Source organism: Gemmatimonadales bacterium (genome assembly GCA_036265815.1).
Classification (GTDB): domain Bacteria; phylum Gemmatimonadota; class Gemmatimonadetes; order Gemmatimonadales; family GWC2-71-9; genus CAVVWJ01.
Genome location: DATAOI010000052.1, coordinates 168,558 through 225,085 on the forward strand (window position 1 = coordinate 168,558; position 56,528 = coordinate 225,085).

The 56,528-nt window shown below is 68.4% G+C and carries 56 protein-coding genes (2 of these 56 cut by a window edge); 36 read left to right on the forward strand and 20 right to left on the reverse strand.

Annotated features, from left to right (window positions below; translation table 11 throughout):
* The 6 genes from VHR41_11805 to VHR41_11830 all read left to right on the forward strand — a co-directional run.
* On the forward strand, positions 1-485 hold the 3' portion of the coding sequence (locus VHR41_11805; GenBank protein HEX3234875.1) for a YceI family protein. Its footprint begins 142 nt before the window's first position; the window shows 485 of its 627 coding nt (coding positions 143-627); its start codon lies beyond the left edge, outside the window; it ends in the stop codon at positions 483-485.
* 63 nt (positions 486-548) lie between these two features.
* Positions 549-1,124 (forward strand): hypothetical protein, encoded by a 576-nt coding sequence (locus VHR41_11810; GenBank protein ID HEX3234876.1) that lies wholly within the window; start codon positions 549-551, stop codon positions 1,122-1,124.
* 128 nt (positions 1,125-1,252) lie between these two features.
* Positions 1,253-1,951 carry a DUF899 family protein gene (locus VHR41_11815; GenBank protein ID HEX3234877.1) on the forward strand — a complete coding sequence of 233 codons (699 nt, stop codon included), beginning with the start codon at positions 1,253-1,255 and terminating at the stop codon, positions 1,949-1,951.
* An 86-nt stretch (positions 1,952-2,037) separates the two neighbouring features.
* A complete protein-coding gene (locus VHR41_11820; protein HEX3234878.1) occupies positions 2,038-2,250 on the forward strand; it encodes a hypothetical protein in 213 nt (70 codons plus the stop codon).
* 145 nt (positions 2,251-2,395) lie between these two features.
* A complete protein-coding gene (locus VHR41_11825; GenBank protein HEX3234879.1) occupies positions 2,396-2,878 on the forward strand; it encodes a hypothetical protein in 483 nt (160 codons plus the stop codon).
* Between the two features lie 99 nt (positions 2,879-2,977).
* A complete protein-coding gene (locus VHR41_11830; protein HEX3234880.1) occupies positions 2,978-6,070 on the forward strand; it encodes a protein kinase in 3,093 nt (1,030 codons plus the stop codon).
* Between the two features lie 52 nt (positions 6,071-6,122).
* Here VHR41_11830 and VHR41_11835 read toward each other — a convergent pair whose 3' ends face one another.
* Positions 6,123-7,820, reverse strand: coding sequence for a hypothetical protein (locus VHR41_11835; GenBank protein ID HEX3234881.1), 1,698 nt, complete (start codon positions 7,818-7,820; stop codon positions 6,123-6,125).
* A 99-nt stretch (positions 7,821-7,919) separates the two neighbouring features.
* On the opposite strand from VHR41_11835, the gene VHR41_11840 reads away from it, so the two are divergent.
* Both VHR41_11840 and VHR41_11845 read left to right on the forward strand, forming a co-directional pair.
* Positions 7,920-8,762, forward strand: a complete 843-nt coding sequence (locus VHR41_11840) for a class I SAM-dependent methyltransferase (protein HEX3234882.1) — start codon at positions 7,920-7,922, stop codon at positions 8,760-8,762.
* Between the two features lie 29 nt (positions 8,763-8,791).
* Complete coding sequence (locus tag VHR41_11845; GenBank protein ID HEX3234883.1) at positions 8,792-9,880, forward strand: hypothetical protein; 1,089 nt, start codon at positions 8,792-8,794, stop codon at positions 9,878-9,880.
* A 14-nt stretch (positions 9,881-9,894) separates the two neighbouring features.
* Here VHR41_11845 and VHR41_11850 read toward each other — a convergent pair whose 3' ends face one another.
* Positions 9,895-10,191: a MoaD/ThiS family protein gene (locus VHR41_11850; GenBank protein HEX3234884.1), complete on the reverse strand. Its 297-nt coding sequence runs from the start codon at positions 10,189-10,191 to the stop codon at positions 9,895-9,897.
* On the reverse strand, positions 10,188-11,303 hold the full coding sequence (locus VHR41_11855; protein HEX3234885.1) for an exo-alpha-sialidase: 1,116 nt from the start codon (positions 11,301-11,303) through the stop codon (positions 10,188-10,190). The genes VHR41_11850 and VHR41_11855 overlap by 4 nt, the downstream gene beginning before the upstream one ends.
* Positions 11,304-11,478: 175 nt before the next feature.
* On the opposite strand from VHR41_11855, the gene VHR41_11860 reads away from it, so the two are divergent.
* Positions 11,479-12,207: a class I SAM-dependent methyltransferase gene (locus VHR41_11860; protein ID HEX3234886.1), complete on the forward strand. Its 729-nt coding sequence runs from the start codon at positions 11,479-11,481 to the stop codon at positions 12,205-12,207.
* A gap of 58 nt (positions 12,208-12,265) precedes the next feature.
* On the opposite strand, the gene VHR41_11865 is transcribed toward VHR41_11860, so the two are convergent.
* From VHR41_11865 to VHR41_11880, 4 genes are all read right to left on the reverse strand, one after another.
* Positions 12,266-14,524, reverse strand: coding sequence for a DUF5916 domain-containing protein (locus VHR41_11865; GenBank protein HEX3234887.1), 2,259 nt, complete (start codon positions 14,522-14,524; stop codon positions 12,266-12,268).
* A gap of 111 nt (positions 14,525-14,635) precedes the next feature.
* Entirely contained in the window at positions 14,636-15,205 is a 570-nt protein-coding gene (locus tag VHR41_11870; protein ID HEX3234888.1) for a hypothetical protein, read from the reverse strand.
* Positions 15,206-15,213: 8 nt separating this feature from the next.
* The gene (locus tag VHR41_11875; GenBank protein ID HEX3234889.1) at positions 15,214-16,194 is read right to left on the reverse strand and encodes a hypothetical protein; all 981 of its coding nucleotides are present in this window, start codon (positions 16,192-16,194) and stop codon (positions 15,214-15,216) included.
* Positions 16,195-17,424 carry a hypothetical protein gene (locus tag VHR41_11880; GenBank protein HEX3234890.1) on the reverse strand — a complete coding sequence of 410 codons (1,230 nt, stop codon included), beginning with the start codon at positions 17,422-17,424 and terminating at the stop codon, positions 16,195-16,197.
* Positions 17,425-17,610: 186 nt separating this feature from the next.
* Here VHR41_11880 and VHR41_11885 point away from each other — a divergent pair, with 186 nt between their 5' ends.
* From VHR41_11885 to VHR41_11905, 5 genes are all read left to right on the forward strand, one after another.
* Positions 17,611-19,116, forward strand: coding sequence for an AlkA N-terminal domain-containing protein (locus VHR41_11885; GenBank protein ID HEX3234891.1), 1,506 nt, complete (start codon positions 17,611-17,613; stop codon positions 19,114-19,116).
* Positions 19,117-19,200: 84 nt separating this feature from the next.
* A complete protein-coding gene (locus VHR41_11890) occupies positions 19,201-20,688 on the forward strand; it encodes a sulfatase (protein HEX3234892.1) in 1,488 nt (495 codons plus the stop codon).
* Between the two features lie 35 nt (positions 20,689-20,723).
* Positions 20,724-21,341: an NAD(P)-binding oxidoreductase gene (locus VHR41_11895; GenBank protein HEX3234893.1), complete on the forward strand. Its 618-nt coding sequence runs from the start codon at positions 20,724-20,726 to the stop codon at positions 21,339-21,341.
* Positions 21,338-22,930, forward strand: a complete 1,593-nt coding sequence (locus VHR41_11900; protein ID HEX3234894.1) for an alpha/beta fold hydrolase — start codon at positions 21,338-21,340, stop codon at positions 22,928-22,930. Before VHR41_11895 ends, VHR41_11900 begins: the two co-directional genes overlap by 4 nt.
* A gap of 45 nt (positions 22,931-22,975) precedes the next feature.
* Complete coding sequence (locus tag VHR41_11905; protein HEX3234895.1) at positions 22,976-24,559, forward strand: serine/threonine-protein kinase; 1,584 nt, start codon at positions 22,976-22,978, stop codon at positions 24,557-24,559.
* Positions 24,560-24,564: 5 nt separating this feature from the next.
* Here the strand turns inward: VHR41_11905 and VHR41_11910 are convergent, their stop codons facing one another.
* The 3 genes from VHR41_11910 to VHR41_11920 all read right to left on the reverse strand — a co-directional run bounded on the left by VHR41_11910 (position 24,565) and on the right by VHR41_11920 (position 26,368).
* Positions 24,565-25,074, reverse strand: coding sequence for a hypothetical protein (locus VHR41_11910; protein HEX3234896.1), 510 nt, complete (start codon positions 25,072-25,074; stop codon positions 24,565-24,567).
* Positions 25,071-25,784 carry a 2OG-Fe(II) oxygenase gene (locus VHR41_11915; GenBank protein ID HEX3234897.1) on the reverse strand — a complete coding sequence of 238 codons (714 nt, stop codon included), beginning with the start codon at positions 25,782-25,784 and terminating at the stop codon, positions 25,071-25,073. The genes VHR41_11910 and VHR41_11915 overlap by 4 nt, the downstream gene beginning before the upstream one ends.
* 68 nt (positions 25,785-25,852) lie before the next feature.
* Positions 25,853-26,368, reverse strand: a complete 516-nt coding sequence (locus tag VHR41_11920; GenBank protein ID HEX3234898.1) for a methylated-DNA--[protein]-cysteine S-methyltransferase — start codon at positions 26,366-26,368, stop codon at positions 25,853-25,855.
* A gap of 116 nt (positions 26,369-26,484) precedes the next feature.
* Here VHR41_11920 and VHR41_11925 point away from each other — a divergent pair, with 116 nt between their 5' ends.
* From VHR41_11925 to VHR41_11955, 7 genes are all read left to right on the forward strand, one after another.
* Complete coding sequence (locus VHR41_11925) at positions 26,485-27,243, forward strand: SDR family NAD(P)-dependent oxidoreductase (GenBank protein ID HEX3234899.1); 759 nt, start codon at positions 26,485-26,487, stop codon at positions 27,241-27,243.
* Between the two features lie 10 nt (positions 27,244-27,253).
* The gene (locus VHR41_11930) at positions 27,254-27,961 is read left to right on the forward strand and encodes an HAD family acid phosphatase (GenBank protein HEX3234900.1); all 708 of its coding nucleotides are present in this window, start codon (positions 27,254-27,256) and stop codon (positions 27,959-27,961) included.
* 78 nt (positions 27,962-28,039) lie between these two features.
* Positions 28,040-28,588: a putative glycolipid-binding domain-containing protein gene (locus VHR41_11935; protein HEX3234901.1), complete on the forward strand. Its 549-nt coding sequence runs from the start codon at positions 28,040-28,042 to the stop codon at positions 28,586-28,588.
* Between the two features lie 27 nt (positions 28,589-28,615).
* On the forward strand, positions 28,616-29,197 hold the full coding sequence (locus VHR41_11940) for an HD domain-containing protein (GenBank protein ID HEX3234902.1): 582 nt from the start codon (positions 28,616-28,618) through the stop codon (positions 29,195-29,197).
* Positions 29,194-30,021 (forward strand): endonuclease/exonuclease/phosphatase family protein, encoded by an 828-nt coding sequence (locus tag VHR41_11945; GenBank protein HEX3234903.1) that lies wholly within the window; start codon positions 29,194-29,196, stop codon positions 30,019-30,021. The genes VHR41_11940 and VHR41_11945 overlap by 4 nt, the downstream gene beginning before the upstream one ends.
* 37 nt (positions 30,022-30,058) lie before the next feature.
* Positions 30,059-30,955 (forward strand): PhzF family phenazine biosynthesis protein, encoded by an 897-nt coding sequence (locus tag VHR41_11950; GenBank protein ID HEX3234904.1) that lies wholly within the window; start codon positions 30,059-30,061, stop codon positions 30,953-30,955.
* Positions 30,956-31,083: 128 nt separating this feature from the next.
* Positions 31,084-31,443 (forward strand): hypothetical protein, encoded by a 360-nt coding sequence (locus VHR41_11955; protein HEX3234905.1) that lies wholly within the window; start codon positions 31,084-31,086, stop codon positions 31,441-31,443.
* Between the two features lie 165 nt (positions 31,444-31,608).
* Here VHR41_11955 and VHR41_11960 read toward each other — a convergent pair whose 3' ends face one another.
* Positions 31,609-31,845 (reverse strand): hypothetical protein, encoded by a 237-nt coding sequence (locus tag VHR41_11960; GenBank protein ID HEX3234906.1) that lies wholly within the window; start codon positions 31,843-31,845, stop codon positions 31,609-31,611.
* Between the two features lie 149 nt (positions 31,846-31,994).
* Here VHR41_11960 and VHR41_11965 point away from each other — a divergent pair, with 149 nt between their 5' ends.
* The 3 genes from VHR41_11965 to VHR41_11975 all read left to right on the forward strand — a co-directional run bounded on the left by VHR41_11965 (position 31,995) and on the right by VHR41_11975 (position 36,745).
* On the forward strand, positions 31,995-33,968 hold the full coding sequence (locus VHR41_11965; protein HEX3234907.1) for a CocE/NonD family hydrolase: 1,974 nt from the start codon (positions 31,995-31,997) through the stop codon (positions 33,966-33,968).
* A gap of 92 nt (positions 33,969-34,060) precedes the next feature.
* Positions 34,061-34,858 carry a hypothetical protein gene (locus tag VHR41_11970; protein ID HEX3234908.1) on the forward strand — a complete coding sequence of 266 codons (798 nt, stop codon included), beginning with the start codon at positions 34,061-34,063 and terminating at the stop codon, positions 34,856-34,858.
* Positions 34,859-34,873: 15 nt separating this feature from the next.
* Positions 34,874-36,745 (forward strand): CocE/NonD family hydrolase, encoded by a 1,872-nt coding sequence (locus tag VHR41_11975; GenBank protein ID HEX3234909.1) that lies wholly within the window; start codon positions 34,874-34,876, stop codon positions 36,743-36,745.
* Positions 36,746-36,807: 62 nt separating this feature from the next.
* On the opposite strand, the gene VHR41_11980 is transcribed toward VHR41_11975, so the two are convergent.
* On the reverse strand, positions 36,808-37,551 hold the full coding sequence (locus VHR41_11980; protein HEX3234910.1) for a hypothetical protein: 744 nt from the start codon (positions 37,549-37,551) through the stop codon (positions 36,808-36,810).
* A 303-nt stretch (positions 37,552-37,854) separates the two neighbouring features.
* On the opposite strand from VHR41_11980, the gene VHR41_11985 reads away from it, so the two are divergent.
* Genes VHR41_11985 through VHR41_12005 form a run of 5 tightly spaced genes read left to right on the forward strand, consistent with a single transcriptional unit; the run spans position 37,855 to position 42,530 of the window.
* Positions 37,855-38,031: a hypothetical protein gene (locus VHR41_11985; GenBank protein ID HEX3234911.1), complete on the forward strand. Its 177-nt coding sequence runs from the start codon at positions 37,855-37,857 to the stop codon at positions 38,029-38,031.
* Between the two features lie 35 nt (positions 38,032-38,066).
* Positions 38,067-38,312: a hypothetical protein gene (locus VHR41_11990; protein HEX3234912.1), complete on the forward strand. Its 246-nt coding sequence runs from the start codon at positions 38,067-38,069 to the stop codon at positions 38,310-38,312.
* Between the two features lie 31 nt (positions 38,313-38,343).
* Positions 38,344-40,155, forward strand: coding sequence for an amidase (locus VHR41_11995; GenBank protein HEX3234913.1), 1,812 nt, complete (start codon positions 38,344-38,346; stop codon positions 40,153-40,155).
* Between the two features lie 4 nt (positions 40,156-40,159).
* The gene (locus VHR41_12000) at positions 40,160-42,079 is read left to right on the forward strand and encodes a propionyl-CoA synthetase (protein ID HEX3234914.1); all 1,920 of its coding nucleotides are present in this window, start codon (positions 40,160-40,162) and stop codon (positions 42,077-42,079) included.
* A 10-nt stretch (positions 42,080-42,089) separates the two neighbouring features.
* Complete coding sequence (locus VHR41_12005; protein HEX3234915.1) at positions 42,090-42,530, forward strand: PaaI family thioesterase; 441 nt, start codon at positions 42,090-42,092, stop codon at positions 42,528-42,530.
* On the opposite strand, the gene VHR41_12010 is transcribed toward VHR41_12005, so the two are convergent.
* Together VHR41_12010 and VHR41_12015 are read right to left on the reverse strand one after the other, a co-directional pair.
* Positions 42,527-42,751 (reverse strand): hypothetical protein, encoded by a 225-nt coding sequence (locus tag VHR41_12010; protein HEX3234916.1) that lies wholly within the window; start codon positions 42,749-42,751, stop codon positions 42,527-42,529. The two genes, VHR41_12005 and VHR41_12010, sit on opposite strands and share 4 nt — an antisense overlap.
* 81 nt (positions 42,752-42,832) lie before the next feature.
* A complete protein-coding gene (locus VHR41_12015; GenBank protein HEX3234917.1) occupies positions 42,833-44,353 on the reverse strand; it encodes a GMC family oxidoreductase in 1,521 nt (506 codons plus the stop codon).
* Between the two features lie 336 nt (positions 44,354-44,689).
* Here VHR41_12015 and VHR41_12020 point away from each other — a divergent pair, with 336 nt between their 5' ends.
* Entirely contained in the window at positions 44,690-47,335 is a 2,646-nt protein-coding gene (locus tag VHR41_12020) for a BTAD domain-containing putative transcriptional regulator (GenBank protein ID HEX3234918.1), read from the forward strand.
* Between the two features lie 21 nt (positions 47,336-47,356).
* Here the strand turns inward: VHR41_12020 and VHR41_12025 are convergent, their stop codons facing one another.
* Positions 47,357-48,286 carry a DUF4382 domain-containing protein gene (locus VHR41_12025; GenBank protein HEX3234919.1) on the reverse strand — a complete coding sequence of 310 codons (930 nt, stop codon included), beginning with the start codon at positions 48,284-48,286 and terminating at the stop codon, positions 47,357-47,359.
* Between the two features lie 139 nt (positions 48,287-48,425).
* Here VHR41_12025 and VHR41_12030 point away from each other — a divergent pair, with 139 nt between their 5' ends.
* The 6 genes from VHR41_12030 (at position 48,426) to VHR41_12055 (ending at position 52,367) form a co-directional block, all read left to right on the forward strand.
* Positions 48,426-48,965 carry an RNA polymerase sigma factor gene (locus VHR41_12030; GenBank protein ID HEX3234920.1) on the forward strand — a complete coding sequence of 180 codons (540 nt, stop codon included), beginning with the start codon at positions 48,426-48,428 and terminating at the stop codon, positions 48,963-48,965.
* Positions 48,955-49,464, forward strand: a complete 510-nt coding sequence (locus VHR41_12035; protein HEX3234921.1) for an isoamylase early set domain-containing protein — start codon at positions 48,955-48,957, stop codon at positions 49,462-49,464. The genes VHR41_12030 and VHR41_12035 overlap by 11 nt, the downstream gene beginning before the upstream one ends.
* Positions 49,465-49,468: 4 nt before the next feature.
* A complete protein-coding gene (locus VHR41_12040; GenBank protein ID HEX3234922.1) occupies positions 49,469-50,077 on the forward strand; it encodes a hypothetical protein in 609 nt (202 codons plus the stop codon).
* A complete protein-coding gene (locus VHR41_12045; protein ID HEX3234923.1) occupies positions 50,074-51,252 on the forward strand; it encodes a glycogen-binding domain-containing protein in 1,179 nt (392 codons plus the stop codon). Before VHR41_12040 ends, VHR41_12045 begins: the two co-directional genes overlap by 4 nt.
* A gap of 188 nt (positions 51,253-51,440) precedes the next feature.
* On the forward strand, positions 51,441-51,674 hold the full coding sequence (locus tag VHR41_12050; GenBank protein HEX3234924.1) for an amidohydrolase family protein: 234 nt from the start codon (positions 51,441-51,443) through the stop codon (positions 51,672-51,674).
* Positions 51,675-51,833: 159 nt separating this feature from the next.
* Entirely contained in the window at positions 51,834-52,367 is a 534-nt protein-coding gene (locus VHR41_12055) for a hypothetical protein (GenBank protein HEX3234925.1), read from the forward strand.
* Here the strand turns inward: VHR41_12055 and VHR41_12060 are convergent.
* The 5 genes from VHR41_12060 to hydA form a co-directional block, all read right to left on the reverse strand.
* A complete protein-coding gene (locus tag VHR41_12060; protein HEX3234926.1) occupies positions 52,346-52,921 on the reverse strand; it encodes a DUF6265 family protein in 576 nt (191 codons plus the stop codon). The genes VHR41_12055 and VHR41_12060 overlap by 22 nt on opposite strands.
* 47 nt (positions 52,922-52,968) lie before the next feature.
* Complete coding sequence (locus VHR41_12065; protein HEX3234927.1) at positions 52,969-53,754, reverse strand: helix-turn-helix domain-containing protein; 786 nt, start codon at positions 53,752-53,754, stop codon at positions 52,969-52,971.
* Positions 53,755-53,805: 51 nt separating this feature from the next.
* Positions 53,806-54,675, reverse strand: a complete 870-nt coding sequence (locus tag VHR41_12070) for a nitrilase-related carbon-nitrogen hydrolase (GenBank protein ID HEX3234928.1) — start codon at positions 54,673-54,675, stop codon at positions 53,806-53,808.
* Positions 54,676-54,774: 99 nt separating this feature from the next.
* Positions 54,775-56,256 (reverse strand): NCS1 family nucleobase:cation symporter-1, encoded by a 1,482-nt coding sequence (locus VHR41_12075; GenBank protein HEX3234929.1) that lies wholly within the window; start codon positions 56,254-56,256, stop codon positions 54,775-54,777.
* A protein-coding gene (hydA, locus tag VHR41_12080; GenBank protein HEX3234930.1) for a dihydropyrimidinase crosses the window boundary here: on the reverse strand, positions 56,253-56,528 show its final stretch. 1,110 nt of this gene lie beyond the right edge of the window; the window shows 276 of its 1,386 coding nt (coding positions 1,111-1,386); the start codon falls outside the window, past its right edge — the gene reads right to left on this strand; it ends in the stop codon at positions 56,253-56,255. Before hydA ends, VHR41_12075 begins: the two co-directional genes overlap by 4 nt.

Here is a 56,528-nt window from a genome sequence, read left to right on the forward strand (position 1 = left end):
CCTTCACCGGCAGGACCACCACGATCACCGGCGAGCTGACCGGCGGCGCGGACCTGTCGGCGGTGAAAGGCTGGGTCGAGGCGCCGGTCACTACCCTGGTCACCGGCAATGGAAAGCGGGACAAGGACCTTAACAAGTCGATGGAATCGGAGAAGTACCCGACCATCCGGTATGACCTCGACGCGGTGGTTCCGGGGGAGGTGCGGGGCGATATCGCAGCGGTCACCCTCGACGGGTACTTCCAGATCCACGGCGTGCGGCAGCACGTGGCCATCCCGGCGACGGTGACCTTCCTGCCCGACGGCGTCCGGGTGCAGGGCAAGATCCCCATCAGTCTCAAGAGCTACAAGATCGGCGGCCTGACCAAGATGATGGGCATGCTCAAGATGTACGACGAGATCCTGACGCATGTGGATCTCACCTTCGGCTCCGGCAACCTGCCCAGCGCGCACGCTGAAGCGGGGACAGCCAGGAGCTCGGACTGAGCGGGAAGGATCACCGATTTCTCTCGAGGAAGCGCGAACAACCTACGCCACAAGGAGACCACCATGATGAGCCGCAGACTGTACTTTTCGCTTCCACTTCTTGCCCTGAGCCTGGTGCTCGCCTGCGGTGAGGGGAGCGCGCCCACCCAGTCGCTCGAGCCCACCTTTTCGGCCGGCGGGACCAGGCAAGGGTTCGGCTTCAACGGTACCGCCAGTGGATTCCCGGCCGGGGTCGTCTTCCTGACGGGCGGCGGGTCGTTCGACCCGAGCACGGCCTCGAACACCATTCCAGCGGTGACGTCCGTGGCCTCGGGCGGCGGGTTCCGGTGCATCGATGCGGTGGCCCAAGGGCTGCTGCTCGGATGCGGGAAGGGCGAAGGCGTCCGCTGGGATACCGCCCAACTCCTCAGCTCCACCGGGTTCAAGTGCAGCCTGAACGATGTGGGGAGGACCGCCACAACCGGTGCCGGGACCGTCGTGCTGCTCGCCGATTTCTACCGGGCGGGTGACGGGGACGACGAATCGTTCACCGCGCCGATGATCGTGTCGGAGAGCGACCTCGCGCCGGACCTCCCCGGTCTCCAGCACCTGTGGATTCAGGGCGTGGGCTGTGGGTCGGCGGTAGTGCACTTCAACTAGGTGGAGAGAGGGGAATGGGGAGCGGCGAGTCATGCCTGGCGTGAGTGGTCGGCTCGCCGCGGGCGGGGATCAGGTGATACCTTCCCGTGGTACGGTGGTGCGCCGGGCCGCTGACCCCTGGAGGCGATATGCCGAAGACGATGGAGAAGCCGTTGCACTCGGTGCGGTTCCCGGGTGAGACCCCGGAGTATCGATCGGCCCGGGACCGGCTGCTGAAGGCGGAGCTGGACCTCAGAAAGCAGGTGGAAGAGGTCATCGCGCTGCGGCGCCGCCTGCCGTTGGGTGGACCACTCAAGCAGGATTATGTCTTCGACGAGGACGATGGCAAGCCGGTGCCTTTCTCCGAGTTGTTCCGCCCCGGCAAGGACAGCCTCCTGATCTACAACTTCATGTTCGGACCGGAGATGAAGCACGCGTGTCCGTCGTGCACGTCGATTCTGGACGGGCTCGACGGCAGTGCCCTTCACGTGCTGGACCGGATCAACTTCGCCGTGGTGGCCAAGTCACCGATCGAGGGGATCCGGTCGTTCGCTCGGGAGCGGGGATGGCGCAATCTCCGGCTGCTCTCCTCCGCCCACAACAGCTACAACCTGGACTACCACGGCGAGACGGCGGAGGGCGACCAGCTTCCCGCGCTCAACGTTTTCGTGCGCCGCGACGGTCGGATCCATCACTTCTACAGCACCGAGCTGCTCTACATCCCATGGCCGCGTGGCGAAGAACCCCGGCACGTGGACTCGATCTGGCCGGTCTGGAGCCTGCTCGATGTGACGCCGGAAGGGCGGGGAACCGACTGGAACCCCCGGTTGAGCTACGCTGCCGGCTGACGCGGGAGATGCGGCGGCAATGGCGCACGGCTGAGCCAGCGCCGCCCAAGCCCGGCAGGGCGCGTCAGGTCGCCACGGAGACCCACTTGTACGTGGTCCGGAATCGGGGGGACGTCGAGGTGTTCGGCAAAACCCAGCGGCGGGCCTGGGTGGGCGAGGATCGCAACGCGGACGGATCCATCCTGTTGGGGCGCATGTGGATCATTGACCAGCTGCCCCGGCTGGTGCGGTGGACGATTACCCGGCCTGACGGCAGCGGGGTTCAGATCGACCAGGAGCTCGTCGCGCCGAAGAGCTGAGATCCTTCCCTGATCCCGGGCGCCGCGCCGGCCGAGGCCGGCACCCGGGATGCAGCCCCCATTTGCCCCCCCATCATCCATCGCGTAAGTTGGTTCACCAACCTGCCATCCAGCGCTTCACGGTCACTTGTCAAAAGGAGGTGCGATGCGCCTCGTCCTTGCGTGCTGCGGCGCGGCCGTCCTCATCGGTTGCACCAAGTCCGACAAGCAACCCGCCGCGGATACGACGGCGGCGGCCGCACCCGCGGCAGAAGCCACCCCGGCGCCGCCGCGCGCGCTCTCGCTCTCCGATCTCGCCGGCAAGTGGACCGTGCGCACGATGGCGGAAACCGGCGACAGCACGCTGCTGACCTACGAGCTGCTCGCCACCGCGGACAGCTCGGGTTGGAAGCTGACGTTCCCCAAGCGGAAGCCCATTCCGGTGCGGGTTGTCGCGGTGGAAGGCGACAGTCTGGTGACCGAGGCCGGCCCGTTCGAGAGCGCGCTGCGGAAGGGTGTCCAGGTCAGGACCCGCATGGTCAGTCGGCTCGAGGACGGCAAGCTGGTGAGCAAGACCGTGGCGCGATATGCAACGAGCGGCCCCGACTCGGTGCGCAACCTGCGGTCCGAGGGCACCCGCGCGCCGTGATCGACGTGATGGCCATATTAGGGGGTCGCCATCTAACCGGGATCCTTTCTGCCCAGCCCTGAACAGCGGCTGACTACCGCGCTGGCCGACCGCTACGCCATCGACCGCCAGATCGGGATGGGCGGAATGGCCACGGTGTACCTCGCAGAGGACGTGAAGCACCGTCGAAAGGTCGCGGTAAAGGTGCTCCGGCCCGAGCTGGCCGCGACCTTAGGCAACGATCGGTTCTTCCGCGAGATCGAGATCGCCGCGCAACTGCAGCATCCCCACATCCTGCCCCTGCTCGACTCCGGCGAGGCCGGCGGGTTCCTCTATTACGTCATGCCGTTCGTGGATGGCGAGTCGCTGCGCGAGCGGCTGGCCCACCACGGCGAGCTGCCGATCCCCGAGGCCATCAGGATCCTGGTGGAGGTCGCGGACGCCCTGGCGCATGCTCACCGGCGCGGGGTGGTGCACCGGGACATGAAGCCCGACAACGTCATGCTGGCCGAACGCCACGCCTTGATCACCGACTTCGGAGTGGCCAAGGCCGTGAGCGAGGCCACCGGCCGGCAGCAGATGACCACCGCTGGCGTCGCGCTGGGCACGCCGGCCTACATGGCACCGGAGCAGGCGGCGGCGGATCCCAACGTCGATCATCGGGCCGACATCTACGCCGTCGGGGCGATGGCCTACGAGATGCTGACCGGCCGACCGCCGTTCACCGGCATGAGCAGCCAGGAGATCCTGGCCGCCCACGTGACCCAGGCTCCGCAGCCGCTGACTTCCCTCCGCCCGGCCTGCCCGCCGGCGCTCTCCGCCGTGATCATGAAGTGCCTCGAGAAGCGCCCAGCCGACCGGTGGCAGACCGCCGAGGCGCTGCTGGCGCAACTGGAGCCGCTGGCGATGTCGAGCGGCGGGATCACCCCAACCCAGACGCAGCCGACCACAGCGGTTCGTCCCGACCACCGATACGGTCATCCGCTCCGGGTCGGAGGCCTGTTCCTGCTGGTGTCGGCCGCGGTGCTGGGCCTCGTGTACTTCCTGACCATTCAGCTCGGCCTACCCAATTGGGTGCTGGGAGGAGCCGGGCTGCTGTTGCTGCTCGGTCTCCCCATTATGATCGGCACGGGCATTGTCGAGCGCCGCCGGGCGGTGGGTCGGACTAGGGGGATGCTCACGGCCACCGGTGAGCAGGGTCTCGAGCGCCACGTCACCTGGCGGAGAGCCGCGCTGGGTGGTGCCGCCGCTTTCGGGGTGCTGACGACCGGCACAGTGATCTACACCGCCATGCGGCTCCTCGGTATCGGCCCCGTGGGGACCCTGGTGGCGTCCGGCAAGCTGGCGCCCAGGGACAAGCTCATCGTGGCCGATTTCGCCAGCCATGCCGCAGACTCGACGCTGAGCCAATCGGTGACCGAGGCGTTCCGGATCGATATCGCCCAGTCGCCGGTAGTCAGCGTGCTGGGGAGCTCGACAGTCGGCGATGCGCTGGCCCGGATGAACCGGGACTCCCGGCAGCCGCTCGACGCGGCCGCCGCGCGCGAAGTGGCGTTGCGGGAGGGCGCCAAGGCCGTCGTGGTGGGAGAGATCAGTCCCATCGGCAAGGGCCTGGTACTCTCGGCCAAACTGGTGGCGGCCGTGGATGGAGCCGAGCTGGCGGCGGTGCGGGAGACGGCCAACGACGAAGGGCAAATCCTCCCGGCGATCGATCGGCTGAGCAAGCGGGTCCGGGAGCGGATCGGCGAGTCGCTCAAGAGTATTCGCGCCAACGAGCCGCTGGAGCAGGTGACGACCAGGTCGCTGGAGGCGTTGCGGCTCTATTCCGAGGGCGCCCGGGCCAGCGACAACGGCGAGTCGGACCGGGCCATCACCCTGCTGCAGCAGGCAATCGCGCTGGATACAAGCTTTGCCATGGCCTGGCGGAAGCTGGCGGTGGCGCTGGGTAATGCAGGCGGCAGTAAGGCCCAGCGGGTGGCCGCGACGACGAGGGCGTACGAGCACCGCGATCGACTGACCGAGATCGAGCGCTACCAGACCACCGCGTACTACTTCGACGAGGTGAATTTCGACCCGGACAAGGTGATCAGTGCGTATCGGGCCATTCTCGAGCTCAAGCCGGACGATCCGATCGCCCCCAACAACCTGTCTTACGTGCTCAGCAGGCGCCGGCGCTGGGCCGAGGCCGAGCCGATCGCCAGGCGGTACATCGAGGAGCAGGGGGGCACGGGCAACATCTACGGCCAGTTGATTCAAGCCCAACTAGGCCAGGGCAAGTTCAAGGAGGCGCGAGCCTCGCTGGCGGAGTTTGCCCGCCATGATTCGGCCAGCATTTTCCTGCACCGAGTGGGCGTCGGCGTCTTCGCGTCACTCGGCCAATACGACAGCGCGCGCGCCGAGCTGCGGCGGTTTGCGGCCCTGTCTCATGATCCGTCGGACCAGTCCGCCGTGGCCCTGGCCGGAAGCGCCATCGCGCTGACCCAGGGGCGGCTGGCCGAGTCCGAACAGGCGATGCGGGATTTCATGGCGGCGGGAGAGCGACGGGGACTGCCGAACGACTATCTCAAGGGCGCAGCCGACTTGGCCAGGGCCCGGGCGGTTTACCGGGGTGATCAGGCCGGCGCCGTCCACCTGCTCGATCAGGCACTGGCCCATTACCCACTGGCGAGCATGCCCGCCCTTGATCGGCCTTATCCAGAGGTCGCGATAGCCTATGCCGTGGCCGGCCAAGCAACCAAGGCTCGGGCACTGCTCAAGGAGTACGATGCGCTGGTGCCGGTCGGGCAGCGCCGGGGGGAACCGTTCGGAGGTACTGCCACCGGCTATGTCGCGCTGGCCGAAGGACGGCCACAGGATGCGGTGGCAGCATTCCGGCTGGCCTGGGATAACTCCGGCTGCACCAACTGCACCCTGGCGGACCAGGGCCGGGCCTACGATCTGGCCCGCCAGCCCGACTCGGCGCTGGCGGTCTATCAGCGTGCGGCCGACAACCCGAGGGGTTTGCAGTCAATTACAGGAGACCAGTGGGACCTGGCCCACTCCTACCAGCGGCTGGGCGAGCTGTACGAAGGCAAAGGGCAGAAGCACAAGGCGCTGGAGTACTACGGCCGTTTCATCCGGCTCTGGCAGGACGCCGATGCCGAACTGCAGCCCCAGGTGAAAGAGGTGAAGCAGCGGATGGCCGCCTTGGCGGGTGAAACCGGAGCCCGCTGACGGCGTCTGGCCGACCCGCGGCGTGTTAGGCTGCCCCTGCCAGGAGGTACCGTCAGCGTCGCATCCGGCGCATGTCCTCCAGCAGCGCCGCCGGCGTGACCGGGCCGCCGAGAAACGCCTCGATCACCTCGCGACAGGGGCGCTCCAGGCCGAAGCGGTAGAGTCGCGGGGCTAGCCATCCGTACCAGGTCGAATCGCCGGTGACGAAGGGCCCGTGCAGCTCTCGAGTGCGGGCGCGGATGGCCGCGATCAGTATGGCCCCCGCCGCGTAGTTCATCATGTACCCTGGCGCGTCCACCAGTTGCCCCCGCATGGCCCACCAGGACAGCTCGGAATGCGGCCTGATCCGCAGATAGTCGCGGGTGAGGTGAGTCCACACCTCGTTCGGGTCCGCGCCGGGCTCGCGCAGCATCCGCCGCTCGAACAGCGCCCAGGCTACGTCCAACACGATGCCGCCATACCGCCCGCGGATCGCATCGGCCAGGGGCACCGAATCGCCCAGCCAGCGCTGTTGCCAGGCAGGCTCGTACACGTCCAGTGCGATGAAGTCGCCCAGGGCCTCGGAGAACGGATCGCTGTCGGGCCAGTCCAGGAACGCCGGGCGGGTGCGGATCGCCGCGAGATGGACGGCGTGACCGGTCTCGTGCAGCAGCTCGTTGAGGTTGTCGAGGCCGCCGGCGCGGTAGGTGGCGAACACCCATGGTTGGATGCTGGGATATCGTCCGCCGAAGGTGGTGAACGCGACCGGCGTCTTTCCCTCGCGCGACTCGAGATCGTACCGGACGCGAAGCGCCTGGAGATCGGCCCCCAGCGCGCGGTACACCGCCGCGTTGAGCGGAGCCAGCCGCTGGCGCGGAATCCGAGGGCTGAGCGCCCGGCTGGTGCGGCCGGTCTCGTAGTACCAATCCCACGGCTCGACCAAGGAATCGGCGGTTGCGTCACGCCAGGTCTGGAGAATCGCCAGCAGCCAGCGCTCCAGCGAGTCGGGCGGCACGCCGGCCCCGCGCGCCTGCTCAGCCTCCGGAGACTCGCCGCCCTGCCGTGCCTTGGCCTCCAGCGCGATGAGCCGGCGGTAGGGGCTCGCCGGGGCGCCGGCGGCGTTGATGCTGCGCCACACGGGCTGCAGGGAAAGGAAAAGCTCCCGCCGGCGCGCCGGGTCATCGGTCCGGGCGAGCATTCCTAGTATCGAGAGTCGGTCGAGCGTGTCGGCACCCAGCACCACATGGGACTGGGCCCACCCGTAGCAGGCGTAGAGACGCAAGCGGAGCCAATCGAGGCCGTTGGGAAGTGCGGCGATGGCGCCGGCATCGTAGGCGCAGTCGGGGCGCCGCGGGGCGGAGTCAGCGTCGGGCAAACCGGTTGCCGACAGAGGCCCGAGATCGTTCGCCAGCGCCCGGCGCATGACGCCGAGCGCGCGGGCGTCTTCGCCGGTGAGCGCCGTCGAGTCGAGCGCGGCCAGACGGCCGGCGACCCGCTCCCGGAGGGAGTCGTGCCGCAACATGAGCGCGGCGAGCGACGCCCCAGCGGCGGCTCTACCGCCCGCCGACTGCGTGACGTCGATGTGGTCGCGCAGATCTCGCAAGGCGGCGTAGGCCGACTCGGCCGCGGCGAGGGTTGCGCGGGCGGGCAAGGGCGGGGCGGGGGGCGCGGAGCAGGCGCCAAGCGATGTCGCGAGCAGGATACCGCGCGATCGTTTGGTCCAGCGCCGCACACGATCTCTCACGTTCTCGTCCCGTCGCGATTGCATCATGGCTCCTTCGGGGACTGGCCGACCTCCCGTCTCCATCATAAGATGGAGCCGTCCCACTCCTAGCGATGGTCCGCGCGGTGCATCAGGATCTGGATGGCCATGGCAGCTGATCTCGCGTCCGCTGGAGATACCGTGCCCCACGGCTCGATCAATCTGTACGACAACGTGTATGCTGATTTCGCCAGCAGCGCCGAGGCGGCGGTCCGCCAGGAAACCTATGGAGAGGACCTCGGCCAGAGCAGCTGGTTGACCGCCCGGGAGTGGCTCGGATTCGCGGACCAGCTCGGGATTGGGGCCGGGTCGGAGGTCCTGGAGGTTGGCAGCGGATCGGGGGGTCCAGCGGTCTACCTGGCCCTTGCGCGCGGCTGCCACATCACAGGAGTCGATATCAACGAGCACGGGGTTCGGAACGCCATCGGGCTCGCCGATTCTCGCGGCATCGCGGCACGGGCCCACTTCCAATCGGTGGATGCCAGCCGCCCGTTGCCCTTTCCCGAGGACCGGTTCGACGCGATCGTCTCCAACGACGCGATGTGCCACATCGGTGGACGCCTCGCCACGCTTCGCGACTGGTACCGGGTGTTGCGCCCCGGTGGGCGCGCTCTCTTTACCGACGCGATGGTGCTCACCGGAATCGTATCCCATGAGGAGCTGGCCACCCGGAGCTCGATCGGCTTCTACCTCCTCGTTCCTCCGGGGGAGAACGTAAAGCTGCTGCGCCAGGCCGGCTTCGTCATCCGGAACACGGAGGACGTGACCGCCAATGCCGCCGAGGTGGCCGAGCGCTGGCACGATGCGCGAGACCGACACCAGGAGGCGCTGGTGGCCAGAGAAGGACAAGCCACCTTCGCTGGTCTGCAGCGGTTTCTGCGGTGCGTGCACACCCTGTCCGTCGAACACCGCCTCTCGCGGTTCGCCTACCTGGCCGAGAAGCCCACCTAGAACTGGTTCATCCCCACGAGGTGAGGGCCATGTCGAGAGCGAAGCAGGAAAAGCCCGCGCGACCGGCTGCAGATGGCACGCCCAGCTCGACCGGCAGACCCGGAACCGTGCTTAAATGGGTGGGTGGCGCCACCGCGGTCCTCTCGCTCGTGTTCGGCCTCCGCCAGCTCAGCGTCCTCATCTCCGAGAGCCGTGACCGCCAGCGCCAGGTCACGGAGCTGATCGCGACGGCGAAGCTGCAGCGGGAAGCGAAAGACTATCGGTCGGGGTGGCTCAGCCTGGAGAAGGCAGCCGAACTGCGCGCGAGCGAATCCAAGGTTCGGACAGCCCAGGAGGACCTCGCCATGGCGTGGCTCGACGACATCCACGGCACCAAGGAGGCTACGCCGTTCACCGCGATCGTGGACCTGCTGGTCCCGGTACTGAGCCGCGGCGCCGTCACTTCAGCAGGCACCAGGAAGGCCGATCTTCTGGCGCACCTTGGCTGGGCCGATTTTCTCCGCTGGCGTGACGGCCAGAATGGCCTCGACCCCGCCGCGCGCTACACCCAGGCCCTGGCCGCGGACTCTCAGAACGTGTACGCGCACGCGATGCTGGCGCATTGGATGATGTGGAACCACGGAGAGCTGGAGGACGCGAACCGGCACTTCGCGGCTGCCCTCAAGACCGCAAGGGAGCGCGCGTATGTCCGGGGGCTGCAGCTCGCCGCGCTCCAGGAGATGCCGGAGGGGACGGGAGATCCCGAGATGATCCGGGTAGCCAACGAAATGAGGAAGGCCAACGAGCCGATCGATCCCAGCGACCTGGGCCAGATCTGGTACGCTTACTACTGGCGCTTCGTCTCCTCGCCCAATGAGTCGGTCGGCCCGCTGTTCGCGGCCGTCCCGCCGCCCGAGCAGGTGGCGACGTACCGCTGGGCCTTCCAGAACACCGACTATCCGGGATCGAAGGGTTTCCTCTACGAGTACCACCTGGCCCGGCTGGAGGATGCTGCCGGCCAGCAGGTGGAGGCGCTCGAGACGTACCGATCGGTGCGATCGAAGATGACCCCCGATACCATCGCCCGGCTTCGACGCCGGGTCGACTCGGCCATCGTGCGGCTCGGCGGGAAACACTGACGATTCGGGAGCGGCTAGCCGCCGGCCACCGCTCCCACGACCATCAACGGCTCCGCCCCCGAGGCGACCGCATCGGGCAGCGACGCGTCCGGCGGCTCCAGGGAGAGATCCTGCTCGCAAGCGAAGAAGCGCAGAAAAGGCCTCCTCCGGTGGGTGCCATGATCGCGAATCGTGCCGCGCAGCATGGGATAGCTCGCCTCGAGCGCGTCGAGCACGGCGCCAAGCGTGACCGCACCCGGAACCTCCAATCGTACTTCGTCACCGACCTGCGCCAGGGTCCGCAGATGGTAGGGAAGCGTCACCCGGATCATGCCAGTGTCTGGACCTCGACCGACAGCACGGCCGGAAGATCCCGTACGATGGGTGCCCAGCTATCGCCCGCGTTGGCCGAGGCGTAGACCTGCCCGCCGGTGGTGCCGAAATAGACGCCGCAGGGATCGAGCGAATCGACCGCCATCGCGTCGCGCAGCACGTTGACGTAACAGTCCTTCTGTGGGAGACCCTGGGTGAGCGCCTCCCATTCGTTCCCGCCGGTACGACTCCGGTAGACCCGCAGCTTGGCCTCCGGCGGATAGTGCTCGGAGTCGCTCTTGATGGGGACGACGTAGATAGTCTCGGGCTCGTGGGCGTGCACGTCGATGGGGAACCCGAAGTCGGTGGGCAGGTTGCCGCTCACCTCCTGCCACGACTCGCCGGCGTCGTCGCTCCGCATCACGTCCCAGTGCTTCTGCATGAACAGCACGCCTGGTCGTGACGGATGCATGGCGATCCGGTGGACACAATGGCCGACATCGGCGTTCGGATCGGGAATGTACTGCGACCGCAAGCCCTGATTGACCGGCCGCCAGGTGGCGCCGGCGTCATCGCTGCGGAACACCCCGGCCGCCGAGATGGCAATGAATATCCGGCCAGGATGGGTTGGATCCAGCAAGATGGTGTGCAGCCCCATGCCACCCGCGCCGGGCATCCAGCGAGGTCCCGAGGGATGGCCCCGGAGCCCGGCCAGCTCCTGCCAACTCCGCCCGCCGTCGACCGTGCGGAACAACGCGGCGTCTTCCACGCCGGCATAGACCGTGTCCGGATCGCTCAACGACGGCTCGAGATGCCAGACTCGCTTGAACTCCCAGGGATGCTGGGTGCCATCGTACCATTGGTGGGTGCCGGGAACGCCGTCGTAGGCAAACTCGTTGCCCACCGGCTCCCAGGTCGTCCCGCCGTCGTCCGAGCGCTGGAGCAGCTGCCCGAACCAGCCACTGGTCTGAGAGGCGTACAGCCGATTCGGATCGGCGGGCGACCCCTTGACGTGGTAGATCTCGAATCCGGCGAAATAGGGTCCGCTCACGTCCCACCGATCACGGGTTCCGTCCGAGGTCAAGACAAATGCGCCCTTCCGTGTACCGACCAATACCCGTACGCCGCTCATCGATTGCTCCTTGCTGAGCCTCTGAAGAGTGTCCGTGAGCACCGGCAGTCCTAATGTCTCGTCGAACGGGCAGGTGTCAAATCGACATTGCGATCAGGAACCGACGCAGGGGGGCCGGGGGCACCGGTCGGCCCCACGCTGACGGGGCCGGGGCAACGAGCATAAGTTGCGAGCCATGATACCCGAGCTGCCCCGCCTGTACGACGATCTCGCCGGCTGGTGGCCACTGCTCTCGCCGCCCAGCGACTACGAGGCGGAAGCGGCCGACCTGCTCCTCCGCCTGGACACAGCCCCGGACGCACGGCCGGCCACCTTGCTCGAGCTCGGCGCAGGCGGGGGAAGCCTGGCCTATCACCTCAAGCGCCACTTCCGGCTGACCCTGACCGACCGGGCACCGGCCATGCTGGCGGTGAGCCGGGCGCTCAATCCCGAATGCGAGCATCTGCTGAGCGACATGCGATCGCTCCGGCTTGCCCGGGAGTTCGACGTGGTGCTCATCCACGATGCGATCATGTACGCCACCGAGCCCGCGGACGTTCAGGCAACGCTGGACACCGCGGCGCGACATTGCCGCCCCGGAGGCACGGTGGCCGTCATCCCCGACCATGTGCGGGAAACCTTCGCTCCGGGATCGGACCACGGGGGCCACGACGCCGTGGACGGGCGAGGGCTCCGTTATCTGGAGTGGTCGTGGGACCCCGATCCGGCGGACGACACCTATCTCGTCGACTACGCCTTCCTGCTCCGGGCCGCCGATGGGACGGTCACCGCGGCGTACGACCGGCACGTGGAGGGCCTCTTCGCGCACGCCCAATGGCTTCAGTGGCTGGCCGACGCCGGGCTGGCCGCGCGCAGCTCGGTCGACCTGTTCGGACGGGAGATCTTCCTCGGCACCCGGCGGTAACGAGACCTTCCGCGGCTCAGCGACCGATTTCTCGGCGGGCACTCTGATCTGCCGAGCCCTACCGCCTCACCTGATATGCCAGCTTCACGAAGAAGCCATCGTTCACCCGCTCCAGCCGGGACCAGTTGAACGGCCGGTCGCTCTCGAGCGAGCTGCCGTAGCCGAGGAAGGCAACCGTACCCGGCGTCGGCTCGAACGAGGCCAGAAGGTCGAGCCGCAGGCCGTTGAAGTCGGTGGCCGGCTGGGGCACGCCCGAGACGAGGAGCGAGCCACCGGTGACGGGGTCGAGGAGCGCGGCCTGGCGCTCCGAGCGATACTCCCCGATCACCCGGAAGAAGAGGGCCCGGTTTGGCTGGTACTCCAGCTTGAGGCGGGGGATGATCGAGCGGGCGAACTCGCTGCCGTCGAGGCGAAACAGCCGGAAGGCCGTTCCCGTGGCCGTGACCCGCACGGTAGACGTGGGGCGGAGATCCATCTCGCCGATCAACTGCCAGCCACGTCCCGTGGCCCCCTCTTTGAATATTGCGGCCCGCCCGCTCCGGTACATCAGGTTGGCGCCTGCCTGGCGCCACGTGGGGGTGGTGACCTTTGCCTGCCATACGAAACCGGAGAAGTCGTCGGCCGGGCGATAAGCGGGCCCCGCGGCGCTGCCCACCGTGTAGCTCGCGAAGGTGCTGTCCTGAAAGTCCACGAAGTCGCGCTCAAGGTGGCCGTTCAACTCCCACCCGCCCCGGAGCTGGAAGGTGGCATCGAATTGCTCGTTGCCCTCCAGTCCGGGCTCGAAACCGAAATGATCGTACAGCCAGATCCGTTGGGGGCCGAAGAAGACGGTGAGGTTCTCCAGCGGCGCGCCGCGGGCGCCGTACAGGGTGAAGCGGTTGTACGCGTGGGCAGTGACGACTCCACTACGGAGCCGGTTGACGAAGCCCGCCTGATCGTCGAATCCGTCACCCAGGCCGTTCACCAGATAATTGAAGCCCCATGAGCGGCCAGTGCGGTCGAACTCGGCTTGCCAGATCGGCGCCCGGAGGGTGCCGCTATCGCTGCTGGTCCAGGACGCGCCGTACTGGAACTGGGTGTAATAGAGGCTCCAGACATAGCGAAAGTCGCCCGCCAAGACCCGGTTGTGAGCGTCGGACTGGTCGCGGTTGGTGAAGGTGACGCCGGCGATGGAGTTGCTGCCGAAGTCCCGGCGGAGACGGGTGATGTTGAACCAGGCGTCACCGGCGTCGGTCTGGTCCACCGCGGTCAGGTGGGCGACACCGAGTTGGCCGAACTTTCCGGTGAGCTTGGCCCCGGCCTTCGGGTTGAGGATCCGGCGGGTATACACCAGCGTCTGGGGCGAGCCGAAGAGCTCGATGCCTTCGAGAAAGAACGGCCGCTTCTCAGGGAAGAAGAGCGCGAATCGCTCGTTCACGGTCACCTGACCCTGATCGCTCTCCACCTGGCTGAAGTCCGGGTTGAGGGTTGCGTCGAGGGCGTAGCTGGTGAAGCCGAGGCGGAGGTTGAGTCCGGCGTCGGGGTTGATGTTCTCCCGGTCGAACGCTCCGCTCACGGCAACACGACTTCCGTTGGCCGTGGCGGTCACGAAGGGCTGGGCCTCCACCGCGACCCCACCCCTCAGGTCGTGAAGCCCGCCGATCGCGCCCTCCTGGCCGAGCAGGCTGGCGTTGGCCCGGCGTAGATTGGTCCACGCATCGACGTAGCCGGTGCGCTTGGTCACCCGCTGGACGTTGAAGCCCCAGGTCTGCGGTCCGCTGCCTGGATAGCGCAGGCTCTTGAACGGGATGCGGATCTCGACCTGGTACCCCTGATCGGTGATGCGGCCCTTCGACTCCCACGTGAAGTCCGGGTTGGCGTCGACGCTGCCGGGTATCAGGCTGCTGACCTGACCGGCGCCCTCGCTCCGGACCCCGTCGCTCTGCACGCCCAGCGGGTTCACTCCGAAGAAGAAGGCCCGCCGACGGTCGTGGAAGGTATCGATGTCCATGACTACGTGGTCGTCGTTCCCGATATTGTCCCGGTCGGCGACGGTGGCGCGGATGGCGGCTGGATTCTTATCGTGGGCGATGATGCCGAAATAGATCGCGTCCGGCGCGTACCAGGCCAGGACCTCGGTCTCCTCCTCGGCGGAGCGGCCGTCGACCGGCTGATATTGCCAGAACCCGGTCAGCCGGGTGGCTTGCGTCCAGGCCGATTCGTCGAGACTCCCGTCGATCTGGATCGAGGTCTCCAGGCGGGGGATGTTCGCGGTGGGCGACCCCTTGCCCTCGACGACGGCGCCAGGATCCTGGAGGAGCAGGAGGAGCGCGAGCACGATCCACTGGGTTGGAGTCGAAAAGGGGCCGAATGGCGACCGCAGAGAAAATAGCGCTGCTGCAAACTACGGGAAGACTGAGGGGTGGGTTTCCTGCCTGATGACGACACGTCAGTGCTTGCCATGCCTTTGAAAAAGAATGTCGAACACCAAGCTCCAGGTCTTCCCCCCGTCGGTCGAGCGGTCCACCGTCTCCCGCACGGCCGCGCCCGCGCGATACCACACACCGCGGAGCAGCGACTCAGTTCCCGCCGGCGACGTCTGGGTGGCGGTCAGCCTCATGCGATCTCCCTCGAAGCCACCGTCCAGCAGCAACAGCGTGCCGCGGTTGGTGACCCAGCTCTGGTGCCAGCGGCCCCGCGACGCGTCGTAGGTGCTGAAGCTCTCGCCCACCAGACCGTCGCTCTGCCGATAGACCTCGCGCACGGCGCAGCCGCCGAGCATCGGGGTGACCTGGTTCCGGGCCACCAGCTTGCCCGGCTCGGCGGCGTCGAAGGCGTCCCAGTCGCCGAGCCAGAAATCGAACTGGTGAAACTCAGGAGCGCCACAGGGTGCGGCTGGTTTGCCGGGGGTGCTGTCCTGCGCCCGCCCCGCGGTCACCGCCATCGACGTGGCCAGCAGCGCGAAGGCGAGTCCGGCGCGGCATGTGGCCGCTGGGCGAACGTCTCTACGCTTCGGCACCGCTGGCCTCACTGAGCCAACCCGAGGTCCCGCGTCGGGATGCGGTAGATGTCTCCCTTTCCGTTGCCGATGCCCGCGACGTTCGCCTCGTCCCGTGGCACGTCGAATCGCTCGCCCAGTGGGCCCCCGTACGGCCGCGTGCTGCTGAAGTAGAGCCACTGCCCGTTGGGCGAGACACTCTGGTTGAACTCGTTCCAGCGGGTGTTGACGCCGGAAAGCGGCACCGGCCGCTGCCAGGCTCCGCCCGAGCGGCGGCTCAGGTAGAGATCGTAGCGGCCGGTGCTGTCGGAGCGTCCGAGGGCGCTGAAGATGAGATAGCTCTCGTCCGGCGCGATCCAGGGCTCCACCTCGCCTGAGGCCGAATTGATCGTGGAGCCCAGATTCTCCGGCGTGTGATAGACCCCCTTCACCCGACGAGCGACATAGAGATCGAGGCCGCCGCTGCCACCAGGCCGGTCACTCCCGAAATAGAGATCCCCGTTCGCGGCCACCGAAGGAGACCACTCGTCAGCATCAGGCAGGCTGATCGGAGGCCCCAGCCGGCGTGGCTCCGACCAGCGACCGCCGGACTCGAGCGTTGCGGTCCAGATGTCGTAGGTCTTGGAGGGCACGGAATCGCCCGGCCCCGGACGGTTGGAGATGAAAAACAGGGTGCGGCCGTCCGGCGAGATATGCGGGTCGGCGTTGCTCCACGACGTCGCGAACGCGGGTTTGGCCGGAGCCCGCCAGGGCTCGCCGGCGTCCCGCCCGGTCTCATAGATGTCGTACGCGCTGAAATCATCGTTGGCCCGGCAGAAGAGCACCAGCCGCTGGTCCGGCGAGAAGGCCATGAAGAAATCCCACTGCCCGGTGGAGAAGAGACCGGCGCCATAGAGCTCGGGACCGGATGCGCGAGGCGTGCCCCCGAGAAGGAGTGCGACGGCTCCAAGGGAGGAGGCACGAACGCCCCGCCGAAAGAACTGGGGAGACCACAGGGATCCAAAGCTCATCTATGGCTGGACCGTGATCGGAGTCGCCACAAAGGCGAGGGTATGACCGGTGGGAGCATCGAGGACCCTCCCCGTGATCTGCCCGGCATCGTTGATGTCCTGAGCGGACAGGAAGATGTCACCGTTCCCAGTGTCCAGGAAAGAGTTGAGGTCCGTCATGCCACCATTCTCGTAGAGGAAGCCGTGGGACCCGTTGAGGCCGCCAAAGGAGACACCGACCACCTGCCCGTGGGAGTTGATCGCAAGCGCTTCGCTCAAGGCGTCGCCGGGAAGCGTGTGGAGGTCCTGCGCCGTGGCGGCTCCGTTGATCCAGAGGAAGGCGTGCGCGATGAAACTGCCCAGCGGGCTCTCTCCGGGCGGATTGGAGAATCCTACGACATCGCCCTGGGCGTTGATGTCCATCGGGGTATGCCAGGTGACCCCGCCCAGATTGGGGATCTGGATCGCCCTGCCGTTCTTCTCCCAGAGCACCGCGTGAATGGCGCTGAACCGCCCGACCCCCTGGTCGCAGTCTCCCGAAATGCCCACCGCCTGTCCGGCATCGTTGATCGCCGTGGCCGCCGAGGTCGAGTCGCCGGGGAAGGGCTGGAGCTGCCGGGTCTTGGTGGTGTTCTTCTTGGGCTCCCATACGGTCGCGCGGAACTGGAGGACCTGCCCGTCGGTCGGCGAGCAGGTGGGATCGTGCACCGGAGTCTCTCCCCACCCGACCACCTGGCCCAGGTTGTTGACGCCGGTCGCGAAGCTGTGATAGCCGCCGAGCGGGGGAAGTTCCCGCATCACCCCATCCGTCACGGCAAACCCGCGACAGATGAGGTTCGTGGTCGCCGGCAGAAAGCCTCCGGCCTCGCAGGCCCACGGCTCGTCCAGCGGGTCCACCAGGCTGGTGTGGGAGATCCCCACGACCATGCCCTGGTCATTGAGCCCGGGCCAGGGCACGGTGCTGCTGCTCCCGGGGCCGCCGAGCGTGCCCAGGTTGAGAATCGAGGTCTCATTCTGCCACAGCACCGCTCGCCGGGTGCCATCCGGCAGGTTGGACCAGCCCGCCACCCAGCCTTGGCTGTTGATGGCCATCCCTCGGCTCAGCGTCCCACCGAGTGACGGGAGCTTGACGACATGGTATTGTGGGGTTGCCTGGAGCTGGGACCGGGATTCGATCGGTTGGGTGATCCGGCTTTCGCTGCCACAGCCGCCGAGGGCGGCGATCACGATGGCGCACGAGATGTATCGCATGACTTTCTCCGGTGGTGGGAACGGAGCGGAGGCCGTCCGACGGGCGGACGCTCCCGCGTTCCACCACCGTATCGAGCGCCCGAGCCCCGCGCTGGCCGCATACGGACTTCGAATCCACCGGCTGCCGGAATTGCAGGTCCGATTCCGGCCAGCCAGGCGGCTCGCGCGAGGGGTACATTATCCCTCATGACCACCGCCGCCGCGCCCCTCACCTACCTGACGCCGGATGTGTGCGAGCGCGCGCTCGACGCCCGCGACGCCCGCTTCGACGGACTCTTCTTCGTGGGCATCACGACGACGCGGATCTACTGCCGGCCGGTCTGCCCGGCTCGTGTGTCGTATCACGACCGCCGCCGGTTCTTCCAGTCCGCGGCCTCCGCCGAGCACGCAGGGTTTCGGCCGTGCCTGCGCTGCCGCCCCGAGCTGGCGCCTGGACGGGCGCTGATCGACGCCGTGCCGCGGCTCGCGCGGGTGGCGGCGCACCGGATCAGCGCGGGCGCGCTCAACGGCCGGGGGGTGACCCAGCTCGCCCGCGAGCTGGGCGTGAGCGACCGTCATCTCCGCCGCGTGCTCGAGCGCGAGCTGGGCGTGTCGCCGGTCGAGCTGGCGCAGACCCACCGCCTCCTGCTAGCAAAGCGGTTGCTGGCCGACACCTCGCTGCCGGTGACCCGAATCGCGTATGCCAGCGGCTTCCAGAGCCTGCGCCGGTTCAACTCCATCTTCCGCGAGCGATACCGGCTGAGTCCCAGCGCGCTGCGGCGGGGCCCCCGCGCCGGCGCGCGCCAAGAGGCACTCGACGGCCCCGCGGGCGACCTGGTACGGTTGACACTCGCCTACCGGGCGCCGCTCGCCTGGGATACTCTGGTTGCGCTCCTCGGGCGGGACGCGCTTCCGGGCGTGGAGCTGGTCGAGGGCGGGCGCTATGCTCGTACCATACAGCTCGAAGGAAGGCGAGGCGTGGTGTACGCCGCGAACGCCGCGGGGGAGGGTCGCATGCACCTCCGAGTGGACGTCTCCCCGTCACTCCTGCCCGTGCTCATGCCGCTGCTGGCGCGGCTCCGTCATCTGTTCGACCTCGACGCCGAGCCGGTCGCGGTGGACGGACATCTCCGGCGCGGTGGACTCGGTGCGCTGGTGGCGCGCCGGCCCGGGCTCAGGATTCCAGGCGCGCTCGACGGATTCGAGGCCGCGTTCCGCGCGGTGCTCGGCGGCCGGACTGGCCTGGCCGCTTCCGGGCCGGCGCGGCGCGTGATCGAGGCGCTCGGTGAGCCGATCGATTCGGAGTATCCCGGTCTCTGCCGGATCGCGCCGGACGCCGGGCGCGTAGCCGCGGCGGGCGCACCGAGGCTCCTGGCGCTCGGCGTGCCCCGGCGGGCGGCTGAAATCCTCACCTCGCTGGCGCGCGCTCTGGCAGGAGGCCCGCTCTGGCTCGACCCCGGCAGCGATGTCGGCGCGGCGCACCGCGCCCTGCGGGCGATCGAGGGAATCGGCGAGCGGCTGGCGACCACCATCGTGATGCGCGCGATGTACTGGCCGGACGCCTTCCCCGCCTCGGACGCCGTGCTGCAGCGCGCCGCGGGCGAGGCCAACCCCCGGATGCTGCGGGCGCGAGCGGAGGAGTGGCGACCCTGGCGGGCGTACGCGGCACTCCACCTCTGGTTACACGCCGAGGGACCGGGTGCGGCCGCATAGCTGGCGACTGCGTCTCCTGCGCGTCCACGGGATCTACACCACCCGGATGAGCTCCCTGAGATCCGACGAGTGACGCCCGCGGCCGTGAGGCATCGGCGAGCCGGGCCACTCACCCGGTCTCGCGCCGGCCTGACGACCGCCCTGGCGCTGGCGGCCATGGCGACACGGTCCGCCAGCGTCGCCGCGCAGGTGCCCGCGCCGGCGCCGGCGCGGCCTAACGTCGTGGTGCTCGTCGCGGACGATCTTGGCTGGCGCGACACCGGGGCGTACGGCAACGCCGCCGTTCACACTCCCAACATCGACCGGCTGGCGCATTCGGGGATACAGGCGACGTACGCCTTCGGAACCACACCGCAGTGCAGCCCGTCGCGCATCAGCATGCTCACCGGCAAATACCCTCATGCCACCGGTGCCGAGGACCTCCACATGCCGCTCCCGGCCGGGGAGCGTCTCCTGCCGTCGTTTCTGCAGGCGGAGGGCTACTTCAGCGGGCACATGGCCAAGACCCATTACGGCCCCAATGGGGTGCGGCAGTTCCAGTGGTACTCTCCGGAGACGGCGGACGCGTTCCCGAGCTTTCTGGACGCGGCAGGCGCCCGGCCGTTCTTTCTCTGGGTCGGCTTCCATGACCCCCACCGGCCGTACCGGCCAGGCGCGGTGTCCCATCCGCACGCGCCCGCGGCGGCGGTCGTGCCGCCGCACCTGGTCGACACGCCCGAGACGCGGGCCGACCTCGCGCTCTACTACGACGCGATCGCGAGGATGGACGCATCGATCGGCCGTATGCTGGACGAGCTCGACCGTCGGAAGCTGCGCGACCGGACGGTGATCGTGTTTCTCAGCGATAACGGGGCGCCGTTCCCGCGGGAGAAGGGAACCCTGTACGACTCGGGCACCCGCACCCCGCTCATCGTCTCATGGCCACCGGTGATCCGGGCCGGGGCAATTTATGACCGCGGACTGGTGAGCATGGTCGACCTGGCGCCGACCATTCTGGATCTCACCGGGGGCCACGCGCCTCGCGCGATGCAGGGCCAGAGCTTCCGCCCGCTGCTCACCGCGCCCGCCACGTATGCCGGCCGGGAGTACGTGTTCAGCGAACGCAACTGGCACGATTGCGACGAGCACCAACGGGCGGTGCGCACCCGGCGCTTCAAGCTGATTCGCACCGACGCGTACACGGCGCTACCCTTGTGTATCACCGCCGACATCGGGGAGAGCCCCTCCTTCCTGGCGCTCCGCGCCGCTGCGAAGGCTGGCCGGCTCACCGCGGGACAGCAGCGGCTGTTCGAGGCCCCGCGCGCCCGCCTCGAGCTGTATGACTTGACCGCGGACCCGTGGGAGCTCCGGAACGTCGCCGACGATCCGGGGTACGCGGGCGAGGTGCGCGGGCTCGCGAAAGTGCTGCAGGAGTGGATCGAGCATTCGGATGACTTTCCAGCCGACTACCGAGTGCGCGACGACAACACCGATCGGACTACGGGCGTGCAGTTCATCAGCAAGATTCCCCCGATGCGGAACCTGAACGTGCCGCCGCCGAGCCGACGCTGGGGACGGCAGGGACCCACCTGAGCGGGCCCGGGGCTGGCGGGGAACATCGTATCCTCGTGCTCGGCGGCACCGGACCGGCCGGCCGACAGATCGTCACCCAGGCGATCGAGGCTGGCCACTGGGTCACCGCGCTGGCGAGGCGGCCCGAGCGCCTCGAGTTCCAGCATCCCCGCCTCACCACCGCCGGCGGTGATGTGGCGGCGGACGATCAGGTCCTCGCGCGGATTCTGCCGGGCCACGACGTCGTCGTCAGCGCCCTCGGCCGGGGAGGGTCGCTCCGGGCCGAGGGACTCATTGCGCGGTCGGCTTCCCGGATCGTCACGTCGATGGAGCGAGCAGGAATCAGCCGATTGGTCTTTCTCTCGGCCTACGGGGTGGGTGGTAGCGCGCCCCACGCGCCCAGGATCTTTCGCCTGATGTTCCGCCTGATGCTCGCCGACATCTATGCCGACAAGGCGGCCGGAGAAGCGATCGTCCGGGCCAGCGGGCTCCACTGGACGATTCTGGCGCCGGTCGTCCTGACCAACGGCCCTCCCAGCGGCCACTGCCGAATGGCGGAGGATCTCCCGATCCGGGGGCTGGCGCGGGTTTCCCGGGCCGATGTGGCGGGGTGCACGCTCCGCTGCATCGACGATCCGACGTCGTTTCGCAGCCGAAAGGTGGTGGCGCAGTGAGGCGAGGTGCGGCTCTGCTGGTCATCCTGACATTGGGGACCCCATCGGCTAACGCCGCGGCACAGACGGAAAGCTGCGAGCCGGTGGCACAGCGCGCCGGACGGGAGTTCGGCTGCTTCATCACCGCTCGGGAGGCGCTGGGACGCCTCCCCCGCGATAGCGCCTTCTACTGGCACATCGACGCTTACCCAAGCCGTCCCGCAGCGCTGGCAGCGAAAGGTCCACGTGGCACGGTGGTCGAGTCGCTGGGACGGACCTGGCTCTTCACCATTGCGGGCAGCCGGTGGGGGCCGCGCGAGGGCGAGCACATCGCCACGGTCGGCCCGCTTGCCCTGGTCGACGCCGGGGCCCACGCCGCGGTCTACATGGAGGGCGTCTTCCGACCCGGCATGCACTCGCCGGTGCACCGGCATCCCGGCGTGGAAGCCTGGTACACCCTGGAGGGCGAGCAGTGCCTGGAGACCCCTCGGGGGAGGCTGGTACAACGGGCGGGAGACAGCGGAGTGATGGTTCCTGGTGGAGAGCCGATGATGCTCACCGGCACCGGCAGCACGGTGCGCCGGTCGCTGGTGCTCATTCTCCAGGATGCCTCCAAGCCACGGTCGGTGCTCGCGACGGATTGGACGCCCAGCGGCCTGTGCGCGAGGGCGAAGCTGCCCGTGAGCTGGACGGATCCCTCACCCCATCGGGTGCGGTTCGTGCCGGTCGGGCCCGGGGTGCGGCTCGAGGTGCTCGACTGGGGCGGCTCCGGTCCACCGCTTCTCTTCCTCTCGGGTCTGCAGGACGTTGCCCACGGCTTCGATGATTTCGCGCCGGAATTCACCGACCGGTTTCACGTACTGGCCATCACCCGCCGGGGCTACGGCGCGTCGAGTCAGCCGCCCTCCGGCTACGATCTGGATACGCGGGTGGCCGATCTCCGCGCGGCCCTGGACTCGCTGCGATTGTCTCGTGTGGCGCTCGTGGGGCATTCGATTGCCGGTGACGAGCTCACCGCCTTCGCCGGCCGTTTTCCGGAGCGGGTGAGCGGCCTGGTCTATCTCGACGCCGCCTACGATCACAGTGGCGTCCGGGCGCTGATGCAGGCGAGTCCTCCGCCGCCGCCCATGTTGTCGTCCGATTCGGCTGCGCCTGGGGCGGTCCAGGCGTATCTCCTCCGCGCGTACGGGATGCGGATTCCCGAAGCCCAGCTCCGAGCGATCGCGCGGTACGACAGCACGGGGAAGCTGATGGCGGACGTCACGCCGGGCCGCATCGATTCGCTGGTGATCGCGGGCACCGGCCATCCGGATTACCAGGCCGTGCGCACCCCCGCCCTCGCGATCTATGCGGTGACGGATTCGGCTCCCCAGGTGTTTCCCACCTGGCCGACCCTCGAGCCGGCCGCTCGTGCCGCCGCGCGCCATTTCACTCTGGTGCTGCAACGGTGGGCCGCCACCGAGCGCGCCCGCTTCCGGCACGGCCTCCGCTCGGGACAGGTGCTGGAGCTGCATGGCGCCAATCACTACGTGTACTTCTCCCACACGCCCGAGGTCACCCGGGCGATGCGCGACTTCCTCGAGCGGACCGGCCAGTCGACCGGACCATAGCCGCGCGACCGACGACCTCGCGCGCGCAGGATTGGAGGCCTCCGCATGTCCGAGTACGTGACGCTCTTGCGGCCCGGCGAGGACGACCCCACCCGGAGCATGTCGTCGTCCTTGCCGGCCGATCTGCTCAGCCAGTCCGCCGCACGGCTCCGCACCCTCGCATTGCTGTACGCCCTGGTGTTCTTCCTGGGCGGGATCTTCCCCGCGCTGGTCATTCCGAATGACCGGGCAATATTTCTGGGAAGCCTGATCCAGTGGCTTCCGAGCGTGGCCAGCATCAGCGTCGCCCTGCTGGTCGCGGCGGTGATCGGGAGCACTCGAGTCTCGCTTCCTGCCGTGATGACCATCGGACTGGCATTCGAGGTGGCCAGCAGCTACGGGATCGCCGCGGCCGAGTTCGCCGATCCCAGGACACTCGAGATGCATCGCGGCATGATCGGGCTCTCGTGGGTCGCCGTGTGGACGGTGTTGTTCACCGTGGTGGTCCCGACCTCGCCGCGCCGGGCGGTGCTGGCGGCCCTGGCCTCCGTCAGCTCGGTTCCCGTCATCAACGGTCTGGTGCTCGCGAGCGGCGCCACCTCGGTCACGCTGGCTCCGGCGCAGTTCTTCTTCGGGCTCATCTTCCCCTACCTCCTCGCGGTGGTCATGGCCTACGTGGGTGCCCGGGTGGTCTACCACCTGGGCGCCGAGGTCAAGCGTGCGCGCGACCTGGGGAGCTACCGCCTGGAGGAGAAGTTGGGGGAGGGCGGGATGGGTGAAGTCTGGCGCGCCCGCCATCGCATGCTGGCGCGCCCCGCCGCCATCAAGCTCATTCGAGGCTCCCTGTCGGCGGATGGGCGCCCTGGAGTCTCCCAGGACGCGCTACGGCGGTTCGAGCGCGAAGCGCAGGTCATCGCCCGCCTCCGCTCGCCCCACACGGTGGAGCTCTTCGACTTCGGTGTCGCCCACGACGGGGCGTTCTATTACGTGATGGAATTGCTCAACGGGCTCGACGCCGATGCGCTGGTGCGCCGCTCGGGGCCCGTGCCGGCCGAGCGAGTCGTCTACCTCATCCGCCAGGTGTGTCACTCACTGTCCGAGGCTGCATCGTGCGGCCTGGTCCATCGTGACATCAAGCCCGCCAACATCTTCCTGTGTCGCTACGGTGAGGAATACGATTTCGTGAAGGTCCTGGATTTCGGAATCGCGACGGCACCCCGGGACGTGGCAGTGGGGCCGGCACTCACCCGGGAGAACGTGGTGCAGGGGACGCCCGAGTTCATCGCACCGGAGCAGGCGCTGGGTGAATCCGGCCTGGACGGACGCGCCGACATCTACGCGACCGGCTGCGTGGCGTACTGGCTCCTGACCGGGCAGCTCGTGTTCACCGCCGAGACCCAGATGGCGCTGCTGCTGAAGCACGCCCAGACACCACCGATTGCGCCGTCTGCCCGGAGCGCGTTGCCGATCCCGGCGGCACTCGACCACCTGGTGCTGTCCTGCCTGGCCAAAGACCCGGCCAAGCGACCGCAGTCGGCCAGGGAGCTTTCCTGCCGACTGGCGGAGATCGAGGGCGCATCGGCCTGGACTCAGGAGCGGGCTCGGGAGTGGTGGGCAGCTCATCATCCCCAGGCCGCCGAAGGCACCTAGCTCCGTCAGCGATCGGTCGAGACGTTCACCGGCTGCTGGAACAGGCGGATGTACACGAGGCGCCACCGACTCTCGAAACGGATCAGGCGAAATTCATCCGCACCCGCCGGCGAGCCACCGCAACGAGGGACGGACACTTCCGCCCAGTCGCCGTCGAGAATGATGCCGGCCTGATCGACAAGCGCCGCCTGCCCCGCGGGGCACATCGCCGAATCATCGGCCTTCGTCGAGCGCTCTGCGGCATCTCGAGCAGCCCCGGCTTTCGTCAGCAGCACCTCGGGCGCCGGCCGATGGGCCACCACCTTCGCAGGCAGAATATCCGCCGTCAGCGCGTCCCAATCCCGGTGGGCGAGATTGAAATAGAACGCTCGAAGGCCGGTCTGAATCTGGGCCCGGGTGGAGTCGGCCAGGATCTGCTGTTGCTGGGCCGCGGCCTTCCCGCTCCAGGTGGTCAGGGTGAGGAAGAGCCCGGCGATCGTCCGCCGCGTCCGCGGGGGCAGCACCTTCGGGCTCATTCGGCGTCGTGGAAGATGATGCCCATGGTATGGCGATGTCCGGAGCGGAGCCGGCTTACGCCATGCCGCATGGTGACCCGGTAGACCCCCCGAGTGCCTCGCACCGGCCGATGATGCACCGGGAAGATCACTCCATCTCCCTGGCCGAGCGCTACGACCTCTACCCGCGACTGCATCCGCGGGCGCTGCTCCGTCAAGACGAACTCTCCGCCGGTGAAGTCCCGGCCGGGCATCGAGAGCAGGAAGGCCACCTGCAGTGGGAAGACATGCTCGCCGTAGAGATCCTGGTGCAGGCAGTTGTAATCGCCCTCCGCATATTGCAGCAGCAGAGGCGTCGGACGGGCCTGGCCGGCTCGATGGCAACGATCCAGGAAAGCGGCATGGTCCACCGGGTATCGCATCTCGACGCCGAGCGCCTCGTTCCAGCGGTTCGCGATCTCGGCGAGCGGCGGGTACAACGCGGTGCGGAGCTCCTGCACCGGCCCGGGCAAGGGGTACGCGAAATACTGGTAGTCGCCCCGTCCGAAGCCGTGACGCCCCATGACGATCTTGCTGCGGAACGGCGCCTCGCTGGCGTACATCGCCGCCAGGCGCCCACATTCCTCGGGCGAGAGTACCGAGCGCGCGACCGCGCTGCCGTGTGCATCGAGCTCTTCGCCGAGGCGCCGCCAGTCCAGGCCGGCGACGCGACCCGCGATCGGGCGAGCCATGATCGTGCCGTCCGGGGCCGAACCGGCGGCCGCTCCCGGCCGAGGGGCGGGTGCCGCGCTCACCCCGCTCACGCTGCCCCCTCCCGCCGAAGCAATGCCCGCTTGCGCTTGAATCCCCAGCGATAGCCGGCGAGGCTGCCGTCCTTTCGCACCACCCGGTGACACGGAATGGCGACGGCGATCAGATTCGCCGCGCACGCCTCGCCCACCAGGTACGCCTCCTTCGGCGCGCCGAGCTGCTGGGCGATGTCCGAGTAGGTGGCGGTCGATCCGGCCGGGATCTCACACAAGGCGCGCCAGACCCGCCGTTGGAACGGCGTGCCGCGCGGGTCCAGCGGCACGTCGAGACCCTGGGCAGGCGCCTCGAGGAAACCGACCACCCTGGCCAGCAGCCGCTGGAGCTCCGGGTCATCGTCAGCCGGCTGTGCCGCCGGGAACCGCTCCCGAAGATCGGCGACGAGGTCCTCGGCCTGGTCACCCAGGAGAATGGCGCAGATGCCGTTCCGGCTGGTGCCGACGACCACAGCCCCGAGCGAGCACTGGCCCGCGGCATAGCGGATCGATTCGGCCGTTTGCATTGTCATTGTCGAGCTCATATAGCGCTCCCGTGGTTCCAGCCACCATTCTATCGGCGACGCCCGCCTCCGGCACCCCGATTCTTGCGCTCGAACTGCCGAGCCGGGACTGGTTACACTTCGGCATGGGTGCGCTACAGGACAAGGTCGCGCTGGTGACCGGCAGCTCCCGGGGGATCGGTGCCGCCATCGCCCGCGTGTTCGCCCGGGAGGGGGCGAAGGTCGCGGTCCATGGCCGGGATACCGGTGCCCTGGCCACGGTGCATGCAGAGATCGTCGGGGCCGGCGGCCGGGTCATCCAGGTGGCGGCCGATACCACCAGACTGAGTGAAATCGAGGGGATGCGCCGGCGGATCGAGGAGGAGCTCGGGCCGATCGACGTCCTGGTCGCCAACGCGGGTGGCAGCTTCACCCAGCCGGGACCGCTGGAGGAGACCAGCGAGGAGGGATGGCATACCTCGCTCGACAACAACCTCACGGCGACGTTCCTGACGATCAAAAGCATCCTGCCCGGCATGAAGGCACGAAAGACCGGCAACATCATTACCATGTCCTCGGCCGCGGCCCGGAGACCGCATCCCGGCTCGCCGCTGCCCTACGCCGCCGCCAAGGCCGGGGTCATCATCCTCACCCAGGACCTCGCGGCCCAGGCGGGGCCGTTCGGCATACGGGTGAACTGCATCGCCCCGGAAACGATTCTCACTGATCGCAACCGGCAGCGCATACCTGAAGCCCAGCAGGCAGCGCTGGTCGAGCAGCATCCTATCCGGCGGTTGGGCACGCCGGAGGACGTCGCCTCGGCGGCGCTCTTCCTCGCCTCGGACGACGCGGGCTGGATCACCGGCATCGTGCTGGATGTGGCGGGCGGATCGGTCCTCGCGTAAGGACACAGCGATGAAACGGCTGCCGTCCTACCTCAGTCCGCTCGGTCTTCTCTCCGTCGCGGCGGCGGGCATGCTCGCCTGCGCGGGTGCGCCAGCGCCCGCGAGCGCGCCCGCGCCGAATCTCTTTGAGGCCCAGCGGCAAGTCGATGAGTACATCCGCTCCGGCCAGTACGAGGACGATGTCGGGAAAGTCGTCGCCCTGGCACGCGCATGGCTGGAGGAAAGGGCGAGAACCGCCGCGAGGCCGGCCATCGTACTCGACATCGACGAGACGTCGCTGTCCAACTGGCCGGCGTACCGGATCAACGGCTGGGGGCGCGTCGTCAATGGGGGATGTGACCTCGAGCAAGGTCCCTGTGGTCTCCGCGCATGGCAGGCCCTCGGCCAGTCGAAAGCGCTCGCGCCGACGCTGGCACTGGCCCGCCGGGCACGCGAGCTGGGAGTGGCGGTGTTCTTCATCAGCGGCCGGCCTCCCGCCCTGCAGGAGGCGACCGAGCGAAACCTCCGGGAGCAGGGCTACGAGTGGACCCGGGTGATCGTCCTGCCGGAAGGCGCGCACTTCGCCAGCGCCGTGGACTTCAAGGCACCCGAGCGACGCAAGCTCACCGAGCAAGGGTACACGATCGTCCTCGCGCTGGGGGATCAGGACAGCGACCTCAAGGGCGGCTACGCGGAGCGGACATTCAAGCTGCCGAATCCGGTGTACTATCTCCCTTGAAACCATTGACGACGACGCGTCATCGAACAGCGGCTGAGGCTGCCGCGCTGGCGTCCGGACTAACGGAAGGGAAAGCTCGTGACGGCGACAATGTTGTGGCGACGGCTGGACGCTCCGGGCCATGATGCCTGTCGCCTCGAGGAAGACGAGGCCGGTTGGCGACTCGACGGCACCGCCGTCTTCCGGGAATCCGGCGCTCCCACGCTGCTCAGCTATTCGCTGACATGCGACCGCGAGTGGTGCACCCGGCACGCCCGGATCCACGGCTGGCTCGGCGCACGGCCGATCGAATTCGCGATCGAGCGGAGCGTCAGCGGAGCGTGGACCGTCAACGGCATCGTCGTACCGGGCTTGGAGGGATGCGTCGATCTCGATCTAGGATTCACTCCGGCCACCAACCTGCCGCAACTCCGGCGTCTCGGTCTGGCCCCGGGTCAGAGCGCCGACGCACCGGTGGCCTGGCTGGATGTATCGAGCGGCAGCCTGAGCGTCCTGCCTCAGCGCTACCAGCGGCGCTCCGAGATGCTGTACTGGTACGAGGCCCCGACGGTCGGGTACGCGGATCTGCTCGAGGTTGCGCCGACCGGGTTCATCCATTCCTATCCGGGCCTGTGGGAGGTCGGCTGAGGCGGTCAGGAGAGGGAGAGCGAACCGATGCAGACGGATGAGCTCGAAGGAGTGCTGACGTTTCTCCGCGCCGCCGAGCGGCTCAAGACGGCCACGCGGAGCGGGTGGACGTCCATCGGCCAGCGGGAGAGCGTCGCCGAGCACACCTGGCGGCTGTGCCTGATGGCCATGTTGCTCTACGACCGTGCCGAAGGTGTCGATCTGGCGCGGCTGCTCAAGATGTGTCTTATCCACGACCTGGGCGAGGCGATCGGGGGCGACATCCCGGCGCCGGCACAGGCCGCCGGGACGAGCAAGGCGGGCCAGGAGCGCGCCGACCTGCTGCAACTGGTGGAGCCGCTGCCGCTGGCGATGCAGCTCGAGATCGTTGCCTTGTGGGACGAGTACGAGGCGGCGAGCTCGCCCGAGGCCCGACTGGCGAAGGGCCTCGACAAGCTGGAGACGATCCTGCAGCACACCCAGGGGAAAAATCCGGCGGACTTCGATTACGCCTTCAACCTCGCCTACGGCCAGCAGTACACGGCGGTGGACCCGGTCCTCGCCGCTCTTCGGGCTCGACTCGACCAGGAGACCGCCCGTCGGGCCGGGGACCCGGGCGCAGCAGAGTGAGCCGGCGGCGCGCCGCACTGCTGCTCCTGCTGGGGACGTTGGCCGCCTGCCGCACCGGGCGCAACTACGAGAGCCCCACCGGGCCCCGATACGCCGGCGGGCCGGGAGCGCGCGCGGCCGCCCCGGGCGACTCCGCCACGCTCCGGATCGTCTCGTTCAACCTCGAGTTCGGGCTGCACGTGGATGGCGCGATCCGCATGCTGACCTCCGATCCAGCGTTGCGCGGCGCCGACGTGATCCTGCTGCAGGAGATGGACGAGCGAGGCACCCGGCAGGTGGCCGACGCGCTCGGCCTGTGGTACGTGTACTTTCCTGCCATCTTCCATCTGAGGACCGGGCGGAAGTTCGGGAACGCGGTGCTGTCGCGCTGGCCCATCGTCGAAGATCGAAAGATCCTGCTGCCGCACGTCGCCCGGTTCAGCCGCACCCGGCGCACGGCCACCGCCGCGACCCTCCGGGTGGGCAACGCGTCGGTGCGGGTGTATTGCGCCCACCTCAGCACCATGACCGACGTGACACCCGCGGCGCGGCGCGACCAGCTGCGCACCATCCTGTCGGATGCCGCCCGGTATCCCCGCGTCGTCATTGGCGGCGACATGAACGACGCCGCGGTGGGCCGTGTCGCGCGCCAGATGGGCTACGCCTGGCCCACCGAGCACGGGCCCGATACCTCCCGGCTGGGGCGGTGGGATCACATCTTCCTCAAGGGACTGGCGAGTCCCGACACCGCGGCGGCCGGCACGGTGCTCGACGTAGCCCACGCCAGTGACCACCGCCCGGTCTGGGCAGTCGCCATGCTCCGCGTACCGCTCACTCGCCTCTAAGGCAGAGGTCGAGGCGCCTCACGAGATATCGACCGCCATGCGCTACCGCTACTACATCTGCGATGTGTTCACCCATACCCGCTTCGGCGGGAATCAGCTCGCCGTCCTGCCTGATGCCGGTGGCCTCTCGGACCGCCAGATGCAGCAGATTGCCCGGGAATTCAACTTCTCCGAGAGCACCTTCGTGTTCCCCTCGGCGGGACAGACGCGAAAGGTTCGTATCTTCACGCCCGCTGCCGAGGTGCCCTTCGCCGGCCATCCCAACATCGGAACCGCGTTTGCGCTGGCGACCGCCGGTGAGTTCGGCCCCATCGATTCCTCGATCACGGTGACCTTCGAGGAGAGAGCGGGGGTGGTCCCGGTCTCGATTCAGCGGCGGGCGGGCCAGCCGATCTGGTGCGAGCTCGCCGCGCCCGAACGCCTCTCGCTCGGCAAGAGCACGTCCGCGCGGTCAGTGGCGGCGGCCGTCTCGCTTGCTCCGGAGGATATCGTCACCGCCACGCACCCACCGCAGGTTGCCTCGGTTGGCCTGCCGTTCCTGATGGCGGAGCTCACCAATCGCGGCGCGCTGGAGCGTGCGCGGATCAACCCGGAAGGATTCGACGGGCTGATCTCGGAAGGCATCGTCCCGGACGTCCATCTCTACACCCGCAGCGCCGATGAATTCGATCTCCGGGCACGCATGTTTGCCCCACGCGACGGCGTGCCGGAGGACCCCGCCACCGGAAGCGCGAACTGCGCGCTGGCCGGTCTGCTCAGTCACTACGACCGGGTGGCCGACGGCAGCTTCCGCTGGCGCATCGCCCAAGGTGTGGAGATGGGGAGGCCCAGCGTGCTGGAGGCCCGCGCCGAGAAGCGGAGTGGGCGGGTCGCGGGCACCTGGGTCGGCGGGGCGAGCGTGCTGGTGAGCGAGGGCGTGATCGAGGTAGGCTAGAGACGGCTGCCGAAGGAAATACCCATGGTGGCCGCCCAGCGGAGGAATGAGATGTCGTGTGGTGCGCGGAATATGGCCGGTCGCCAGTTCCGGGCTACACTTCAGCACCGAATCGCCTGGAGGCACCCATGAATGCAACGCAGCCGCTCTCACTCGCCGGCCAAACTCAGCGCTGGACCTTTCACGACGGGCCGACCGCGGGAAAGACCTACGAGCACACCTTTCGTCCCGATGGCACCGTGAGCTTCCGTGAGGTCGGAGGCGCCGCCCCGGGGAGGCCGGCTGAAGAGAAGCAGCCCATCCGTTACGCGTCGTTCGACGTGGCCCGCGGCCTCCACCTCGTATCCTATCTCTCCAACTCCGGCTTCACCCTGACGGTCCTGGTGGACACCAACGACAACCGACTCCACGGGTTCGCATCCAGCGCGACCGAGTGGTTTCCGCTCACCGGAACGCTGGAGCGATCGGGTGGTTCAGCGAAAGGGTGAGCGAACAGGCGAACGCCCGGGCAGGAGAACTTCACCCGGGCGAACGCCCGCAGCGCTTGGTTACCCGGGCTGCCGGCCGGGGCCCGAAGGCTATGTCTCTGTCTGGGGAGGGTAACGCCGGCTCGGGCGGAGAGGTTCCCAGCGAGCAGATGGGAGGCGCGCGCCTCAGGGGTTGGGAGACACGATGCTCCGCGACGCCCCGGACACCACCGAGCGGGCGAGCAGGGCGGCGAGGTCCGGCGCGGCGATCTCCCACTCCTCCCGGCGGCAACTCACCACCCGGGTCTCCGTGTCGCTCACCAGCTCCAGGGTGACGTGGCTGGCGACCTCATCCTTGCGCACCTCATTGCGGGGCCGTATCAACCAGATCCGCCCATTCAAGGCGACGAACTCGCGTGCCATCGTGCTCGCTCCTTCAGGGATCGCTCTACTATGAGCCCGCCCGCCCCGCGGGACAATTCCGAGAAGTTTGACGGTGTCCAGGAGCGCGACAGCGGCACCGGTCCGAGCGTGCCAACACCTGCAGCCGGGATCTCCGGGAGGAACACTCGATGACGCTGACCGCTCGCATCGCTCCGTTTGTCGTCCTGATCGAGCTGGCCGCCGGGCCGATGCTCCCCCAACGGCTACACGCTCAGGCACGGCCGGCCGCGCCGGCCGCGCGCCTGCCGAGCGAGACGCCGGCCCACCTGATCCCGGCGACCGACGGCTTCGACTACGAGAGACGTGACGTGATGATCCCGATGCGCGATGGGGTGAAGCTGCACACCGTCATCCTGCTGCCGAAGGGAGCCAAAGGCGCCCCCATCCTGCTCACCAGGACACCGTACGATGCCACCGCGCTCACCACCCATGCCCAGAGCGCTCATCTCGGCCCCATCCTGACCGGCTACGACAACGCCACCGACGTGATCGTGGAAGGCGGCTACATCCGGGTCGTGCAGGACGTGCGCGGCAAGTACGCCTCCGAGGGCGACTACGTGATGAACCGGCCGCTGCACGGCCCGGAGAACCCGACTCCGGTCGACCACTCCACGGACACCTACGACACCATCGACTGGCTGGTGAAGCACCTGCCGGAGAGCAACGGAAAGGTCGGCATCCTGGGGATCTCCTACGATGGCTTTCTCCCACTGATGGCACTGGTCAATCCGCACCCGGCGCTCAAGGTGGCAGTCCCGATGAACCCGATGGTGGACGGCTGGATGGGAGACGACTGGTTCCACAATGGAGCGTTCCGCCAGCAGAACATGTCCTACATCTACGAGCAGGAGGCGACTCGCGACAATTCGGCCAGGTGGTGGACCAGCCACTTCGACGATTACGACATGTTCATGCAGGCGGGCTCGGCGGGCGAGTTGGGGCGGCGGCGCGGGATGGGGCAGGTCGGCTTCTGGCGGAAGCTGCTGGAGCATCCGAGCTACGACGCCTTCTGGCGCAACCAGGCGGTAGACAAGGTACTGGCCGCCCAGCCGTTGAAGGTGCCGGTGATGTTGGTGCACAGCCTCTGGGATCAGGAGGACATCTACGGCGCGATCGCGATGTACAAGGCGCTCGAGCCCAAGGACTCGGCCAACGACAAGGTATTCCTGGTGCTGGGACCCTGGTATCACGGCCAGGAGATCGACGACGGCAGCACGCTCGGCGCGCTCCGGTTCAATAGCAACACGGCGCTCTCCTTCCGCCAGCAGATTCTGCGGCCGTTCCTGGATCGATACCTCAAGGACGGCGCATCCAAGGGCGACGTCCCGCCCGTGGCCGCCTTCGAGACCGGCACCAATACCTGGCGGCACCTGTCGTCCTGGCCGGCCGGGTGCACGGGCGGCTGCACCATCCGGCCCACGCCGCTCCACCTGGCGGCTGGCCTGAGGCTCGGCTTCAATCCACCGAAGGCGGGCGACGCGGCCTTCGACGAATACGTCTCCGATCCTGCCAAGCCGGTGCCGTTCCGCGCCCGCCCCATTCAGCCGGTGGGCTACGACTACCCGCTGACCTGGCAGGAGTGGCTGGTCGACGACCAGCGGGAGGCGTCGGGCCGGCCGGACGTGCTGGCGTTCGTCTCTGACGTGCTCACGGAACCGCTCAAGATCAGTGGCCAGCCGATCGCCAACCTGGTTGCCTCCACCAGCGGCACCGACGCCGACTGGGTCGTCAAGCTGATCGACACGTACCCCGACGAGGTGGCCGGTCAGCCGGGCATGGGCGGGTATCAGTTGATGGTGGCGGCTGACATTTTCCGAGGCCGCTATCGGGAGAGCCTGGAGACCCCCAAGCCGATTCCGGCCGATCGGCCGCTGCTCTACCGTTTTGCCTTGCCCACGGCCAATCATGTGTTCCTGCCGGGTCACCGGATCATGGTACAGATCCAGTCGAGCTGGTTTCCGCTCTACGACCGGAACCCGCAGAGCTTCGTGCCCAACATCTTCTGGGCCAAACCGGGAGACTATCGGAAGGCGGTGCAGCGGATCTACCACTCGCAAGGGCAGGCGAGCTTCATCGAGCTGCCCCGGGTAGTGACGCCCTGACATCTGTCGCACGCCGGGCTCCGTCGCCAGATTCATTTCGATCCACGGCATGCAGATGAAAGCCACGTCCGGGTCGCGGGAGGGTTGTACCAATGGGTGACTGGCTCCTCAACATCCCAGTGCTGCCGATGGCGGTCGTGATTCTCGCGGCCTGCTATCTCGTCACGGCTGCCATCTACCTGGTCATCACCGCCCTCGCTGTCGGCGAACGGGCGCGCGCCTTCAAAGCCGTCTCGGGCGGCATACTGTCGCCAATGGCGATCCTCTTCGCCCTGCTGATCGGCTTCCTCGCGGCCCAGGTCTGGGGCGATCTCGACCGAGCCAATACGGCCGTCAACCGTGAAGCGAGCGCGCTCAGGGGGGTCGTGCTCCTTGCATCCGACTTTCCCGGCGAGCCGGAGGCACGCATCAGAGAGCTGGTCCGGCGTCACATCCAGGAGGCGGTGACTCAGGATTGGCCCGCGATGTCCCGTGGTAACGCGACCCTGAGGCTGGTGCCCGCGTCGCTGACCGAGGCGCTCCGCCTGACCCTGGCACTCGACCCCAAGAGCGAAGGTAATGTGGCAGCCCAACGCGAGATGATTGCCTCCCTTGAGAGCGCGCTGGAAGCGCGCCGGCTCCGGATCGTCCTCAGTCATTCGTCCATCAACTGGGTCAAGTGGACCGCGCTGCTCATGCAGGCGGCGCTCACCATGGTGACCATCGGCCTGGTCCACAGTGACAACCGCATGGCCAACCGGATCATCATGGGCATCTTCGCCACCTCGGTCGGCGTGGCGGTAACGCTGGTGGCGTCGCACAGCCGGCCGTTCGCCGGGCAGATCTCGGTCCGGCCCACCGTGCTGCTCAATGTCATGCCCGAGACCGGGCCGGCCGCGCCGCTGCACTGACGTCACGGAGCATCGATGCGACACATCTGGTGGAGCCTTGCCGCCCTGCTGCTCCCCACCGCAGGCGAGGCGCAGCAACCCAGTCCCGCGCCGCTCTTTCGGCTCACCGAGGTCATGGTCCCCGTCCGGGACGGCGTCCGGCTGCAGACCGTGATCCTCGCGCCGAGCAGTCAGACTGGCCCCCTACCCATTCTGTTCCGCCGCACGCCCTATGGCGTGCCGGACTCGGTACCCCGCGAGATGCCGCCCAGCATCAAGGAGCTGGCTCGGGACGGCTACATCTTCGTGATCCAGAACCTCAGGGGCCGGTTCAAGTCGGAAGGGGTGTTCAAGCTCACCTCCCAGGTCGACCTGACGGACTCGACCGCCACCAGCGAGACGACCGACGCCTACGATAGCATCGACTGGTTGGTGAAGCACGTGCCGAACAACAGCGGCAAAGTGGGCATGTACGGGGTGTCGTACGACGGGCTGACCACCGCCCTCGCGCTGCTGCACCCGCATCCGGCGCTCAAGGCCATGAGCGAGCAGGCATCCCCGGTGGATCAGTGGATGAATGACGACGATCACCGATACGGCGCCCTGCGCGAGAGCTACGCCTTCGAGTATGCCGTCCTGGAGCAGGCGGACAAGTTCAAGAACACCCACTTCGAATTCGAGACCTACGACACATATTCCTGGTACCTGGCATTGGGGCCGATCGCGAATATCAACGCCCGGTACCTGCACGGTTCCATTCCCTACTGGAACGACGTCGTCGCGCACCCGGACTACGACGAATTCTGGAAGAGGGAGGCCTGGATCCGGCAGCTCCATGCCTCGACGGTCCCCAACCTCAATGTCGCCGGCTTCTGGGATCAGGAGGATCCCTGGGGCCCGTGGCAGATCTTCCGTCACGCCCGGGAGCACGACCCGGATCACACCAACGTCATGGTGGCCGGTCCCTGGTTCCACGGCCAATGGCAGGCCCCCAAGGGCGACAGCATCGGGCTGATCCCGCTCGGCGGCCACGAGACCGCGAGAGAGTTTCGCGAGACCATCGAGGCCCCCTTCTTCCGCTTCTACCTTCATGGCAAGGGGGAGAAGCCAGGCTGGGAAGCCACGATGTTCCAGTCCGGCGCGAACCGGTGGCGCACTTACGCTGCCTGGCCGCCCAAGGAGGCCAAGCCCACCGACCTGTTCCTCCACGCCGACGGTACGCTCTCCTTCGATCGGCCGACCGGAGCGCGGGGCAGGGAGTACCGCGAGTACGTCTCCGATCCGGCCAATCCCGTACCCTACCGGCAGCGCCCCATCTCTCCGACCTATCCCGCGGGCGACTGGCGGACGTGGGAGGTGGCCGACCAGCGCTTCGTCGACCACCGGCCCGATGTGTTGACCTTTGTGAGCGCGCCGCTGGACCACGATCTGACGGTCACGGGCGAGCTAGCGGCCGATCTCTTCGCCTCCACCTCCGGGACCGATGCCGACTTCATCGTCAAGCTGATCGACGTCTACCCGGAGAACGCCCAGCGGAACACCTGGGACGCCGAGGAGGGCCCGGCGCCGGGCCAGTACGCTCGATCGATCAATGGTTACGAGCTGCCGATCGCGATGGAAGTCCGTCGCGGACGCTACCTCTCGAGCTACGAGCATCCTCGATCGCTGGCGCCGAACACGCCGGTCGAGTGGCGGATCCCCCTTCGGGACCACGACCACGTCTTCCTCAAGGGCCACCGGCTCATGGTGCAGGTGCAGTCGACCTGGTTTCCCCTGATCGACCGGAATCCCCAGAAATTCGTGCCCAGCATCTACCGCGCAGCGGCCGCCGATTTCATCAAGGCCACTCAACGGGTGTATTGCTCGCCGGCCCGGCCGTCGCGCATCGTGCTGCCGGTCGTGCCCTAGCCAGCGTACGGGCGGTGCCGCACGGAAGCGGACACCGCCCGACCTTTGCCAGCTGTGGGTCCTCAGGGAGTGGGAACTTCGTAGAACCGGAGCTGCGCCAGCTTGAGACCCTGGTTGTCGTAGGACCAGAAGTAGGAGAGCAGATTGTTGCTGAACAGCGCGATTTGGGACACACTGGTGCAGACGTCATCCTCGGTGCCCAGGATGAGGTCGGTGCCGGCCGACCAGGCGGTGCAGTAATCCACGAAGAGGAGGTCCTTGGAGACGTTGACGAACTTGGCCGCGCCGTTCTTGCTGCGCTCCAGCGTGATCGGCTCGACACCGCCGGCGAAGTCGACGGCGCACCAGGTCCCGGTCGCATCCTCGTAGCAGGACTGCATGGTGGCCTGGCCGCCCGGCTTCCCCAGGGCCCGCACGTAGACCGAGTATGAGGTGGTGCCGTCGCCGTCCGGATCCGGATTGGGCAGGCGGAAGGCGGCCACACCATCGGTGCCATTGGCGTCGAGCACGCCGAAATCGCCCTCGGTCAGATTGATCTTGGTGTTCGCCGCCGCGCCGGTTCGTCCCAGGTCGACGAAGATGCGGCGCCCGTCACCACCCGAGAAGTCCGCCGACTTGTCCTTCGCCACGCCGATGATATTGAGGGTGTAGTGCGCGCCACTGGGCGCGCCGTTCCCGGTGGCCGAGGCGGAGAGCGCCGGGGTGACCGCCGGGTCGGCAGGGCTGGTCGTCTCTTCGGTGCAGGCCACCAGCGCGCCGGTGGCGAGCGCGGCAAGGGTGAGCCCGCGGGGCGTGAAGATCCTCATGATTCCTCCTGGAAAGCACCACTTCGGTGAGTGCCCAACCACCGCCGGTCCCACCCGCCGCCCTTGGGCTGACTCACTATGCGTATCCGGCAGCGCGCCGACAATTCCGAAAATTGCGACAATGCATGAGAGCTCGACACCGCCGGCGTTCGGCCCGCGTATGATTCAGGCAGAGTGCGAGAGAGCAGCTCCGCATCCACGTGCGAAGTGCAAGACGCCTCCCGGCACTGCAAGTCCGTGCGCGGATAACGGAGGAACACATGTGGAATCAGTTATGAGATCCGACTGGAGGGCGGCGCGCTCGTGGGCCAGCAGACCGGCCGGAAGCCCGAGGTGTTGCGGGCCGAGGTGCGGGATGTCCTCTTTGTTTCTGGCCGTCCGCGGTATCGCAAGATCTTCCGGCGTGACACCGACGGCCGTATCACCGACTTCGCCGAACGGCGGGAAGCGTGGGACCTGGTATGGAGCCGGGTCCGCTAGTCGTTCGGCTCTGTTTCCAGCATTGCGAGGTCCAGATGAGCACCAGACTGGAGATCCCGTTTCCACCTCAGCGGCAGCCCGAGCGTACGGCCCGGGTCGAGCCTCCGTTCGTCCCGCTCGACCCTCGTTGGGAGTACAAGGCGCTCGTGCGCGAGGCGGGGGAGGAGCTGCCGTCCGAAACCGACCTGAACGCCCTGGGTGCCGACCATTGGGAGCTGACGGGAGTAGCGTCTCTCGGCTACCGGGTCCATTTCTATTTCAAGCGGGAGCGGCGCTCCTGACGCGCCCTCGCTCTTCCGTGGAGAATCCATCGTGAATACCCGCCGGCAGTTCCTGATCCGTGCTCCGCTCGGCCTGCTCGGCGCGGTCGCCGCGTGCCGAGGCGACGAGCGTGCCGCGGCTCCCTCCTCGTCCGGGGGGCCACCGCCCGGCGCGCCGCCCACCTTCGGCACCGCGCCCGGCGTCGGACCCCAAGTCTCAGCGGCCACGTTCGCGGAGGCGGAGAAGTTGGAGCAGGTGACGATGAGTGCGGAGCAGCGGGAGATGGCGGCGGCGAGCTGGCGAAAGTCGCTGGCGCCGCTGCTCGAGCGCCGGGTCGGGCCGCGCAAGGTGACGCTCGACCCGGCCCTGTCGCCCGGGACGCGGTGGAATCCGGTGCTCCCGGGCGCGAGCGCCGGCCCGTCACGCGACCGATTCGTCCGCAGCACCGCCGATCCGGGTCCGGTGCCCGCCAGCGATGAAGCGATCGCCTTCGCTCCGGTCACCCAGCTCTCCCGCTGGATCGAGCGGCGCGCCCTCACTGCCGAGCGTCTGACCAACATCTACCTGCAGCGGATCGACCGGTTCGATCCCAAGCTCCGCTGCGTCATCACCGTCACCAGGGAGCTGGCGCTCTCCCAAGCGAAGAAGGCCGACGCGGAGATCGCGGCGGGGAAGTATCGCGGCCCGCTGCACGGCATCCCGTTCGGTGTGAAGGACCTGCTGGACACGGCCGGGATCCCGACGACCTACGGCGCCGAGCCGTTCCGGAACCGGGTACCCAAGGAGAATTCGGCGGTGGTGCGCCGCCTGGAGGACGCAGGAGCGGTCCTCATCGCCAAGCTGAGCCTGGGCGCCCTCGCGCTCAACGACATCTGGTTCGGCGGCCAGACGATGAACCCGTGGCTCTTGGAAGAAGGCGCGTCGGGATCGAGCGCGGGCCCGGGCGCCGCGACCGCGGCGGGGCTGGTCGGGTTCTCCATCGGCAGCGAGACCGGCGGCAGCATCGTGAGTCCGGCGATGCGCTGCGGGATCACCGGTCTGCGTCCCACCTTCGGCCGGGTGCCGCGCACCGGCGCGATGACGCTCTGCTGGTCGCTCGACAAGCTCGGCCCGATGACCCGCGGCGTCGAGGACGCGATGCTGGTGCTGCAGGCCATCACGGGGCCCGATGCGGGTGACCTCTCCAGCGTGCCCAGCCATCTCGACTACGACGCGGCCGCTCCGGTGGCCGGCCTCAGGGTCGGCTATTTCCCGGCCTGGATGAAGGAGAGCCCGGCCACCGACGTGGATCGCTCGGCGCTCGACGCGGTGCGCAAGCTGCGCATGGTCCCGGTCGAGGTGAGCATTCCAGACTGGCCCTATGGCTCGCTCCAGCACATCCTCTTCAGCGAGGGGGCGGCGGCCTTCGAGGAGCTCACGCTGAGCGGACAGGCGGACCAGCTCAAGGTTCAGGTGCCCGACGCGTGGCCCAACCTCTTCCGGATGGCGCGATTTCTCTCCGCCGTGGACTTCGTGCAGGCCGATCGCTTCCGCCGCCTGGTGGCAGGTGAGATGGCTCGAGTCTTCTCCCAGGTGGATCTGCTCCTGGTGCCGTCGCTGCGTGACGAGATGCTGACCATCTCCAATTTCACCGGGCATCCCTCGCTCACGCTGCGCGCGGGATTCGTCAGCGTCTCCCAGGCCCGGAGCGACTGGGCCCCCGACCCCAACCATCCCCTGCCGACGTTCTCCCCGCCGCGGCGAGTGCCCCACGGCGTGACCCTGCTCGGCCGGCTATTCGACGAAGGCACCATCACCCGCGCTGGACTCGCGCTGGAGCGCGCGCTCGACGTGAGCGCCGAGCGGCCGGCGGGATTCGGATGAGCTCATGAAGGGCGACTATCAGCGGGCGTACGACGATGCGCTCCGATCCCCCGACCGATTCTGGGCCCGCGCCGCCCAGGCCATCGACTGGTTCAAGCCGTGGGACGCCGTGCTGGACGCGTCCGACGCGCCGTTGTACCGCTGGTTCACCGGCGGCCAGCTCAACACCTGTTACAACGCCATCGATCGCCACGTCGAGCACGGCCGAGCGGATCAGGCGGCCGTGATCTACGACAGCCCGGTCACGGGCGTGCGGCGAAGCCTCACCTACCGGGAGCTGCGGGACGAGGTCGCCCGCTTTGCCGGGGTGCTGACCTCGCTCGGCGTGAGCAAAGGAGATCGGGTCGTCATCTACATGCCGATGGTCCCCGAGGCGCTGATCGCGATGTACGGATGCGCCCGCATCGGCGCCATCCATTCGGTGGTGTTCGGCGGATTCGCCTCCCAGGAGCTGGCCGTGCGGATCGAGCACGCCGCGCCCAAGGTGGTGATCTCCGCCTCCTGCGGGATCGAGATCGCCCGCGTCGTGGAGTACAAGCCGCTGCTCGACCGGGCACTGGAGATCTCGCGCCATCAGCCCGACCACTGCATCGTGCTGCAACGGCCGCAGCATCGCTGCGCGATGATGGCCCCGCGCGACCTGGACTGGCACGAGCTGATGGCGTCGGCCCAGCCCGCCGGCTGCGTCGCCGTGTCGGCCACTGACCCGCTGTACATCCTCTACACCTCCGGCACCACTGGCATGCCCAAAGGCGTGGTCCGGGACACCGGGGGCCACGCCGTCGCGCTCACCTGGTCGATGCGGCACGTCTATGGTGTCGAGCCCGGAGAAGTCTTCTGGGCGGCCTCGGATATCGGCTGGGCGGTGGGGCACTCATATACGGTGTACGGGCCGCTGCTGCACGGGTGCACCACGGTCATGTACGAGGGGAAGCCGGTGGGTACGCCCGACCCGGGGGAGTTCTGGCGGGTGATCGAGCAGTACCAGGTGCGGGTGCTCTTCACCGCGCCTACCTCCATCCGGGCGATCAAGCGGGAGGACGCGGGCGGAGAATATTTCCGCAGGCACGACATCGGCGGGCTTCGCTCCCTCTTCCTGGCAGGGGAGCGGCTCGACCCGGACACCTATCACTGGGCACGAGCACTGCTGCAGCGGCCGGTGATCGATCATTGGTGGCAGACCGAGACGGGCTGGCCGGTCGCGGCCAACTGTATGGGGCTCGAGCCGCTGCCGTTCAAGCCCGGCTCCCCCACCAAATCGGTGCCGGGGTACGTGGTGGAAATTCTGGATGAGCAGGGAAGTCCCCTGCCGCCAAACCGGGAAGGCAGCGTGACGATCCGTCTGCCGCTTCCGCCCGGGAGCCTGCCCACCCTGTGGCGAGACGACGAGCGGTTCCGTGAGACCTACCTCACGCGCTACCCCGGCCGGTACCTGACAGGCGACGGAGGCCACATCGACGAGGACGGCTATCTCTTCATCATGGGGCGCATTGATGATGTGATCATCGTCGCCGGGCACAATCTGTCCACCGGGAGCATGGAGCAGGTGCTCGCCAGCCATCCGGATATTGCCGAGTGCGCGGTGTTCGGCGTAAGGGATCCGCTCAAGACGCAACTGCCGCTGGGACTGGTGGTGCTCAAGGCAGGCGTCCAGCGCCGCCCGGCGGACCTCCTGGGCGAGCTGATCCAGCTCGTCCGAGACCAGGTCGGGCCGGTAGCGAATTTCAAGCAGGTGGGGATCGTTCCCCGGCTGCCCAAGACCCGGTCGGGCAAGGTGCTGCGGGGCACGATGCGGCGGATCGCCGATGGGGATCCGTACCAGATTCCGCCGACCATCGAGGATCCGGCGGCGCTGGAGGAGGTCCGGGTTGCACTGGAGCGGCTGGGATATGCCAGGCAGGCGCCAGCCAAGATCGGAGAATAGCGGTCGACCTATGACGGCGCCCTGGGTACCCAAGAACCCGGATTATCAGGCAGCGGTGCGGCAGAGCTTCGAGCACCAGCGGATGATGGCTTTGCTGGGCGCCAGACTGACGCACCTCGCGCCGGGCGAGGTCGACCTGAGCGCGCCCTTCGCGGCGGAGTTCACCCAGCAGAACGGCTTCTGGCACGCGGGAGCGGTAGCGAGCCTGGCCGATTCGTCGACCGGTTACGCCGCGTTCAGCCTGGCGCCACCCGATACAGACGTGCTCGCCGTCGAGTTCAAGATCAATCTGCTCGCGCCCGCCCGCGGGGAGGCGTTCCTGGCGCAGGGGCGGGTCGTGCGGCCGGGGCGAACGCTCACCGTGTGCCTGGCGGAGGTGTTCGCCATCCAGGGGGCGCTCCGGACGCCGATCGCCACCATGTTGTCGACGGTGATCGTTCGGCCCGTCTAGCTCCGCCGCCGGGTGGCCGTGGCTGCCTTCATGGCCGCTTCCACCCGCCCGGCCAACGCTCGCATGCGCTCGCGGTGCTCCGGCCGGCATTCTTCTTCCACCAGATAGAAGCCCCACCCGTGCTCGATATAGACGTGCGCCAGCTGAGCGGCCGCGGTGTCGAGCTCCAGCTGTCCTCCCAGGTACTGGGCCAGGATGTTCGAAAGTCTGTCGTTTTCCATAGCGCAGCTCGTCGGTGGTCGGAACGGCCACAGGTTTCCATTCCGTCACTTCCGCCAATGTAACTCATGGGTTCCACCTCGTTAAGCATGCACCGCCGTCAGAGTCCGGTTGCGGAAGCGCCGGTGCGGCAGGGACTCAGCCATGGGCCGCTCCGGCAATCGCGGCCAGGACGACCACCCAGATCGCCACGTAGAGCGGAACGAATCGCTGCCGGCGCCGCCGCATCTCGGGAAACCGGATCGGCATGCCGGCGAACTTCCCCCGAGGCTTCGATGGGAAGAAGAAGGTCTTGTAGGTCTCCGTCGCGGCGACGGTGTACCCGGTGGCAGCCAAGGCGACCAGCAGCAGGCTCGGGGTAAGCCCGGTGAGCCGTCCATCACGTAGAGGTTGTCCAGCCCGCGGAATCGGCGGTCCGGCGGAGGATGGCCCGGGCGCGGTTCCCCAGCGCCTTGCCGGCCGCGCGGTCTCGAGCACTGTAGCGGTGGCTCACGAGCAGGCGCGGCAGGCCGTATCGATCGGTGACAGGGCCATCGAGCCCAACTCGGTTCTCGTACTGCGGCTGATCTTCCGCGATTACCAGCAGCCCTGTCAGGTGATTCACCCAGGGTGCCAGGACTGCGCCAAGGAGGTGGGGCAGCTGCGCTCGCACCAGAGACGCCGAAGACGATCTCGTTGTAGTGCCGCATCAGATAGCGGCCCACGACGTGACCGCCGGGATTGAGTCGCTGCAGCCCGGACGCCAGCAACAGATGGGGCGAGGCGATCGCTCCGGCGGCCAGCACGACTGTGCCCCCGCGATAGACGCTGACCCGGCCCGAGTCGCGGTCGGTCGCTTCCACCGCGGTCACCCGGCCGCCTTCGGTCGTGAGCCGGGTGGCCACTGCGTTGGTCCGGAGGTGCAGCCCACGGCACAGCAGGGGCTGCACCGCCACGGTGGCGAGATCGTTCTTGGCGCCGACCGCGCAGGCGAAACCGTCGCAGGTGCCGCAGGCGACACAGGCGTTTCGGCCGGGACGCTCGGTGTGGTTGATCGCCAGCGGAAGCCGGAACGGCCGGCAGCCGAGCTCACGTGCGGCGCGCTCGATCCTCTGCGAGATCGGCGCCAGCTCCATCGGCGGCTGAGAGTAGGGCGTGCTGCGACCCGGCTCCGTCGGATCGGCACCCGCCTCGCCCGCGACGCCGAGGATCCGTTCGGCCTCGGCGTAGTAGGGCTCGAGCGCGGCGTAGGTAAAGGGCCACCGCGCCCCGGAGTTGCCGGCGATCTCGGGATCGTGCTCGAGGTCCTCGGCGCGGAAACGGAAAGCGACACCGCCGTAGAACACCGACGGGCCACCGACGCAGTGAAACGCGCCGGCCGTGGTATCTCCCGCGTCGTCTCTCAGCCGGTAGGGTGACTCGGTAGAGTAGTGCGGGGTGAGCGGGCCCACGCCCTCGACCGACCAGTTCCGCGCTCCCCGGGGCACCCAGTCGCCCCGCTCCAGCATCAACACCGACCACCCAGCCTCCACCAGCACGTGTACCGCCATCGCCCCGCCGAACCCGCTGCCGATGACGATGGCGTCGTACGCCTCGCTATCCGCGTTCCACCCCGCTGCGATCATGCTGACGGCTCCGGTTGAGTGCGGGGCTAAGCTCCCGCCGAGCCGTTGCCTGTCGGTGGTGCGGAGCGTGACCCGGCCTGCGGAGCCAGGTCACGCCGGCGGCCGAATAGAGGGTTTCAGGGTGTGGACTGCGTCCGGAGCTTCACTCGTGCGTGGATCCTGCGGCGCCGAGCGCGGTGGGTGCCGGTGGCATCATCCATGAAATGATGGAGACAACCGATGCAGGCTGCTCCTCCCATTGCCGATCCCTCCGGCGGCTCTTACGTTGGACACACTGCCGCCCGGGCGTTGCCCTGCCGTTGTTGTTGCGTGACCTCCCCGCTCCCCACGGAATTCATGATCCGGTTCCACACCCTCGGCGTGCTGGACCTACGCGGCCCGGGTGAGGTCGAGCTCCGTTCCGTCCTTCAACAGCCGAAACGGCTCGGGCTGCTGGCTTACCTCACCATCGCCTCGCCTCGCCGGTTTCACCGGCGAGACTCGCTCCTGGCGCTCTTCTGGCCGGAGCTGGATCAGGAGCACGCGCGTGCGGCACTCCGCCGCTCGCTCTACTTCCTGCGGGCGGAACTAGGAGCGGACGTGGTCGCCGGCCGGGGCGACGACGAGCTGGAGGTACCCGAGGCGGCACTCTGGTGCGACGCGACCGCGCTGGACCGAGCGCTGGACGAGGGACAGGCCGAGGCGGCCCTGGCGCTCTACCGTGGGCCGCTGCTCGAAGGTCTCTATGTCACCGGCGCGTCCCCGGATTACCAGGACTGGCTGGATCGCGAGCGCGTCCGGCTGCGGGAGCGCGCCGCGGTGGCGGCACGGTCGTTGGTGGAGCGGAGCGAGGCCGACGGCCGCCTGTCCGAGGCCGCCCAGTGGGCTCGGCGCGCGCTGGAGCTCAGCCCTCATGATGAAGCCGCCCTTCGCCGCCTGCTCGCGCTGCTGGACCGGGTGGGTGACCGCTCGGCCGCGCTCCGGATGTACGATCAGTTCGTCCGCCGCATGGCGCAGGAGCTCGAGCTCGATCCGTCCGCTGAGACCAGTGCGCTGGTCGACATGATCAGGGCGCGCGCCGACGTAGTGGTCCCCGGCGCCCGGGCCGCGGCCGATAGCACCCCGACCGACTCGGCCCTCCCCGCCGCCAGCACCATCGCCGTGCTGCCCTTCTCGGTGCGGGGGAACAGCCGCTTCGGCTATCTCGGGGAAGGCATGGTCGAGCTGCTCGCCACCAAGCTGGACGGTGCCGGCGAGATCCGCACGGTCGATCCGCGGGCACTGCTCCGCTTCCTCGCCCGGGATGACCCGGCGGCCGCGCTGCCCGACGCCCGCGCGGTGGCGGAGCACTTCGGAGCAGGCCGCTACCTGACCGGCACCGTGGTGGAGGCAGGCGGGCGGATCGAGGCGGCAGCCTCGCTGTACGCCCTCGACGGCAGAGAGATCGCGCGGGTCCACGCCAACGCCACGGCCGAGGACGACATCTTCGATCTGGTGGACGAGCTCGCCCGCCAGCTCCTGGTGGCGCAGCGGGTCGGGCCCGGCACCCGGCTGGCCCGTCTGGCGGCGCGCACCACGACCTCGCTGGATGCGCTCAAGGCGTATCTCGGGGGCGAGCGCGAGCTGCGCGCGGGCCGGTACTTCGATGCCATGGAGGCGTTCCAGGCCGCGGTCGACGCCGACGGCTCATTCGCCCTGGCCTACTACCGCCTGGCGGCCGCAACGGCGGGGTGCGCGCTCCCCGATCTCGCCCGGGAGCTGGCCGACCGCGGGTTCGATCACCGGCAGCGACTCTCCCCTCACGACCGGCTGGTCTTCAGCGCGCAGCGCGCCTGGCTGCACGGCGCGGTCACGGAAGCCGAGTCGCTCTACAACACCATCACCGGCACCTACCCGGACGACGTGGAGGCCTGGTTCCACCTGGGCGACCTCCTCTTTCACTCCAATCCGCTCCGCGGCCGGTCCGCCGTGGAAGCCCGCGGGCCATTCGAGCGGGTGATCCGGCTCGACCCCGACCATGTCGCCGCGCTGGTTCACCTGGCGCGGATCTCCGCCCTCCAGGGCCGGAGAGGAGAGATGCTCGATCTGATCGAGCGGATCCTGCGGGTGAGCCCCCAGGGAGATCAGGCGCTGGCGATGCGGGCACTCCGGGTGTTCTCCGGCAGCGATCGCGCCGCGATGCAGGAGATCGCGGATGAGCTGCAGCAGGCCCGCGCCATCACGGTGGCGATTGCGTTCTCCGACGTGGCGCTCTATGCCGGCAATCTTCCCGGCGCCGAGCTGCTGGCCCGGAGCTTCATCCAGGTGGCCCGATCGCCCGAGCTGCGCGCGCTCTGTCACATCGTGCTGGCCCACCTCGCCCTGGCGGCCGAGCGGCCGGAGTCGGCCTGGCAGGAGCTGGAGCACGCCGAGGTCCTGGACCGGACCTGGGGGCTCGAGATGCGGGCGCTGTTCGCGACTCTGCCGTTCGTGCCGCGGACGCAAGGCGAGCTCCGCGAGGTCCATCATGCCCTGGAGCGGTGGGACATCGGCACGATCGAGCCGAGCATGTTCCTGATTTTCGCGATGCACAACGATCTGCACCCGGCGATCCGGGCGTATCTGCTCGGTCTGCTGGAGGTCCGGCTGGGAAACCTGGCCGGCGCCGCCGCCCGGGTGGCCGAGCTGGGCGCCGCGCAGCCGGAGCCGACCGGGTTGGCGCGCAGCCTGGAGGTGGAGCTACGCGCCACGGTGGCGCGGGCCGAAGGGCGCGCCGGAGAGGGACTCATGCTGCTGGAGCGGTGCCGACCGGAGCTCTGGTTTCAGCTGACCGTGGCATCGCCGTTCTTCTCGCTCGCCTCGCAGCGGTTCCTCCGGGCCGAGCTGCTGCACGAGGTGGGAAGGAGGGAAGAAGCGGCCGCGTGGTATGGGTCGATTGCGGAGCGCTCACCCTATGAGCTGATCTACGCCCCCGCGGCGCGGCGCCAGTTAGCCGAGATCAGCGAGGCCGCGGCCCGTCGGTGACGATGGAGCCCGCCGATTCGGCTACTGTGCCTCAGCCGCGGCGGACTGGCCCGCGGCGGACTGGCCCGCGGTGAGCCTGAAGCGCAGCTCACCCGCATCCACCGTCTGACCCGCCCGCACCTGCACGGTGACCACCTCGCTCCGCAGATGGCGCCGCACATCCTCCGCCATCACCTGGTACGAGCCCGGGCGGAAGAAGGAGATGGTGAAGCGGCCCTGGGCATCGCTGCGCGACGTGGAAGCCAGCGGCCCGAGGACCGAGGTCGAATCGAGACCATAGTAGACACCGAGCAGCGCGTTCGGGGCCGGCGTGCCGTCCTCCCGGCGCACCAGCCCGGTGATGCCGCCGGAGCCGCTGCGGGTGATGGCGCGGAGGAAGGGCATGAAGGTGAACCCGCCGTGCCCGTCATAGAGGAAGCTGCGGCCCACGTCGAAATCGATGACGATGTCGGCACCGTTCTCGTCCACCGCCATCGGCTCCTCGACCATGGCATAGAGCGTCGGATGAACGCCCTTCGCCTGCCAATCGATCCCCGGGGTGCCGGGCGTTTCGGTACGGGTGATGGTCTGGCCCTCGGCGTCGGTGATGCCGGAGCGGTCGGGATCGATGACCATCCGCACCGCCGAGTAGTTGCCCCGTGGGATCACCGCGTCGCCCAGCAGGGCGGTCGAGCCGTTCTGCAGGTCGAGCAGGTTGAAGGCGCGATCCGGGGTCGCCACGGTCACCCAGGGTGGCCCAGACTCCGAGGTGTCGGCTCGGACCGCCAGGGCGATGCTGACCACGTGGATGTCCACCCGGGATACGCCGTCGAAGGGAAAGGGATCATCGGTGAGAAACACCGAGGTCTTGCCGTCCGTCGTATGGGGGGCCTGGGGCCCGATCTCATTCGAGTCACAGGCCGACAGCGCCAACAGCGCGCCCAGCCCGATCACCATTCCAGTGCTGCGCATAGCCGCCTCCGAACAGTCGCGAGAGTCGTGGTGGGTCCACCCTCTCAGAGACCCGGAGGTGCCGCGGGCTGTGACCATCGGGCCGTGCGGCTGGCCACCATTCCCGTTGTCACAACCTGGGCGGTGTGAGAGTCTACCCATGATGAGCGACAGCGATGCCGCGCTGGTCGCCCGAACGCTCGCCGGCGACCTCGAGGCGTACACCCAGCTGATCGCTCGCTACCGCGACACGCTGGGGCGCTACGCGGTGTACATGGTGGGCAATCGGGAAGACGCCCAGGAAGCGATGCAGGACAGCTTTTTCCGGGCCTACCGCAGCCTGGGGGAGTGCCGCCAACCCGAACGCTTCGGGGCCTGGCTCTTCCGGATCGTGGTCAACCGCTGCCGGACCGCGCAGCGGCGGCTCAGCCGGGATCGGCGGTTCACCGGAGAGCTTCCGACCGAGGTGGCCGCGAACGGAGACGCCGCCGACGGGCTGGAATGGCGGGAAGAGATCGCCCGGGCACTCGCCAGGCTTAGGCCCCACTACCGCGAGGCGTTTCTCCTGCGTTACGTGGAAGAACTCGAGTACGACGAAATGGCCAAGCTCACCGGCGCCAATCAGCCGGCCCTGCGCATGCGAGTCAAACGGGCCAGCGACCAGCTCCGGGAGCTGCTGCGGGACATCCATGCCACCTGATCACAGCGACGAACTTCAGGATGACATCCTGCGCCGGGCGGTGGCCGAGCTCCGGCGGCCGGTGGCACTGGATCCGGCCACCGATGCGGCGGCGCTCCGGAGGATCCGCACGGAAGGCTCCCGGCCGGCCGGCCGGCCGTGGTGGCGCGGGGCTCTGGCCGCCGCCGCGCTCGCCGCCGGGATTCTTCTCCTGCTGCTGCTTCGCTCCTCGGCGCCGCCGACGCCGAGCGGCGGCGCCAGGTCGGTCGAGCTCCGCCTCGTCGCGCCCACCGGCTCCCAGGTCGTCGTCGTGGGAGACTTCAACGACTGGGACCCGGCGGCTACTCCGCTCCGTCCCGCGGGTGAGCCCGGGGTCTGGAAGGTCGAGCTCCGACTCAAGCCGGGCCGTTACCACTACGCGTTTCTGGTCGACCAGCGGCACTGGGTGAGGGATCCGAGCGAGCCGCCCGTCTCCCACGCCGACTTCGGTACCCCGACATCGGTTCTGACGGTAAGTTGATCCGATGCGATCCTCCTCTTTCCTCCTGCTACTGGTCGGCCTTGTCACCGTGCTCCCGGCCGCGCTTCGGGCCCAGGACCGCCGGCTCGCCGAGCGGCTGGATCCCGTCACCGCGGCAACCGTGCAGCACCTGGTGAATTCGGCGCGCACCAGCGGTCTCCCGACCGAGCCGCTGGTGCAGAAGGCGCTCGAGGGCAGCACCATGGGGGCGAGCGGAGACCGGATCCGGACCGCGGTCCAAGGGCTGCTGGGCCAGCTCGCCCAGGCGCGCGAGGCGCTCGGCAGTCGCGCGAGCGAGGCGGAGCTCACGGCTGGTGCGGGCGCGCTTCGCGCCGGGCTCCCGGGCGGCTCGCTCAGCCAGCTCCACGATATCAGATCGGGGCAGTCCCTGGTGGTCCCGATCTCCGTGCTCACCGACCTGGTGGCGGAGGGTGTGCCGCCAGAGCAGGCCACCAGGGAGGTCTTCGATCTCGCGCGCGAGGGTCGGTCCGACGCCGAGTTCGTGGAGCTGCGCCGCCGAGTGCAGCTACGACGCGGCGGCACTCCGGCCGTGCCCCAGCCACCCGAGCGGCCGGTAACAACGCCGGCCGCCGATCCGCCGTCGGACCGATGACCGCCCCCGCGATCGCCTCGATCGTGGCGCTGCTCCTTGGCGGAGCGGCCGGCGCCGCGGCGGGCCAGGCCAGCGCCACCCTGGACATGGGCGCCGGAAGCTATCGGCCGGATCGCGCCATCACCGGGGGGGTGGCCTCTGTCGCGCCGGCGGTACGAGTGGCGGCTGGACCTGTCCGCTGGTTCGGATCGGGGGTGTACTCCAATGCGCAGGCCGGCCGCTGGAATTTTCAGGGCTCCAGCGGGGCAGCACTCCATTCACCCAATTTCGGGATCTTTCGCGCCGAGCTGCTGGGCGAGGTCGACTGGACCTGGCACCACCAGGCGGCCGGCTCCGCCACGGTTGCGGGTGAGCTCCGGGGATACGTCGCGCCGTCGCCAAGCACGCTGCTCTGGATCGGCCAGGCGCGCGGGTCGGCCTGGTCGCTGGCTCAGCACCGGCCGCTCGAGCGCAGCACCGTCGGCACCTCGGCCCGGCTGGGCCGGATTCGGGTGGGGGTGACGCTGGCCAACACCTCGTTCGATCTCTTCCGCGGAGGCGGAAAGGGAGGAGCCGCTGCCGATTCAGGGCTGGCTGGCAGCGCCGATACGCTGAGCCTCGAGAGGCGCACCACTTTTACCGACGCGATGCTTTCCGGACGGTGGGAGTTGTCGCGGCTGGACCTCGACCTCTCGCTGGGCCGCAGGTTCAGCCGGACCACGCCGGAGATCACCCTCTGGGACGTGACCGCCGTGCGGAGCCTGACCGGCCCGTTGGCCCTCCTCGGCTCGGTGGGCCGATCCGGATCCGACCCGGTGACCGGACTGCCAGGCTCACGCTATCTGGTCGTGGGGCTGCGAGTGAGGCTCAGCGGAGCCCCCATGCCGGTGGTGGAGCTCCCGGCTGCGCCGGTGCGAAGTGGCCTCCGCATCGGTCCCGCGCGGATCACCGGACGCGAGATCCTGCTCCAGGCACCGGGCGCCCGCGAGGTCGAGCTGGCGGGAGACTTCACCGATTGGCGCCCGGTCGAGCTCGCTTCCGCGGGTGGAAACGAGTGGCGTGTCGTGCTTCCGATCGCGCCCGGCCTGCATCGCCTCGCGGTACGGATCGACGGCCGGGCCTGGGGTGCGCCGCCCGGCACCCGCCGGATGACCAGTGAGTTCGGCTCGGAGGTCGGAGAGGTGGCCGTCGAATAGCGCTGAATCGGGTGCCGCCGCAGGTTAGACTTCGAAGGTGAACACCCGCCATACCCGTGCGTTGGCCCGATCCCGGCTCTCTCCGGCGGCCGTCGTTCTGCTCCTGATCTCCTGCTCCTGCATGTCCTGCGGCCGAAGGGCGGCTCCCTCAGCCGAGCGCGGCCCAGTGGCCGGGCGATTCGCGCGGAGTGCCGTGGCACCCCGCCGAAGAGGTCGATCTCCCCACCATGGTGGCGCTCTATACCATCAACGCCGCTTATGCCAATCACCAGGAGCGGGAGACCGGGTCGATTGAGGCAGGCAAGCTCGCCGACCTGGTGGTGCTGGACCGGAATCTGTTCGAGCTTCCGGTGGATCAAATCCATCGGGCGCGGGCAATCTGGACTCTGCTGAAGGGTGAGACCGTGTTCCCGCGCCGCTAGGCGGCTGGTCCCTCCCGGGCGCGGCTGGTCACCGCTGGCCACGGCCCGTACCCCAACCGTGTGCGCCGGAGCCAGAGCACCGTCCCCCTTGCCATGTCCGAGCACGGCGTGAGGCTGCGCACAGTGAGCTGAACTCACCCCCTTCATCCAGGAGATCCCATGCGAACACCCGGTTCGACAGGCATAGCCCTCGCGGCAGCCCTGCTTCTGACGCTTCAGACGGGTCAATTTCATCCGCTCTCGGCGCAGGCGACACGCCCCAAGTGCGACTTGGCCGAGTACCGGCAGTTCGATTTCTGGATCGGTGACTGGGAGGTGACCACGCAGGGCAAGCAAGCCGGCACCAACCTGGTGACGCGGGAAGAGGACGGGTGCCTGATTCACGAGCACTGGACCGGCGCCAAAGGCGGCACCGGCCAGAGCCTCAACTTCTTCGATCGAGGCGATGCCCGGTGGCATCAGGTCTGGGTATCGAACGACGGTGGCGTGCTGAATCTCGCCGGCAGCTACGTTGAGGGGACCCTGACCTTACGGGGTGAGACCAAACAGGCGGACGGCACCCGTCTGATGCACCGGCTCAGCTTTCATCTCAATCCCGACAGCACTGTACGCCAGTTCTGGGAGATCTCGTCCGATAAGGGCAAAACCTGGGCGTCCTCCTTCGACGGACTCTACCGCAAGCGGAAGGCGTGACCCGCGCAGTCCACCCGATGATACCCGAAGCCGATCTTCGGTCCCTTCGCCTCGGCCCCTCCATCGATCCACGCCTGCAGCGAATCGGGCGTCACCAATCGGTATCCGATGCGCTTGGGGAAGTCGTGCGTGGGGTTTTCGAACACCGCCTCGGTGGCGGACGGTGCGGCCGCGCGGAAGACCACCTCGGCCTGATCGCCCGTTCGAACCCGGTACTCCAGAGCCGGCCCGGCAACGCGCAGCACCACGAACTCGTGCTCGGTGACCCGCCCTCCCTTGGTGGTTCGGCTCATGCCCAGCATCATTCCCCCCCCGCGGGGGCAGCCAGGCTTCCTCGACGATCTGATCGCCGCGCTGGAGCGACCAGCAGCCCGCGAGCCATCCGGCCGGCGCCGGATCCGCGGAGTGCTGGGCGGCTGCGGGGATCGATCCCAGGAGCAGCAACCCTGCACCGAGCGTGAGATCGCGCGAAATCGTGCGCATGCGGGCACCGCTTCGAGACAGGGTGAAGAGTGGCGTCGAGCGAGGGTCCTCGAGGAAAGGTCGCACGTCATCGGGCCGGGCGCTTGTACGAATCCGACAGCACTCGAATCGAAGCGCGTCAGCCCTGGTCGTTCAGGAAGGCTGTCGTGATCGGCGTGCTGGCCGGAGCCACCAGGGTCGGGGCACACCCGGCGAACTGCCGGAAGTCGCGCCCCAGATGCGACTGGTCGCTGTAACCGGCCCGCGCGGCGATGGTGGACCAGTGGAGCATCGGCTGCTCACGCGCGAGACGCAGCGCGCGCTGGAACCGCCGCACCCGGGAGAACTCCTTCGGCGAGATGCCGACGAAGCGATCGAACTGGTGCTCCAGGGTTCGGGCGGAGCACCCCGCGGCGCGGGCCAGCGCGTCCACGGATGGTCCCGGACTGCCGCACCACGACCGGGCGAAGCGGTTGAGACCGTCCCGCCGCCTGCCGCCGCCCGCTGCGAGCCGCGATCGAATCGCACGATCCAGGACCGCGCCGATCTGGTCGTCGCCACGGCACGCGTGGAGTTGATCGCCGGTTTCGGGGAGGAGCGCCGGATCGATGTCGGACAGGGCGACCGTGCGATCGCGCACCGCCGCGCTCGCCTCACCCAGAATCGCCGCGGCTCCCCAGGGCGCCAGCTTGATTCCCACGATCCGCAGCATTCCACCGGGAACCATATCTAGCGGCCGGGTCATCTGGCCAACCAGCATGGTCAAGGGCTGGGCCGTCAACCGGCCGGATGGCTGCCGCTCGTGCGTGAGGGGGCCGAGATTGAAGACGATCTCCGCTGCACCCATCGGGAAAGACCGGATGGGCCGGGGCGCCGGAGGCCCCGCCGAGGAGCACCCAGTAGTGGCGAACGTGCGCCGCGAGATCGACCGCCGGTTCGATGCATCGAAACTCGAGGGTCAGCGTGGCGCCCCCGCTCACAGCCTGCACAGCCCGCCGTAGGTCTCGGGACGGCGATCCCGATAAAACTGCCACACGTTCCGGACCTCACGGATCTGGTCCAGGTCCAGCTCGGCGGTGATCAGCTCGTCCCGGTCCCGCGCGGCCTGGGCAACGATCTGACCCCGCGGGGTGCAGAAGTAGCTCTGCCCGTAGAACTCGCCGATGCGCCAGGGATCCTCATAGCCCACCCGGTTGATGGCGCCCACGAAGAATGTGTTGGCCACGGCGTGCGCCGGCTGCTCCAGCCGCCAGAGGTATTCCGAGAGCCCCGCCACGGTGGCCGAGGGGTTGAACACGATCTCGGCGCCGTTGAGGCCGAGCTCCCGGGCGCCCTCGGGGAAGTGCCGGTCGTAGCAGATATAGACGCCCACATCGGCGTAGCGTGTCCTGAAGACCGGGTACCCGAGATTGCCGGGGCGGAAATAGAATTTTTCCCAGAAGCCCGGCGCGCAATGGGGGATGTGATTCTTGCGGTACTTGCCGAGGTAACTGCCGTCGGCATCGATCACGGCGGCCGTATTGTAGTAGATACCGGTGCCGTCCTCTTCGTACAGGGGAACGACGATGACCATCGCGTGCCCCCGGGCCACTTCCTGCATGAGACGGGTGGTGGGCCCGTCGGGAATCCTCTCGACCGCATCGTACCAGCGGGTGCTCTGCTCCGCGCAGAAGTAGGGGCCGGTGAAGATCTCCTGCATGCAGAGAAGCTGAACTCCCTCCCGGCCAGCCTGATCGATCAGCTCCATGTGCTTGGCCAGATTGGCCGCGCGAATGGTCTCGAGGGGCTCGTCGGTGCCACAGGCGTGGGATGCCTGAATCAGCCCGCATTTCACGACTCGGGACATGTCGTCCTTTCGGTGGAGCGGTGTGTCGGTAGTCGGGCGTTCAGGTTGTCATAGCGAGCGGGCTGTCAGCGCACGGATGACCCGAACCGCGCTCCCCCGTCACCCATCGGCCGGCACGCTTTTGCCGCGCATCAAGCCAAGATAGACGAGCCCGCTGAGCGCGAAGGTGACGAACCAGGCGTAGGAGTAGAGCCGGTCGAAGAAGGTTGGATCCGTGACGGCGCCACCCGGGGTGGTCACCGCGCGCAGGAACCCCGGCACTACCGGCAGGATCCCGATCACCAGCGCCACGACCGCCCGCGGGTTGACTCCGCCGCGGTAGCTGTAGACTCCGCGCTCGCGGTAGAGATCGTCCACTACCAGCCGCTGCCGCCGGATGATCCAGTAATCGGCGATCAGGATCCCGCCCAGTGCTCCCATCAGGCTCGAGTATCCCAGCAGCCAGGTAAAGATGTAGGCCGCGGCGTCGGAGTAGAGCTTCCACGGCATCATCGCGATCCCCAGCACCGCCGTGATCAGGCCGCCGGTCACGTAGCTGATCCGCTTGGGGCTCAGGTTGGAAAAATCGTTGGACGGAGAGACGACGTTCGCCGCCATGTTGGTGGTGAGCTGCGCGGCCAGGACCACCAGCGCCGCAAACACGATCACCGCGGTGCCGCCGATCCGGCCAATCAGCACCACCGGATCCCAGATCGGCTCGCCAAACAGCACGATGGTCGCACTGGTGACCACCACCCCGATGAAGGCGAAGGCCGTCATCGTGGTCGGAAGCCCCAGCGCTTGACCCAGCATCTGCGAGCGCTGGCTCTTGGCATAGCGGGTGAAGTCGGGGATGTTGAGGCTGAGCGTGGCCCAGTACCCGATCGACGCGGTGAGCGCCGACGGGAACAGGGCCCAGAAGGGAGCGCCCCCGCCGCGAAGCCGCTCCGACTGGCTCAAGAGCTGGCCCAACCCGCCCCCGGCTCTGACGGCCCACAGCAGGAGGATGGCACCGCCTCCGAGGAGCAGCGGCGCCGACCAGCTCTCCAGGAGCTTGATCCCCTCGGTACCCTTGAGGATCACCGCAACCTGGATCAGCCAGAACAATCCGAAGGTGATGGCGGTGCCGCCCGGCATGCCGGCCCAGCCCGGCCAGGCCGCCCTGAAGAGCGCATCCAGCGCCAGCCCACCGATCCAGGTCTGGATCCCGAACCAGCCGCAGGCCACCACCGCGCGGAGAATGGCCGGTAGATTGGCACCCCGCACCCCGAAGCTCGCCCGGCACAGCACCGGGAAGGAGATCCCGTACTTGGTTCCCGCGTGTGCGTTGAGCACCATCGGCACCAGCACGATGGTGTTGCCCAGGAGAATGGTGATCATCGCCTGCCACCAGCTCATCCCCTGCTGCATGAGGCCGGAGGCCAGGGTGTAGGTGGTGATGACCACGCTCATGCCGATCCAGAGTGCGGCGATGTTGTAGGTGGACCAGGTGCGGCGGGCAGGCTCGGTCGGGGCGAGGTCGGGATTCCAGAGCGGGCTGCCGGTGAGATCGTCCGCGTCGGACGGCGGCGGCCCGAGGTCGATGGCGCGTCCCGCGCTCATCCGGCCCTCGTACGCGACAGCCATTTGCCCCGGCCCTCCCGGCCAACCACGCGATAGTCGTCCACGATCACCTCGCCCCGGGAGAGGGTGGTCCGGGCGAACCCCGCCAGCTCCCAGCCCAGGTAGGGCGACCAGTCGGCGTTGGTCTCCATCGTGGCGGGATCCACCGTCCGAGCGGCGGTCGGATGGATGATCGCGAGGTCCGCATCCGCGCCGACGGTGATGCCCCCCTTCCTGGGATACAGGCCCATGATCCGGGCCGGGTTGGTGCT

Coding starts and splice junctions, on each gene's coding strand:
- VHR41_11810 (HEX3234876.1), top strand. CDS start 549: ATGATGAGCCGCAGACTGTACTTTTCGCTTCCACTTCTTGCCCTGAGC.
- VHR41_11815 (HEX3234877.1), top strand. CDS start 1,253: ATGCCGAAGACGATGGAGAAGCCGTTGCACTCGGTGCGGTTCCCGGGT.
- VHR41_11825 (HEX3234879.1), top strand. CDS start 2,396: ATGCGCCTCGTCCTTGCGTGCTGCGGCGCGGCCGTCCTCATCGGTTGC.
- VHR41_11835 (HEX3234881.1), bottom strand. CDS start 7,820: ATGATGCAATCGCGACGGGACGAGAACGTGAGAGATCGTGTGCGGCGC.
- VHR41_11840 (HEX3234882.1), top strand. CDS start 7,920: ATGGCAGCTGATCTCGCGTCCGCTGGAGATACCGTGCCCCACGGCTCG.
- VHR41_11845 (HEX3234883.1), top strand. CDS start 8,792: ATGTCGAGAGCGAAGCAGGAAAAGCCCGCGCGACCGGCTGCAGATGGC.
- VHR41_11850 (HEX3234884.1), bottom strand. CDS start 10,191: ATGATCCGGGTGACGCTTCCCTACCATCTGCGGACCCTGGCGCAGGTC.
- VHR41_11855 (HEX3234885.1), bottom strand. CDS start 11,303: ATGAGCGGCGTACGGGTATTGGTCGGTACACGGAAGGGCGCATTTGTC.
- VHR41_11860 (HEX3234886.1), top strand. CDS start 11,479: ATGATACCCGAGCTGCCCCGCCTGTACGACGATCTCGCCGGCTGGTGG.
- VHR41_11875 (HEX3234889.1), bottom strand. CDS start 16,194: ATGAGCTTTGGATCCCTGTGGTCTCCCCAGTTCTTTCGGCGGGGCGTT.
- VHR41_11880 (HEX3234890.1), bottom strand. CDS start 17,424: ATGCGATACATCTCGTGCGCCATCGTGATCGCCGCCCTCGGCGGCTGT.
- VHR41_11885 (HEX3234891.1), top strand. CDS start 17,611: ATGACCACCGCCGCCGCGCCCCTCACCTACCTGACGCCGGATGTGTGC.
- VHR41_11905 (HEX3234895.1), top strand. CDS start 22,976: ATGTCCGAGTACGTGACGCTCTTGCGGCCCGGCGAGGACGACCCCACC.
- VHR41_11910 (HEX3234896.1), bottom strand. CDS start 25,074: ATGAGCCCGAAGGTGCTGCCCCCGCGGACGCGGCGGACGATCGCCGGG.
- VHR41_11915 (HEX3234897.1), bottom strand. CDS start 25,784: ATGGCTCGCCCGATCGCGGGTCGCGTCGCCGGCCTGGACTGGCGGCGC.
- VHR41_11920 (HEX3234898.1), bottom strand. CDS start 26,368: ATGACAATGCAAACGGCCGAATCGATCCGCTATGCCGCGGGCCAGTGC.
- VHR41_11925 (HEX3234899.1), top strand. CDS start 26,485: ATGGGTGCGCTACAGGACAAGGTCGCGCTGGTGACCGGCAGCTCCCGG.
- VHR41_11930 (HEX3234900.1), top strand. CDS start 27,254: ATGAAACGGCTGCCGTCCTACCTCAGTCCGCTCGGTCTTCTCTCCGTC.
- VHR41_11940 (HEX3234902.1), top strand. CDS start 28,616: ATGCAGACGGATGAGCTCGAAGGAGTGCTGACGTTTCTCCGCGCCGCC.
- VHR41_11950 (HEX3234904.1), top strand. CDS start 30,059: ATGCGCTACCGCTACTACATCTGCGATGTGTTCACCCATACCCGCTTC.
- VHR41_11955 (HEX3234905.1), top strand. CDS start 31,084: ATGAATGCAACGCAGCCGCTCTCACTCGCCGGCCAAACTCAGCGCTGG.
- VHR41_11960 (HEX3234906.1), bottom strand. CDS start 31,845: ATGGCACGCGAGTTCGTCGCCTTGAATGGGCGGATCTGGTTGATACGG.
- VHR41_11965 (HEX3234907.1), top strand. CDS start 31,995: ATGACGCTGACCGCTCGCATCGCTCCGTTTGTCGTCCTGATCGAGCTG.
- VHR41_11970 (HEX3234908.1), top strand. CDS start 34,061: ATGGGTGACTGGCTCCTCAACATCCCAGTGCTGCCGATGGCGGTCGTG.
- VHR41_11975 (HEX3234909.1), top strand. CDS start 34,874: ATGCGACACATCTGGTGGAGCCTTGCCGCCCTGCTGCTCCCCACCGCA.
- VHR41_11980 (HEX3234910.1), bottom strand. CDS start 37,551: ATGAGGATCTTCACGCCCCGCGGGCTCACCCTTGCCGCGCTCGCCACC.
- VHR41_11990 (HEX3234912.1), top strand. CDS start 38,067: ATGAGCACCAGACTGGAGATCCCGTTTCCACCTCAGCGGCAGCCCGAG.
- VHR41_12000 (HEX3234914.1), top strand. CDS start 40,160: ATGAAGGGCGACTATCAGCGGGCGTACGACGATGCGCTCCGATCCCCC.
- VHR41_12005 (HEX3234915.1), top strand. CDS start 42,090: ATGACGGCGCCCTGGGTACCCAAGAACCCGGATTATCAGGCAGCGGTG.
- VHR41_12010 (HEX3234916.1), bottom strand. CDS start 42,751: ATGGAAAACGACAGACTTTCGAACATCCTGGCCCAGTACCTGGGAGGA.
- VHR41_12015 (HEX3234917.1), bottom strand. CDS start 44,353: ATGATCGCAGCGGGGTGGAACGCGGATAGCGAGGCGTACGACGCCATC.
- VHR41_12020 (HEX3234918.1), top strand. CDS start 44,690: ATGATCCGGTTCCACACCCTCGGCGTGCTGGACCTACGCGGCCCGGGT.
- VHR41_12025 (HEX3234919.1), bottom strand. CDS start 48,286: ATGCGCAGCACTGGAATGGTGATCGGGCTGGGCGCGCTGTTGGCGCTG.
- VHR41_12030 (HEX3234920.1), top strand. CDS start 48,426: ATGATGAGCGACAGCGATGCCGCGCTGGTCGCCCGAACGCTCGCCGGC.
- VHR41_12035 (HEX3234921.1), top strand. CDS start 48,955: ATGCCACCTGATCACAGCGACGAACTTCAGGATGACATCCTGCGCCGG.
- VHR41_12040 (HEX3234922.1), top strand. CDS start 49,469: ATGCGATCCTCCTCTTTCCTCCTGCTACTGGTCGGCCTTGTCACCGTG.
- VHR41_12045 (HEX3234923.1), top strand. CDS start 50,074: ATGACCGCCCCCGCGATCGCCTCGATCGTGGCGCTGCTCCTTGGCGGA.
- VHR41_12055 (HEX3234925.1), top strand. CDS start 51,834: ATGCGAACACCCGGTTCGACAGGCATAGCCCTCGCGGCAGCCCTGCTT.
- VHR41_12060 (HEX3234926.1), bottom strand. CDS start 52,921: ATGACGTGCGACCTTTCCTCGAGGACCCTCGCTCGACGCCACTCTTCA.
- VHR41_12070 (HEX3234928.1), bottom strand. CDS start 54,675: ATGTCCCGAGTCGTGAAATGCGGGCTGATTCAGGCATCCCACGCCTGT.
- VHR41_12075 (HEX3234929.1), bottom strand. CDS start 56,256: ATGAGCGCGGGACGCGCCATCGACCTCGGGCCGCCGCCGTCCGACGCG.